The following is a 57,161-nucleotide window of genomic DNA, read 5'->3' on the forward strand; positions in this document are numbered from 1 at the left end:
ACCCGCGAGGACGAAGAAGCGCCGCCGAGCAGCCAGCCCGGCGGCGCTACACCCTGCCCACTTGACAGAAACCCCTACATATCAGTCCAGGAAGAAGGATGCTGCGGCCCGGGCCTGGTACGCCACGTCATCGAGTTCATCGCCCACGACGTTGACGTGCCCGACCTTGCGGCCGGGGCGCGGTGCCTTGCCGTAGGTGTGGACCTTCGCCTGGGGGTGCTCGTCCATCGCCGCGGCGAACCGCGCGTCGAGGGACTCCTCGACCGGACCACCGAGGATGTTGACCATCACGGCCCATCCCGCGACCGGATCGGTGTCGCCGAGCGGCAGGTCGAGGACGGCGCGGAGGTGCTGCTCGAACTGGCTCGTCACGGCGCCGTCCTGGCTCCAGTGGCCGCTGTTGTGCGGGCGCATCGCCAGCTCGTTGACGAGGAGCCGCTCGTCGGTGGTCTCGAAGAGCTCCACCGCCAGCATCCCGGTCACGCCCAGGCCCTCGGCGATCGAGACGCCGATGCCTGCGGCCACCTGCTGCAGGCGGTCGCTGGAGTGCGGGGCCGGTGCGATCACCTCGGCGCAGACGCCGTCGCGCTGCACGGTCTCGACGACAGGGTAGGCGCGGACCGCGCCTGAGGGCCGGCGTGCGACCTGCTGCGCGAGTTCGCGCGTGAAGTCGACGAGTTCCTCGACGAGGAGGGCACCGCCGTGCGCGTCTTCGGCGAGAGTGGCGAACCAGTCGTCGGCCTCGGTGCCTGCCGACACCACCCGCACGCCCTTGCCGTCGTAGCCGCCGCGGGGCGTCTTCACGACGGCGCGGCCGCCGTGATCGTCGATGAAGGCCTGCAGTTCGTCGGCGTTCGTGACGGCCGCCCAGTCGGGCTGCGGCATCCCGAGCTCCTGCAGGCGTGCGCGCATGACGAGCTTGTCCTGCGCGAACTTCAGCGCGTCGGGGCCGGGGTGCACGGAGATGCCCTCGCCGACGAGGGTCGCCAGCACGTCCTGCGGCACGTGCTCGTGGTCGAAGGTGACGACGTCGACGTCGCGCGCGAAGGCGAGCACGGTGGCGGCATCGCGGTAGTCGCCGACGGCGGTCGCGGCGAGCGACGCCGACATCCCCTCGTCCTCGGCGAGCACCCGGATCTCGACTCCGAGCTCGACCGCCGGTGCGATCATCATGCGGGCCAGCTGCCCACCCCCGACGACTCCGACTCTGAGCGCCATGCAATCCCCTCTCGTAAGCCTCCCTCCATCATCCCGCACCCGCGGGACGAGGAACGCGCCGAGGTCAGACCTGCGGCAGCGGAGGCCTCGGGGGAACGGCGGGCTGCGGCCCGGGGGGAAGAGGCTGGGCGTCGCGGTGCGCGAGGATCTGGTTCACCTCGACCTGGTCGACGAGCGCCTCGTGCACGAGCTCGGCGCTCGGGATGTTCGCGAGCCGCAAGGGCTCGTCGACACCGTTGGTCAGCGTGATCGTTCCTGCGCCCCACATGCGCTGCAGCAGGCCGCGGTGCACCTTGAGGGTGTAACCGCGCACGTGCGCCAGTTCACGGCGCTTGACCGAGAAGACCCCGCGGCGCTCCATCACGCGCCGCGTCGTGATCGTGTACACGTGTCCCGCCCAGGTGAGATACGGCAGCACGACGAGCAGCAGCACGACGAGCGCGGCGCCGGCCAGCAGCATCCAGTTCTCGAAAGGCGCCGGCAGATTCCCATAGAAGTAGCCGACGGCGCCGGCGACGACGATCAGCACCAGCGCCGACCAGGCGAGCCGCCGGGCGTGCGCACGGAAGCGCGCGACGAGCAGCTCCGGTGTGGGCGCACCGGGGGCGGGCGTCAGCGGCCTGCCGCCGTAGCTCGTCGGCTGCGTCATGTCCCCATTGTGCGGTGCGGGGCTGACAGTCCGGTGCGCACCCGCCGTTTTGCGTCATGCCGGCTCAGGGTTATGCGAGGCGGCTCCGCACGTGCACGACGTCGCCGGCGGAGACGATGCTCTCGAACTCGGCATCCTGCACCACCACCAGGCGCCCGTCGGGATCGATCCGCTGCGCACGGCCCCACAGCGTCTCGCCGTCGGGCAGCGACACCGCGACATCGCTTCCGAGCGTGCTGCAGAGCGACTCGACCTCCCCCCGCACGCCCGATGCGGCGGCGTCTCCACCCGCCGCGCCGAGCGCCTTCAGCTGCTCGTCGAGAGCGCCGAGGTAATCGGCGAGGAGGCGATCGTCGTCGCACTCGAGTCCTGCGGCGGCGAACGAGGTCGCCGTCGCGACGGGGAGGTCGACCGCAGCCATGCGCGTGTTGACGCCGGAGCCGATCACGACGACATCGGGATGCCCCGGCACCACCTCCGCGAGGATGCCGCAGATCTTCGACCCGTCGAGGAGGACATCGTTCGGCCACTTGAGCGTGGCGCTGTGCACCGTGCCGACCAGCTGCGCGGCGATCGCGCGGGTCATCGCCGCGCCCGCGATGAGCGGGATCCACCCACGGGCCGCGACCGGAAGCGCCGAGGCGTCGACGGCCACCGACACCGCCAGCGCCGATCCGGGCGGCGTGACCCACGTGCGGTCGAGGCGCCCGCGACCGGCGCGCTGATCGTTCGTGAGCAGCAGCGACAGGTGGGGCCATTCATGCGGCGCGTCGATGACGTGCCGGGTGACGTCGGCATTGGTCGAGTCCGTGGTCTCGACGACCTGGACGCGCGGACTCACGGCGGCGGTGAGCGGGAACCCCTCGGACGAGAACGTCATGCCGCTCACGCTACGCCCCTCGCCGCGCTCGCGCCCGCGAGTTCCTTCCGGGGACGAACAGCGGATGCCACTCCCCCTTGTGCGAACCCTCCAACAGATCGACGGGGCCCGCCGATAGGGTGGAATCCGTGACTCAAGCGCCAGAGCAGCCCGACCTGTCGACGACCGCCGGCAAGATCGCCGACCTCCGCGCACGCTTCCAGGAGGCCGTCCTCGATCCCGAGGAGGTCGCGAAGGAGAAGCAGCACGCGAAGGGCAAGGGCACCGCGCGCGAGCGCATCGAGATGCTGCTGGACACCGGCAGCTTCGTCGAGCTCGACGAGTACGTGCGCCACCGCACCACCGCCTTCGGCATGGACCGCTCGCGCCCCTACGGCGACTCGGTCGTCACCGGCGTCGGCACGATCCACGGCCGCACCGTCGCGGTGTACTCGCAGGACTTCTCGACCTTCGGCGGATCGCTGGGCGAGGTCGCCGGCGAGAAGATCATCAAGGTCATGGAGTTCGCCCTCCGCAGCGGCATCCCCATCGTGGGCATCCTCGACTCCGGCGGCGCGCGCATCCAGGAGGGCGTCGTCGCCCTCGGCAAGTACGGCGAGATCTTCCGCCTCAACACCCGCGCATCCGGCGTCATCCCGCAGATCTCGATCATCATGGGCCCGGCTGCGGGCGGCGCGGTCTACTCCCCCGCCCTCACCGACTTCGTCGTGATGGTCGACAAGACCAGCCAGATGTTCGTCACCGGCCCCGACGTCATCAAGACCGTGACCGGCGAGGACGTCGGCATGGAGGAGCTCGGCGGCGCACACACGCACAACACCCGCTCGGGTGTCGCGCACTACCTCGCCGAAGACGAGGACGACGCGATCGACTACGTGCGGTCGATGCTCGGATTCCTCCCCGACAACAACATGGCGGAGCTGCCGGTCTACGAGACGGGCTTCGAATTCGAGACGACGGATGCCGACCGCGCACTGAACGCCGTCATCCCCGACTCGCCGAACCAGCCGTACGACATCCACCAGGTGATCCGCGGCATCGTCGACGCCGAGGACTTCCTCGAGGTGCAGCCCCTGTTCGCGCCGAACATCGTCATCGGCTTCGGTCGCGTCGAGGGCCGCTCGGTCGGCATCATCGCCAACCAGCCCTCGCAGATGGCCGGCACCCTCAACATCGAGGCGGGCGAGAAGGCGAGCCGCTTCGTGCGCTTCTGCGACGCCTTCTCGATCCCGATCGTGACCCTCGTCGACGTGCCGGGCTATCTGCCCGGCACCGACCAGGAGTGGACGGGCGTCATCCGCCGCGGCGCCAAGCTCCTCTACGCCTATGCCGAGGCGACCGTGCCGCTGGTCACCGTGATCCTCCGCAAGGCCTACGGCGGTGCCTACATCGTGATGGGCTCGAAGCAGCTCGGCGCCGACGTGAATCTCGCGTGGCCGACGGCCGAGATCGCCGTCATGGGCGGCCAGGGTGCCGTCAACATCCTGTACCGCGGCGAGATCAAGAAGGCGGAGGAGAACGGCGAAGACGTCGCCGCCGTCCGCACGCGCCTCGCGAACGAGTACACCTACAACGTGGCCTCGCCGTTCCTCGCCGCCGAGCGCGGCGAGCTCGACGGCATCATCGAGCCGGCCGCGACCCGCGTCTCGATCGCCAAGGCCCTCCGCGCCCTCCGCGGCAAGCGCGCGAGCCTGCCGCCCAAGAAGCACGGGAACATCCCGCTGTGAGCCCCGCAGACGAGGGCATGGAGGCGGATGCTGCGCCCCAGGGCCCGACCATCGAGGTCCTCCGTGGCGCGCCCACCGAGGTGGAACTCGCTGCGCTCATCGCCGTCGTGAGCGAGGCGTACACCGGTGAAGCCGCCGAGGCCGTCGCCGACGACCGCCAGCGCCGCACCGGCTGGCAGCTCTCGCAGCGCACGCTGCGGCAGCCGCTTGATCGCGACCTCGGCTGGGGCCGATTCGGGAGCGCCTGACCGTGGACGCCGTCCGCGAAGGGTTTATGGACCCGGTCCACGGCGCGACGGCTTTGTCCCCCGAAATACCTACAGACACACCACTTGCAACCCCGAGATACTTGTCTCGCTGGAACGCTTCTGCGTTCGGTCGATCCGGCACCGCTTAGCGGATGCCCCGGATCCGGCCATGCGGATGGTTTTCGGGTAACCTTCCGCGCAGGCGAGGGGCGGGCGGCTTCGCCGCCCCTCGCCTCCTTCATTTCCCGCTCTCCGCCAGGAATCCCCTCCCCCTTTCCGGCGGGGAGCGAGTCTGCCTCCGGAAGGGGCGCCGTTCAGGGCGTCCGCGGGCACGCTGGGCCCCACGCGGCCGGATGCTCCGCCTGGGGTGTCGGCGCCGCGCGAAGGGCCGTGGGGACCCTGTGTCGAGAAGTGAGGGTCAGGCCCTGCCCGGGTGCGGGATCTCGCGCCACAGGTCGACGGAGTCCTCGTCGCTGGGCCCACCCATCGAGGGCGAGCGGCCGACGACCGTGACCGCGACGCGCTCGTCGGGCGACGTGCGGATGTAGAGGCGGTCCGAGCTCGCCGAGCGCAGGGCCTCGGCCAGCTGCGCGCGGATGATGCCGAGGGTCTCATCGTCGACGTCGTCGAGTCCACCCTCGTCGAGCACGGTGACGTTGGCGCCGCGCCGGCGTGCCCTCTCGAGCTCCGCGCGCACCTCGTCGTCGAGCAGGCGCGGTCCGCGCATCTCGTCGCGCAGCCGGCCCTCGGCGATGCGCGCCTCGAGCCGGTCGGCCTCGCTGAGCACGCCCGCATGGGCGACCGTGCGCGTGAGCACGGGGCCGGCGACCGCGAGCGCCCGCTGCACCTGCACGCGCCGCTCGCGCTGGCGGACCACTTGCGACGTCTGCCATCCCGTCGCGGCGCGCTGCAGCCGTGTGAGCCGCGAGGTGTCGCGCGCGGCGCGGTCCATCGAGAACACCAGCAGCTGTGCGCACGTCACCCAGACGATCGAGCCGACGAGCCCGAGCGCGAGCGCGTTGAGCGGGCCCATCCAGAGGAACGACGCGATCGTGAGGAGGACGATGCCCGCCCACGCCGTCCAGGGACGACGGCGCACCATGACGATCGTCATGAGAGCGCCGATGCCTCCGAGGTACCACGTCGCGAAGGAGACGGTGCGAGCCGTCTCGCCGACCGCGATCGGGATGGCGTTCGGCACGATCACCGCGCAGGCGAGCGCGAGGACCTGGGCTGTCACCGGCAACGGCAGCGGGCCGCGGATGCCTTCGCCTGCGGGGTGCGGCGCTGCCTGCGCCTCAAGACTCTCGAGCGACTCGTCGTCGGTCGAGCCGTCCGCGCGAGGGGCCGGACTCGAGCGCCGCGATGACGGCTGCCAGAAGATGCAGAGCCAGGTCACCGCGAGGTAGATCCCGACGGAGATCACGATGATGAGCGGCTGCGGGATCGGCCGCCCGGTCCACAGCAGCCCGCGCGCGGCGAAGTAGGCGGTGAAGGCCACGCCGAGCACGGTGAGGACGTTCTTGACGCTGATCATGCCGACGGCTCCCGCCAGATGAGCCGCACGACGGTGCCGTGGGGTCCTGACTCCAGTTCGGCGCGCCCGCCCACCGCGGCTACCCGCGCGATGATCGACGCGCGGATGCCCAGGCGGTCATCGGGGACGGCGTCCAGGTCGAATCCCTCGCCCGCATCGTGGACCTCGACGCGCACCGTTCCATACGCCGCATGCAGCACGACGCCCAGCCCGGCGCCGCCGGCGTGCTGGACCGCGTTGGCGATCGCCTGCGTCGCGGCGAGCGCGATCGCGCGGGCGACGCGTCCGGGGATGGACGGGGCGTCCGGGTCGATCTCCCGCTGCACATCGACGCTGACGCCCAGCTCGTCGGCGGCCTGGGCGATCTCCTCGGACAGCACGGCCGGCGCCCACGGCTCGTCGGGCCCTTCGTGCTCGTCCTGTTCGGTGTTGGCCAGCCGGGTGAGGGCCTCTCGCGCCATGGTCGCCGCCAGCGTGCGCTCCCGGGGCGTCGTCGCCCGCTCCGCGGCGATCAGAGCAGCCAGCACGCTGTCATGCATGAGCGCCGCCACCGCGACGCGTTCCTGCTCGGCGGCGTCGGCGGCGGCCGCCTTCGCGTACGACGAGACGGCCTGCGCCCGGGTCTTGTCGACGTTCACGGCCACCGATCGGAACAGCCACCCCAGCGTCAGGATGATGCCGCCGAGGATGAGCGCGAAGCTCACGTCGAGGATCACGACGGGCCAGTACAGCGGCTCGAGGCCGACCTGGATCATCCGGACGACACCGAACAGCAGGGGCAGGGCGATCGTGAACGCGATCTGCAGCGGGAAGGGGAAGGCGAGCACGGCCGCCAGCGTCGCGAGGTTGAGCAGGTACCAGATCCACGGCTCGTCGGTGGTCGGAGCTTCGACGCCGGCCGTGGCGATCGGCCACGCGAGGAGGACGAGGACGTAGACGATCGCGAAGACGCCCGCGGCCGGACGCACACCGCGGCCCACCACGCACGCGAGCACCATCACGCCGAGCGCGCCGAACACGACGACCATGAGCGGCACGTGCCACCCCGGGCGTTCCGGGGCGGGCCCCAGGGCGCTCAGGAACGACTGGAGTCCGAGGATCAGCGAGCCGAACCCGCCGGCGACGAGCGAGATGATGCGCTCGACGCGGGACCGTGTGAACGACCCGATCCCTGCCGTCGTCTGCGGCGAGTGCGGGATCTGCCCCCACGCGGTGTCGAGCACGCCGGTCTGCGCGTCAACGGCCACGCGTGGCGTCTCCCGGGTCCGCCGAGGGCTCGACGAGGATCCCGTCCTCGACGGCGCGGTGCAGCAGATCGATCTTCGTGGGCGCGGGCCTGCCGACCTCGACGTACTTGACGCGGATGCGTGTGATGTTCTCCTTCGCCGTCGAGTACGCGACCCCGAGGCGATCGGCCACGACCTTGAGCGGCAGTCCGGCGGCGTAGAGACGCAGCACGTCGCGCTCGCGCGCCGACAGCTGCGCGTCGGCGAAGGCGCGGTCGCCCTCGACGGCGCTGGCCCACTCGACGTTGTTGAGCGGCTCGCCGCGTGCGACCGTGCGGACCGCCGCGATGACGTCGCCGATCGGCGAGGACTTGCTGACGACGCCGGCGGCACCGGCCGAGAGCGCCTCCCGAACGGCCGCCGGCCGGTCGGCGACGCTGTGGATGATGACGCTCGAACCGTCGAGCACGAGGCGGCGCACGTTCTCGGTCACCGTGGTGCCGTCGCCGAGCGTCAGGTCGAGCACGACGACGTCGGCGGGGGCCTGACGCTCGTACGCACGCCAGTCGACGTACTCCGTGACGGTGCTGCCCGAGAAGGCGACGCTCATCATCTCGGCGCGCGCGCATGCAGCCTCGAGGCCGAGCCGGACCGACTCGTGATCATCGATGAAGGCCACCCGCGTCATTCCGCCAGCCTAGCGACGAGTGTCACCCGCGCGTGAGAACCGCCACGGCTTCGACGTGATGCGAATTCGGAAAAAGGTCCAGGCCATCGACACTTGCGACCTCGTATCCGCCGGCACGGAACGTCGCGATGTCGCGTGCGAGGGCGACCGGGTCGCACGCGACGTAGACGACGGTCGAGGGGGCGAGGGACGTGAGATGGTCGACGACCTCCCGGCCCGCTCCCGAGCGAGGCGGGTCGAGCAGGACCACCCCGCGCGACAGCCGCTCGCGTTCGGGGACGGATGCCTCGGCCGCGAGCCGCGCGAGCCACCGGTCGACGCGCCCGGTCTCGGCGCGGGCCCCGACCCACTCGGCGAGGTTCTCCCCCGCGTGCTCGGTCGCGCGCGCGTCGGACTCGACGCTCGTCACGCGGGTCGAGGATCCGCCCAGGTCGCCGAGCGTCGCGGCGAAGAGGCCGACGCCGCCGTAGAGGTCCAGGTGCCAGGCGTCGGGGTCGACGGCGACGGCATCGCCGGGGAGCGCGCCGAGCGCCGCGGCGACGGTGGTGGTGAGGGTGTGCGCCGCCAGACGGTGGACCTGCCAGAAGCCGCCGGCATCGACGCGGAAATCGCGGCCGCCGACGCTCTCGAGGACGATCTCGGGAGCGGGCGCCTTGCGGTGCCTGGTCGCCGCGCGAGCGCCGCGTCCGCGCCGACCCGCAGCATCCGGCTTCTTCTCCGGCCGCGGGAGTACACGGACACGACCGTCCGCGGGCTGGACGAGGTCGATGCGCCCGGGCTCGCTGCCGGCGAGGGCGAGCGCGGCGCGCTCGACGGCAGGCGTGGCGAGGGGCAGGTCCTCGAGTGGGACCACCCGGTGGCTGCGCGCGGCGTACTGGCCGACGTTGCCGTCCGCGTCGACGTGCAGGCTCACCCGGGTGCGCCACCCGGTGCCGTCGACGGACTCGCCGTCGGCCTCGGCGCCATCCGGGGCGGGCACAGCCGCGACACCGCTCATCGTGGCGACCGGGTCGTCGATGCCGCCGAACCGCTGCAGCGCGTCGCGCAGCACCTCGAGCTTGAGCGCGCGCTGGTGCTCGAGCGCGATGTGGCCGAAGTCGGCGCCGCCGGGCCGCTGCTCCGGCGGGATGTCGACATCGGCCTGCCGCCACACGTGCAGCTGCCGGTGCGGCGACGCGTCGAGCACCTCGAGCGTCTCGCCGCGCCAGAACGACTTCTTGCCGGTGTCGGTGAGGCGCACGCGCACGCGCTCCCCCGGGATCGTGTCGGGCACGAATACGACGCGGCCTTCGTGCCGGGCGACGAAGACGCCGCCGTGGGCGACGCCCGTGATGTCGAGATCGAGGAGGTCGCCGGTTTCACTCACCCGACGAGCCTACGTCCCCGCCCCGTACTGTGAGGGGATGCGCGTCTGCCTCGCCTCGACCTCGCCCGCCCGGCTCATGCTGCTCGGGCAGTTCGGCATCCGTCCGCTCACCGTCGCCCCCGACGTGGACGAAGAGGCGGTCATCGCGGCGGTCGAGGCGGCCGAGGCCCGCACGCTCGCGCCCGACGAGCACGTCCTGCTGCTCGCGCGGCGCAAGGCGGCGGACGTCGCGGCGCGGCTGCGCGACGACATCCCCGACTTCGACGGCATCGTGATCGGCGGCGACTCGATGTTCGAGCTCGACGGCGAGGTGCTCGGCAAGCCGTACACGCCCGAGAACGCGGCCGCCCGCTGGCGCACGATGCGCGGGCGCACCGGAGTGCTGCATTCGGGCCAGGCCGTGGTGCGCATCGAACCGGGCGAACCCCCGCGCGAGGTGCACGCGACGGCCGCAGCATCCGTCTCCTTCGTGGCGGACGTGACGGATGCCGAGATCGACGCGTACGTCGCCACCGGCGAGCCCCTGCACGTGGCGGGCGCGTTCACGGTCGACAGCCTCGGCGGCGCGTTCATCGAGCGCGTCGAGGGCGATCCGTCCACGGTCGTCGGCATGTCGGTGTCGACGTTGCGGCAGCTCGTCCGCGAGGTGGGGGTGGAGTGGACCTCGCTGTGGAACAGCTCGGATCCGTCGCTCGAACGGTCCGAGATCGGTGAGAAGTCGTTCATGGAAGACGGGGCGCAGTGAGGGCGTTCGCTTTGTAGTAGGAACCCCACGTTTCTCATCGGTTCTTGTACGAACCGCTCAAAAGCCCTCGGGATGCCGTCGGTAGGCTGGCACTCATGCCTCAGATCGCCAAGGTTCTCGTTGCCAACCGCGGCGAGATCGCCGTCCGCGTCATCCGCGCCGCCCGCGACGCCGGGAAGGCGTCGGTCGCCGTCTACGCCGATCAGGACCGCGACGCCATGCACGCGCGCCTCGCGGACGAGGCTTACGCGCTCGAGGGGGCGACCAGCGCCGAGACGTACCTGTCGATCGAGAAGATCCTCTCCGTCGCGCGGCGCTCCGGCGCCGACGCGGTGCACCCCGGCTACGGCTTCCTGGCCGAGAACGCCGACTTCGCCCGCGCCGTCATCGCGGCGGGCCTCGTCTGGATCGGCCCGTCGCCCGAGGCGATCGAGGCCCTCGGCGACAAAGTGACCGCCCGCGCGGTCGCCGAGAAGGTCGGCGCGCCGCTCGCCCCCGGCACCCCCGGCCCCGTGGCCGGCGCCGACGAGGTCGTCGCGTTCGCCGAGGAGGTGGGCCTGCCCATCGCGATCAAGGCCGCGTACGGCGGCGGCGGACGCGGCCTGAAGGTCGCCCGCACGATCGATGAGGTGCCCGAGCTGTTCGAGTCGGCGACCCGCGAGGCGATCACCGCCTTCGGTCGCGGCGAATGCTTCGTCGAGAAGTACCTCGACAAGCCGCGTCACGTCGAGACGCAGTGCCTCGCGGATGCCGCCGGCAACGTCGTCGTCATCTCGACGCGCGACTGCTCGCTGCAGCGCCGGCACCAGAAGCTCGTCGAGGAGGCCCCCGCGCCGTTCCTCAGCGACGAGCAGAACAAGACCCTGTACGAGGCGTCGAAGGCCATCCTCAAGGAGGTCGGCTACGTCGGCGCGGGCACCTGCGAGTTCCTGATCGGCGCCGACGGCACGATCTCGTTCCTCGAGGTCAACACGCGTCTGCAGGTCGAGCACCCGGTCTCGGAAGAGGTCACCGGCATCGATCTCGTGCGCGAGCAGTTCCGCCTCGCCGAGGGCGAGGAGCTCGGGTACGACGACCCCAAGCCCGAGGGCCACTCGATCGAGTTCCGCATCAACGGCGAGGACCCCGGCCGCGGCTTCCTCCCCCAGCCCGGGCCGATCCACGTGTTCAAGACGTTCGGCGGCCCCGGAATCCGTCTCGACTCCGGCGTCACCGCCGGCGACAGCGTGTCAGGTGCGTTCGACTCGCTGCTCGCGAAGATCATCGTCACCGGCCGCGACCGCGCCGAGGCGCTCGAGCGCTCGCGCCGCGCGCTCGACGAGTTCGAGGTCTCGGGCCTGCCGACCGTCCTGCCCTTCCACCGCGCCGTCGTGCGGGATCCCGCGTTCACCGCGGAGGACGGCCGCTTCGGCGTCTTCACCCGGTGGATCGAGACCGAGTTCGTCAACGACATCGCTCCGTGGGACGGCGAGCTCAGCGAGCCCACTCCCGCCGAGGCGCGGCACACGGTCGTCGTCGAGGTCGCCGGCCGGCGTCTCGAGGTGAGCCTGCCCGACCGCGTCGTCGCGCCCGTCGGCGTCGCCGGACGCCCCGCGGCTGTGCCGCCGTCGCGTCGCTCGCACGCCCCCTCGGTCGTCGCGGGCGCCTCGGGCGACGCGGTGAAGTCGCCGATGCAGGCCACGGTCGTGAAGGTCGCCGTCGAGGAGGGGCAGCAGGTCGTCAAGGGCGACCTCGTCATCGTCCTCGAGGCGATGAAGATGGAGCAGCCCATCCAGGCTCACAAGGACGGCGTCATCGGCGCCATCAACGCCGACCCCGGCACGACCGTGTCGGCGGGCCACCAGCTCCTCACCATCTCCTGACGCGTCCTCGACGCGGAGCCGCACGCGCGGCAGGATAGCCGGATGGATGCCTCGGGCCGAGGCATCCGTCTTCTCACGAGCACCATGACCCAGGTGTCACGACGCGCGGGGTGCCTTCCGCGATCCCGCGTGTCGCGCCACCCGATGTTAGGGGCAGGCCGGACCTCGAGGGCTTCGGGTGTCACGACGCGCGGGGTGCCTTCCGCGATCCCGCGTGTTGCGCCACCGGAGTGGGGTGCCGAACTCCGCGGGACCAGGGCAGGATGAACGGGTGGACGCTTCAACCGGCGATGCGCCCGAGGTGTCGGCGCTCGCGATCAACGTCGTGATCCCGCCCGAGCTGCGCTGGACGGACGTGCGCCGCGACGAGGAGTTCGAGCTGCAGTCGCTCACGGTGCGCCTGCTCCCCGATCACTCCGTGGCGGTGAAGGCCTACGGCCGCCCGGTCGCCGGCGGGCGCGGGGCCTACGTCTCGTTCGCGATGCCCGATCGTCCGGAGCTGCGCGCCCTGGTCGACGCCGCCGCGAACCGCGCCGCCGACCTCTGGCGCGGCAACACCGGTCTCGGCTGACGCCGGACTCTCCCGGCGGGCGGCGGGCGCAGCATCCGTCATCCCTCGCCCTTGTTCGACAGGTCAACCGGGCTTCCACATGAGCCGACCAGCATCCGCGATCCTGTGGAACCGTGGTTGACCTGTCGGAGCAGGGAGGGATGGATGCTGCGACCTCAGCGAGACCTCCGCGGCCGGCGCGCTGCGCGCACCATGCCGGCGGCGCGGCGAAAGACCTGGGGAGTGTGGGGGTCAGCCCCCGTAGACGTTGTGGTCGACGACGTGCATCGCGCGCGAGGCATCCGTGATGCTGCCCGACAGCGACGGGTAGACCGCGAAGACGCGGGAGACCTGGTCGACCGTCAGGCGGCGCTCGACGGCGATCGCGATCGGGTAGATGAGCTCGGAGGCGCGGGGGCCGACGATGACGCCGCCGATGACGGTGCCGCTGCCCTCGCGGGCGATGATCTTGACGAAGCCGTCCTTGATGCCCATCATCTTGGCGCGCGGGTTGGCCGCCAGGGGCAGCTTGTGGACGACGCCGTTGATGTGGCCGTCCTCGATGTCGTTCTCCTGCCAGCCGACGGTGGCGATCTCGGGCGCGGTGAAGATGTTCGAGGTGATGCGGCGTCGCTCGAGCGGGATCACGACGTCGCCGAGCGCGTGGAAGACGGCGGTGCGGCCCTGCATCGAGGCGACGGAGGCGAGCGGCACGAACGTGGTGCAGTCGCCGGCGGCGTAGATGTTCGGCACCGAGGTGCGCGCGACGCGGTTGACCTGGATGTGGCCGGACTCGGTCATCTGGACGCCGGCCTCTTCGAGGCCGATGCCCTTCGTGTTCGGGATCGAGCCGACCGCCATGAGGCAGTGGCTGCCTTCGACGGTACGGCCGTCGGACAGGGTCACGACGACGCCGTCGCCGGTGTTCTCGACCTTGTCGGCCCGCGACTTCGACAGCAGCTTCATGCCGCCGCGCTTGAAGACGCGTTCGAGCACGGCAGCCGCGTCCTTGTCCTCGCCGGGGAGCACCTGGTCGCGGCTCGACACCAGGGTCACCTTCGCGCCGAGGTTCATGTACGCGCCCGCGAACTCGGCGCCCGTGACGCCGGAGCCGACCACGATGAGGTGCTCGGGGAGCGCGGTCATGTTGTAGAGCTGCGTCCACGTGAGGATGCGCTCACCGTCGGGCTTCGCGCTCGCGAGCTCCCGGGGTGACGCGCCCACCGAGACGACGAGGGTGTCGGCCTCGATGCGGTCGAAGTCGGTGCCGCCGGGGCCGGTCGAGACCACGACGGCGTTGTCGCCCTCGAGGCGGCCGTGGCCGGAGATGATGCGGACGCCCGCCTCGGCGAGCGACGCGCGCATGTCGTCGGACTGCTGGCGGGCGAGCGTCAGGAGGCGCTTGTTGACGGCCGTGAGGTTGATGGCGATCTCGGGCTTGAGCGGCTTGCCGTCCTTGCCCTTGGCGAACAGCTGCACGCCGAGGTCGCCCGCGCCCGCGATCGCGACGGCCGCGTCGGCGGTCGCGATGAGCGACTTCGACGGGACGACGTCGGTGATGACCGCCGAGCCGCCGATGCCGGCGCGCTCGACCACCGTCACCTCGGCTCCGAGCTGGGCGGCGGCCAGCGCCGCTTCGTAGCCTCCGGGTCCGCCGCCGAGGATGGCGACGGTCTGGGTGGTCTCGAAGCTGATCGACATGAATTCCATTCTCCCCTGCCGAGCGCCTCGCACACGACACCGCGACACTCCCGGGTGAGCCCCGGATGCGGCTTCGCTGGCCCTCGTCGCCGTCCGTTCCTAAAGTGGTCCCATGTCAGACACCACCGGCAATCCTCTCGACGACCCCACGGCCGACCCGTTCGCGGTGGCCGCCGCCGCCGCGGAGGACATCGCCCGCATCACCGGCGTCGAGCGTCACGACATCGCGCTCACGCTCGGCAGCGGCTGGGGAAAGGCCGCGGAGCTCCTCGGTGAGACCACCTCGACCTTCCCCGCCACTCAGGTGACCGGCTTCAGCGCCCCGGCTCTCACGGGCCACGTCGGGACCCTCCGCAGCGTCGTCACGCCGAAGGGCCGCCGCGTGCTCGTGATCGGCGCCCGCACCCACTACTACGAGGGGTACGGCGTCCGTCGCGTGGTGCACAGTGTGCGCACCGCCGCCGCGGCCGGCGTGCAGACGATGGTGCTCACGAACGGCGCGGGCGGCATCAAGCACACCTGGCACCCGGGGCGCCCCGTGCTGATCAGCGACCACATCAACCTGACCGGCGACACCCCGCTCGAGGGCGCGACCTTCATCGATCTCACCGACCTGTACTCGCTGCGACTGCGCGACCTCGCCCGCTCGATCGACGCGAGCCTCGACGAGGGCGTCTACACGCAGTTCCGCGGACCCCAGTACGAGACGCCGGCCGAAGTGCAGATGGTCAAGTCGTTCGGCGGGCACATCGTAGGGATGTCGACCGCGCTCGAGGCGATCGCCGCGCGCCAGGCGGGCATGGAGATCCTCGGCTTCTCGCTCATCACGAACATGGCCGCGGGCATCCAGAAGCACCCGCTCAGCCACGACGAGGTGCTCGAGGCCGGCCGCAACGCCGAGCCCGTCATCTCTTCGCTGCTGGCGCGCGTGATCGGGGCACTGTGAACGGCGGGGTGCAGGAGCCGGTTCCCGACGAGGTGCCGACGCAGACGGATGCTGCCACCGACGTCCTCGCGCGGGCACACGCGTGGGTTGCACAGGACCCTGACGGCGAGACCCGCGCCGAGCTGCGCGCGCTGATCGAGGCCGCAGAGTCGGGCAACCCGGCCGCGATCGAGGATCTCGAGGACCGCTTCTCGGCGCGCCTCGCCTTCGGGACCGCCGGGCTGCGCGGCGCCCTCGGCGCCGGGAGCAACCGCATGAACCGCGTTCTCGTCGCGCAGGCCGCCGCAGGGCTCGCGGCGTACGTGCGCGAGCAGGCCGGGCTCCCGCCGGTCGGCGTCGACGCCGGCTCGCACGAGAGCGACGCGGATGGCGCAGCCGCGGCCCACGACAGCACGGCGGACGACGGGATCGCGGTCGCACCGGCGCAGCCCGATGACGAGCCCGCCCCCGAGGAAGACGCACCTGAGGCGGGAGCCGACGACGCTGAGGCGTCCGCGGACACCGGCAGCGCCGACGCGGACGCCGACGCCACGGATCGCGGCGACGTCGAGTCCCCCGACGCGGGCGACGGGAGCGCCGATGTCACGGACCACGGCGGTGCCGAGGCATCCGCTCCGGAGGAACTCGCGGAGCCGTCCGCGCCCCAGCTCACCGAGACCCCCTCGGCCGACGCGCTCGAGGCGGAAGGGCCCGAGGTGCCGGGAATCCTCGACGACGCCCCGATCGTCGTCATCGGCTACGACGGCCGCCGCAACTCCGATGTGTTCGCCCGCGACTCTGCCGAGATCTTCGCCGGAGCGGGGCTCCGCGCGATCCTCATGCCGCGGCTGCTGCCGACGCCGGTGCTCGCGTTTGCCGTGCGCCACTTCGGTGCGGCGGCCGGCGTCATGGTCACGGCGAGCCACAACCCGCCCGACGACAACGGCTACAAGGTGTACCTGGGCGGTGACGACGACGGCTCGCAGATCGTGTCGCCCGCCGACGCCGATATCGCCGCGCACATCGCGCGCGTGGCGGAGGCCGGCGACATCAGTACGGTCCCGCGGTCGCTCGGTTTCGAGCTGGCCACCGAGATCGTCGTCGACGAGTACGTCGCCGCGACGGCCGCGGTCGCACCCGCCCCCGCGGGGGCCGAAGGCCTCACATGGGTGTACACGGCGATGCACGGGGTCGGCTGGGAGACGCTGTCGCGCATCCTCGAGACCGCGGGCTACCCTGCCCCGGTGCCGGTCTCGGCCCAGCTCGAGCCCGACGGCGCCTTCCCGACCGTCGCGTTCCCGAATCCCGAGGAGCCCGGCGCGATGGACCTCGCGTTCGAGGCCGCGCGCGAGGCGGGCGCCGAACTCGTCATCGCGAACGACCCCGACGCCGACCGCCTGGCCGTCGCCCTGCCTGACGAGTCCGCCGAGGGCGGCTGGCGCCGCCTCACGGGCAACGAGATCGGCCTCTTGCTCGGCTGGCGCGCCGGCCGGCTCGCGACTGCCGACGGAGCCGCCGAGGGCGCCTCGCTCGCATGCTCGCTGGTGTCGTCCCCCGGCCTGGAGGCGGTCGCCCAGCATTACGGGCTCGACTTCCACGCGACGCTCACCGGCTTCAAATGGATCTCGCGCGCGCCCGGCATCGTCTTCGGCTTCGAGGAGGCGCTCGGCTACCTCGTGAACCCCGGGACCGTCCGCGACAAGGACGGCATCTCGGCCGCCGTCGCGATGCTGGGCATGGTGTCGGAGGCCCGCGGACGCGGCGCGACGCTGGCGGATCTGCTGACCGAGTTCGACGAGCAGTTCGGGGCGTTCGCGAGCGACCAGGTCTCGATCCGCGTCGAGGACGTGTCGCAGATCGCCCGGATCATGGCGGCGCTGCGGGAGCGGCACCCGTCATCCGTCGGCGACGTCGCGGTCGACCGCATCGACGACCTGCTCGACGGCGTCGACGACCTGCCCCCGGGCGACGTGCTGCGTCTGTGGCTCGCCGACGGCTCGCGCGTCATCGTGCGCCCGAGCGGCACCGAGCCCAAGCTCAAGCTGTACCTCGACGTGCGCGGCGAGTCCCGCGAGGACGCCGCAGCGCGCATCGCAGCCCTCGCCGACGGCGCCCGCGCTCTGCTCGCCGAGTACGGCGGCTGACGCGACGGTGAAGGGGACGGATGCCGCGGGCTCGCAGCATCCGTCCCCTTCGTCGTTCAGCGGAGCACGAAGTGGCCGGGCGTCACCTCGGCCAGTGCGGTGCCGTCGGGCTCGAGGCCGACCGGCTCGGGGCGCGTGGAGATGCGCTCGAGGCGGCGGCGCGCCTGCGCGGGGTCGGTCGACAGCGCCGCGTCGAGCAGGTGCCGCGTGTACGGGTGCTGCGGTGACGCGAAGACCTCGGCGGTGGGGCCGAGTTCGACGATGCGCCCACGGTTCATGACGGCGGTGCGCGTGGCGATCTCCCGCACGACCGACAGGTCGTGCGAGATGAACAGGTAGGTGAGCGCCAGCTCGCGCTGCAGCCGCAGCAGGAGGTCGGTCACCTGCGCCTGGATCGACATGTCGAGCGCCGACAGCGGCTCGTCGCAGACCACGAAGCCGGGCCGCACGGCGATCGCGCGGGCGATCACGATGCGCTGGCGCTGACCGCCCGAGAACGCGCGCGGGCGACGGTTCACGGCATCCCCGTCGATCCCCACGGCGGCGAGGGCCTCGATGGCGCGCGAGCGCGGATCGGAGTCGGGGGCGAGCACCGTCAGCGGCTCCATCACGTTCTGGAGTGCCGTCCGGTGCGGGTTGAGCGACGAGAACGGGTCCTGGAAGATCACCTGCATCGAGCGGTGGTACGGCGCGCGCTTCGCGCGGGGAAGCCCCGTGAGGTCGACGCCCTCGTATGTGACCGTGCCGCTCGTGGGCTCGTCCATCTGCAGGATGCAGCGCCCGAGCGTGGACTTGCCGCTGCCGGACTCCCCCACGAGCGCCAGCGTCTCACCGCGGCGGATGGTCAGGTCGATCCCGTCGACGGCGCGCGTCGTGCCGACGGTGCGTCCCCAGGCGTTGCGCTGCGGGAACGTCTTGACCAGTCCCTGCACCTCGACGAGGTCCGCGGTGCGGGTCGGGGTTTCAGCGCTCACGCGTCGCCTCCTTGGTCGGCATGCGCCCCGAGTTCTGCGGGGGCGTCGGGCGCAGCATCCAACAGCTCCTTCGTGTACGGATGCTGCGGCTCGCGGAAGACGCGATCCACGCTGCCCGATTCGACGATGCGGCCGTCCTTCATCACGAGCACGTCGTCGCAGACGGCGGCGACTACGCCCAGGTCGTGCGTGACGATGAGCACGGTGAGCGAGCGCTCGGCCTGGAGGGTGCGCAGGAGGGCCAGGATCTGGGCCTGGATCGTGGCGTCGAGCGCCGTCGTCGGCTCGTCGGCGAGGAGCAGCTCGGGCTGCGCGAGCAGCGCCATCGCGATCATCGCACGCTGGCGCATGCCGCCCGAGAGCTCGTGCGGGTACCGCGACAGCACGCGATCGGGCTCGGGGATGCGCACGGCGGCGAGCGCTTCGCGCGCGAGCGCGGTCGCCTGGCGCCTGCCCACCTTCTGGAACCGCTGCGCCACCTCGGTGAGGTGCGCGCCGATCCGCACGAGCGGGTTGAACGAGGTCATCGGATCCTGGAAGACCATGGCCGCGGGCAGCCGCCGGCGCGAGGACGTGACGTCCTCCCCGTCGAGGAGCACGCGGCGCCACTCGCGGTTCGCACCGTCGGGGAGGATCCCCATGAGTGCCCGCAGCAGCATCGTCTTGCCCGAGCCCGACTCGCCGACGATGCCCACCACGCGCCCGCGCGGGACATCGAACGACACGTCGTCGAGCACGGTCACATGACCGCCGGTGCGTCCGGGCAGGTCGACGTCGAGCCCGTCGACGCTGAGCAGCACATCGCTCGTCGACGTCATGACGATCCTCCTTCGCTGACCGACTGACGCAGCGCGTCGCCCAGCACGTTGAACGACAGCACGGTGAGCAGGATCAGCACACCGGGGATGAGCGCGAGGTACGGCGCGGTCTGGAGGCTCCCCTGTGCGCTCTCGAGCAGACTCCCCCATGACGCCATCGGCGGCTGGATCCCGAGCCCGAGGAAGCTGAGCGCCGACTCGGTGAGGATCGCGGTGGAGATGCTCGCCGTCGCGGCGACGATGATCGTCGGCGCCGCGTCGGGCACGACGTGTCGCCACATCACGAGCTCGCGCCGCACGCCGATGTACCGCGCGTAGCGGACGAACGCCCGCTCACGCAGCGTGAGCGTCTCGGCGCGCACGAGGCGGGCGGTCGCCATCCACGAGAACACGCCGATCACGAAGATGATCGTCCAGAGGCCCGGCTTCAGGAAGACGCTCGCGACGATCACGAGCACCATCCACGGGATGGACGAGAGGAAGTCGACGAACCGCATGAGCGCGTCGTCGACGCGTCCGCCGGCATACCCGGCGATGAGCCCGACCATGACGCCGATGGCGGTCGCGGCGGCCATCGCGAGGATGCCCACGGTCAGCGAGATGCGGGCGCCGTAGACGACCCGCGAGAAGTAGTCGCGGCCGAGCTCGTCGGTGCCGAACCAGTGCGCAGCGCTCGGCGGCTGCCAGCGGATAGCGAGGTCGGTGGTGGACGGGTCGAGGGGCAGCAGCGGTGCGAGGAGCGCGACCAGCCCCACGACGACCAGGAACGCGATCGCGAGCAGGGCCGAGACCGAGCGGAACGAGCGCGTGCGGTGCACGAGCGTTGTCGCGTCGACGACCGCCGCGACGTTCGGAGTGGTGGTGGTCGTGGTCATGAGCCCGCTCCGATCCGGATGCGCGGGTCGACGACGACGTACAGTACGTCGGCGATGAGGTTGCCGACGATCACGAGCACCGCCGACAGCAGCAGCACCGCGAGCACGACCGGGTAGTCGAGACTGCGGGTCGCCGTGAGGAAGTACGGGCCGATCCCGGGCCAGCCGAAGATCGACTCGGTCACGATGGCACCGGTGACGAGGATCGGCAGGGCGAGACCGAGCTGCGTGATGATCGGGAGCATCACGTTGCGGCCGACGTGGCGCGTGAGCACCTGACGCCGGGAGGCGCCGAACCCGCGCTGCACGAGCACGTAGTCCTGCGAGAACTGGCTGATCGTCGCCGACCGCACGTACCGCGCGAGTTCGGGGAAGAACGCGACCACGAGCACCACGAACGGCATGACGAAGTGCATCAGGAAGTCGACGGGGTCGCCCTGTTTGCCGACGGAGTGCATTCCGATGATCGGGAACCAGCGCAGCTGGTACCCGAAGACGTAGATCACGAGCAGCGCGAACCAGAACGAGGGCGTCGCGATGCCGATGCCCGCGAGGCCGTCGATGGCCTTGTCGACGACGGTGCCGCGGCGCGAGCCCGCGATGAGGCCGAGCACCACCGCGAGCAGCAGCGCCGCGAGGTACGCGGGAGCCACGAGCATGATCGTGTTGGGGATGCGCGCGGCCAGCTCCTCGGCGATCGAGTGGCGGCTCGCGAGCGAGTAGCCGAAGTCGCCCTGCAGGACGTTGGCGAGCCACAGGCCGTACTGCACCACGATGGGCTGGTCGAGGCCGTACCGCTCGCGCATGGCGGCCTTGGTCTCTTCCGACATCTGCGGTGTCGTGATGGTGTCGACGACGTCGTACGGCGCCGCGTGCAGCAGCGCGAAGACGACGAACGTCACGAGCAGCAGCATCGGCACGACCTGCAGCAGGCGGCGGAGGATGTAGACCGCCATCGTTCTCCTTTCACGGGCGGTGTCCGGGATGCTGCGGCGCAGCGTCCCGGACACAGGACGACGTCACGGGCCCCGGTGCCTGGACCCGTGACGTCGGTGACTCACTGCTCGGTGAGGAGCCCGAAGTTCTCGAACGTGTAGATCGGGACCAGCTTGGCGTCCTCGACGCCGCCGATCCGCGGGTTCACGGCGAGGATCTTGAGGTTGTCGGCGAGCGGGAAGACCACCGCGTCCTCGGCGATCTGCGCCTGCAGGTCGGCGTAGATCGCCGTGCGGGCCTCGGGGTCGAGCTCGACGGCGCCCTGGTCGAACAGCGCGTCCGTGGCGGGGTTCGAGTACGAGAAGTAGTTCGCCGAGGCGCCCGTGCGGTACAGCAGGCTGTACGCGTCCGGGTCCTGGCCCATGATGTAGCCGCCGAGGAACGCGTCGTACTGCGAGTCGGCGCCCTTCTGGATCTCCTCGAAGACCGCGGCGGGCTCGATGCCGGCGAGCTCCACCGTGATGCCGGCGTCCTTCAGCTGCTGCTGGATGAGGGTCGCTTCGGTCTTCTGCGCGGGGTCGGCCCCGGCGTACGCGAGCGTGAACGAGAGGTCGGAGACGCCGGCCTCCTCGAGGAGGGCTGCCGAGGCATCCGCGTCCTGTTCGTACTTCTCGACGTCCTCGGTGGCGAACGCGTTGCTCGGCGGAAGGATCGTGTAGGCGTTCTCGTAGTAGTCGTCGCTGAGGAACGCGGCCGTGTTGATGTCGTCGCGGCTCAGGGCGAAGAAGATCGCCTGGCGGACCTTCTGGTCGGTGAGCTTGGCGGCGTTGAGGCCCAGGTAGGCCACGCGGCCCTCGGCGTACGGGTAGACGTTGAGTCCCGCGCCCTCGAGCTCGGCGATCGCGTCGGGCGTGGCGAACGACGCGTCGACCTCACCGGTCTGCAGCGCCGTCTTGGTCGTGTTCGGGTCCGACACGATGCGCAGCGTCAGCTCGGGGATCTTCGGCGCCTCGCCGTAGTAGTTCTCGTTCGCCTCGAACGTGAGGTACTGGCCGCGCTCGTACTCGGTGAGCGTGTAGGGGCCGGAACCGACCGCGAGCGGGTCGAGCTCGGTCACCGAGAAGTCGGTGACGTCGCCGTACACGTGCTCGGGGATGATGTACGTCTCGGTCGCGATGTTGCTGAGGGCCGCGGCGCTGACGCTCGGCAGGTGGAAGACCACGGTGCGCTCGTCGGTCGCCTCGGCGGTGATGGGCTGGTCGCCCACGTACAGCAGGTCGGCGTTGCCGTTCTCGCGGACGGCCTTGTTCGTGTACGTGAAGACGACGTCATCGGCCGTGAGGGGCTCGCCGTCGGACCACTTCAGGCCGTCCTTCAACGTGACGGTGACCGAGAGGCCGTCGTCGGCGGGCTCGATGGACTCGGCCAGCTCGTTGACGACGGTGCCGTCGCCCTCGACCCGCGCGAGCGGCGAGTAGACGATGTTCGTGACGGTCAGACCCCAGCGGTCGCTGACGTTGATCGGGTTGAGCGACGACGGGTCGCTCGCGATCGCGTAGGTGAGCTGGCCGGTGGCCTCGGCACCGGACGTCTCGGGTGCGGCATCGCCCTGCGCGCAGGCGGCCAGACCGATGGTCGCCGCCAGTGCCAGTGCGATGGGGGCGATCACTCGCCTCTTCGTCTTCATCTGTTTCGAGTCCTCTTCGCTGTGCATGCGCCGGAATGGACGCACCGTTCGAGCCTAGGCGGGGCTCCGGAGGCGAGGGCCGGGCGGGGCGAACAATTGCGAAGTATGACGACGCGCGGGCGCGCATGTGGACGTCAACGCGATGGGGATGCTTCGCACGATGCCCATCCGGCATGGTTCCGCGCACCCGCGGCCTACGCTCGGAACATGCTCCTCACCTCGCCGGTCACCCTCGAGAACGCGCATGTGCGACTGGAACCCCTCTCCCCCGAGCACGAGGCCGACCTCGCAGCCGCAGCCGTGGGGCTGGAGCACACCTGGTACACCTCGGTGCCGCGGCCGGAGGGCATCGCGGCCGACATCGCGCAGCGGCTGGCGTGGCGCGACGAGGGTCACATGAACCCGTGGGCGGTGCGTCGGCTCGATACCGGGCGAGTGATCGGCACGACCACGTTCTGCAACATCGACCAGGCCAACCGGCACGTCGAGATCGGGCACACGTGGATCGGACTCGAGGCCCAGCGCACGGCCGTGAACACCGCCTCGAAGCTGCTGCTGCTCGCCCACGCGTTCGATCGGTGCGACGCCATCGCGGTGGAGTTCCGCACGCACTGGCACAACCGCCAGTCCCGCGCCGCGATCGCGCGCCTCGGCGCCAAACAGGACGGCGTGCTCCGCAACCACCGCCTCGGCCCCGACGGCACCCTACGCGACACCGTGGTCTTCTCGATCCTCCCGACCGAGTGGCCCGCCGTCCGCCTCGACCTCACCGAGCGCCTCGCCCGCGGCTGACGCTGCGGGCGCAGCATCCGTTCCCGAAGACGGGTGCGGCAGGCTCAGGCTTCGACGGGCTCAGCCGTCGATGACGGCGACGAGCTCGTCGAGGAAGGCGTTGAAGTCGGTGCCCCGGCGGACGAGGCGCTGCACGCTGTCGCGCTCACTGAACACCTCGACGAACTGCTCGAACACGGTCTGGAAGGCCTCGCGGTCGGTCTCGGAGAACGCCACCAGCGCCACGACCTGCACGCGCCCGTCGCCCCACGGGATCGACGGGTCGGCGATGCCGATGGCGATGGCGGTGCGGGATGCCGTCATCTCGAGCGCGTGCGGCACCGCCAGGGCGTCGGTGAACGCGGTCGATGACAGGCGCTCGCGCTCGATCGTGCGCTCGACGTACTCGGCGTCGATCACCCCGCGGACCTGGAGCAGGGCGCCCAGCCCTCGGATCACGCCCTCCTCGCCGGCAGCCTCGTCGAGGCCGCGGAGGAACGCGGACGGCTCGAAGTAGCGCTCCAGCTCGGCGCGCAGCCGCGCGAGGCGGCGCGAGCGCCGGATCCTCCCCGCCGCGGCCTGCACGCGTTCGACGTCGGCGTCGGTGAGGAACGGCTGGATGCGCACGATCCGGTCGTTCGTCGTCGGCGGGTCGATCGTCGTCAGGACGAGGTCGGTGTCGATCGAGGCCCAGTCGGGATCGACGCGGGTCTCGACGCCGACGACCTCGATCGCCTGCCCGAGCGAGCGGTCGACGCTGGAGCGCAGCAGCTCGTGCAGGTCGTAGTAGCCGGGGCACACGATCGTCGCGGTGAGGAGCTGGTCCGCGCGACGGCTGCGTTCGAGCCGGCCCCCGACATGCATCGCGATGTAGGCGATCTCGTCGTCGGGCAGCGGGATGCCGAGCCGCTGCTGCAGCCTGCTCGCGATGAACACCGCGACCTCGAAGATCATGGGGTACGTCGACTTGAGCGACCGCGTCAGAGGGTTGCGCGACCAAGCCTGCTCGCGGGCGCGGTGCAGCAGGTTCTGCACGTGCAGCGCGAGCCGCGCCACGAAGTCGTCGTGCGCGATGTCGACGAGGAACTCGTCGGCGGCCGCCGTCACGACCTCGCGGACCACGGCCTCGACCTCGGGATCGAGTGACGACGGAGCGGTCCCGGATGCGGCGTCCTCATGCCCGTCGGGCGCGACGACACGCGTCAGCACCAGCGTCGCGAGGTGCTGCAGATCGGCACTGCCGAGCCGCACGCCGAGGTGCCGCTCGGACAGCTCCGCGATGATCTCGGCGACCTGGCTCTGAGTCGGCCGCTCCGCCGCGCTGCCGCCGGCCGCATCGAGCGGGCGGTCGCGCGACGTGCGGTCTGCGGCGATCGCGATGTGCATGACGACGTCGGCGATGCCGAACTCGTTGACGAACCAGCCCAGTTCGCCGAGGCGCGCGACGAGCTCGGTCTTGAACGGGCCGAACGCCTGGGCGCCGACCGATCCCTCGCCGAGCGTGCGGCGGAGGGCGGCGAGGTCGAAGGATCCGGCATCCATCTCGTCGTGGGCGAGCCTGCTCAGCAGGCGTCGCTGCGCGCCCTCGGTGCCGCGCAGCCGGGCGCGGGACGCGGAGCGCTCGAGGGTGAGCTCGGTTCCGCCGAGGAGTCCGCGGACGCGGGCAAGGTCGGCGTCGAGGGTGGCCGGCGAGACATGGAGCGCGTCGGCGGTCTCGAACACGTCGATGCCCTCCGGGGCGTCGAGCAGTGCACGCACCAACGTGTGCAGCCGATCGCGCGGTGTGCCCGTGTCGCCGCCCGCCCGGAGTGCCGCCGCGGCGTCGGATCCGGCGCGGTAGCCCTGCGGCCCGGACTCGACCGCGACGCCCGGCGCCACCCGCGCGTTCGCGGCAGTGACGTAGGAGCGGATGCTGCGCGGCGTCACGCCCAGCGCATCGGCGAGAGCGGATGCGGTGACCCAGTCGCCGTCGCGCAGGAGCAGTCCGAGCACACGATCTTGCCGGGCTCGGGTCACAGGCCCAGTCAACCACGCGCACCGGCGCCCGAGGCCGTCGGCCGCTTCCGCGTTTCCGCCCCCGCGGAAGAAGGAGTGGTTGTGCCGCTCCCAGCGTTCTCACAAGAATGGCCAGAAGAGGAGGCGGATCGATGAGGATCCTGGTGGTCTGCGGAGCGGGTGCCTCGAGCACCTTCGTCGCTCAGCGTGTGCGTCACGCGGCTCACGCAGAGGGACTCGACTATTCCGCCTTCGCCGGCACCGAGCAGTCGCTTCCGATCGATCTCGATGCCGCCGACGTCGTCCTCGTCGGTCCGCACCTGGTCCATGCGCTCGAGCGCATAGAACGGGATGCCGCCGCGAGAGGCACGACGGTGGTGCTGCTGCCGCCCGACATCTTCGGAGACCGGGACGGCACGCGGACACTCGCGCTGGTCCGCGCCGCGATCGGGAGCCCCGGGGGGCCGCTCCCGGCCGCGGATGCGGTGCCGCCACCCCAGGACTGAACTTCACCCCGCGACGAACCAGGAACAGACAGAGAGGTCACGACATGCCACCCATCTCCCGCACCGTCCGGATCGGATCGGCGCACGGTCTGCACGCGCGTCCGGCGAAGCTGTTCGCGCAGGCGGCGAAGGATGCCGGCATCCCGATCACCATCGCCAAGGACGCGGGAAGCCCCGTCAACGCGGCGAGCATCCTCGGCGTGATCGCCCTCGGCATCGAGCAGGGCGACTACGTGACCCTCACGGCAGACGGCGACGGGGCGGAGTCGACGCTCGACACGCTCGCGGAACTGCTCACCACCGACCACGACGCGGAGGCCTGAACCATGACCGAACTCCGGGGTGTGGGAATCGGACTGGGCGTCGCCCAGGGACCCGTCGCGCGAATGGCGGAGCCCGCGCCGGCTCCGTCGGACGCGCCGAGCACGATCAGTGCCGACGAGGAGAAGGCGCGCGTGACGGATGCCGTCGCCGCTGTCGCGCGCGAGCTCGAGGCCCGCGGGGCGCAGGCGGGCGGCGCCGCGCAGGAGGTGCTCGAGGCGCAGGCCATGATGGCCGAGGACCCGACCCTCGCCGACGAGATCGGCGCGCGGCTCGCGCAGGGCAAGACCGGTGAGTTCGCGGTGTACGACGCGTTCGCGTCGTTCCGCGATCAGCTCACGGCGATGGGCGGCTACCTCGGCGAGCGCGCCGCCGACCTCGACGACGTCGCGCAGCGCGTGATCGCCCGGCTGCGCGGGGTGCCGGCCCCCGGCGTGCCGGATCCCGGGCATCCGTTCGTGCTCGTCGCCAAGGACCTCGCACCGGCCGACACCGCGCTCCTCGACCTCACCAAGGTGCTGGCCCTCGTGACCACCGAGGGCGGCCCGACCTCTCACACCGCGATCCTCGCGCGCGAGAAGTCGATCGTCGCGATCGTGGGCGCAACCTCGGCGACGGGACTGCGCGACGGCGAGACGGTGATCGTGGATGCCGCCGCCGGCGTCGTGACGACCGACCCGACCGCCGACGAGCTCGAGCGGGCGCAGAACCGCGCGGACGCACGTGCGTCCGCAGCATCCGCTCCCATCACCGACGGCGCCCTCGCGGACGGCACCGCGATCCCGCTGCTGGCGAACCTCGGCAACCCGGAGGGCGCCGCCGACGCGGTCGCGCTGGGCGCCGAGGGCGTGGGACTGTTCCGCACCGAGTTCCTGTTCCTGAGCTCCAACCAGGCACCCACCGTCGAGCAGCAGCGCGAGTCGTACACCAAGCTCCTCTCCGCGTTCCCGGGCAAGAAGGTCGTCGTGCGCGTGCTCGACGCCGGCGCCGACAAGCCGCTCGCGTTCCTGAACGACGCGCACGAGGAGAACCCCGCGCTCGGGCTCCGAGGCATCCGTGCCCTCCGCGCCAGCGAGGACATCCTGCGCGAACAACTCACGGCCCTCGCCGAAGCGGATGCCGCCACCGACGCCGACCTGTGGGTCATGGCGCCGATGATCGCCACCGTCGAGGAGACGGAGTACTTCACCGCCCTCGCCCGCGACTACGGCATCAAGACCGCCGGCGTCATGGTCGAGGTGCCCTCGTCCGCGCTTCTCGCCGACCGCATCCTGGTGGACGCGGACTTCGCCTCCATCGGCACCAACGACCTCACGCAGTACACGCTCGCCGCAGACCGGCTCCTCGGATCGGTCGCGTCGTTCCAGGATCCGTGGCACCCGGCGGTGCTGCGCCTGATCCGCGAGGTCGGCGACGCCGGCCGCGCGAACGGCAAGCCGGTCGGCATCTGCGGTGAGGCGGCGGCAGATCCCCTGCTCGCCGTCGTGCTCGTCGGCCTGGGCGCCACGAGCCTGTCCATGGCACCCACGGCCCTCGCCGACGTGCGCGCCACCCTTCTCCAGCACACCATCGCCCAGGCGCGCGACATCGCCACGGCCGCACTCGCCGCCAATGACGCGGCAGCCGCCCGGTCCGCAGCCCAGCAGGCGGCCACCCGATAGGTCGCCCCGGCGACCCGGACACCCACACACAAGGGAGACAGCAAAATGACAACGGCGTCAGTGCCCGCCTCGGGCACCAGCAAGGCGCGGGTCGGAGTCCAGCGCTTCGGCACGTTCCTGTCCGGCATGATCATGCCGAACATCCCCGCGCTCATCGCGTGGGGCATCTTCACCGCGTTCTTCATCGCGGTCGGCTGGACCCCGGTCCCGGCGCTCGCGACGCTGGTGGGGCCCTTCATCCACTACCTCCTGCCGATCCTCATCGCCTACACGGGCGGCAACATCATCTACGGCGTGCGCGGCGGCGTGGTGGCCTCGATCGGCACGTTCGGCGCGATCGCGGGGTCGGACTATCTGATCGCGCAGATCAACGCCGATCTGCCGGCCGACAACCAGCTCGGCCAGGTGCACATGTTCATCGGAGCGATGATCATGGCCCCGATCTGCGCCTATTCCATGAGGTGGCTCGACAGCCTCTGGGAGGGCAAGATCAAGGCCGGCTTCGAGATGCTCGTGAACATGTTCTCGGCGGGCATCTGGGGCTTCGTACTCGCGATCATCGGTTTCTACCCGATCGCGTGGGTCGTCAACGGCATCATGCAGGTGCTCAGCAACGCGGTCGACTGGCTCGTCTCGATGAACCTGCTGCCGCTGACGAGCATCATCATCGAGCCGGCGAAGGTGTTCTTCCTGAACAACGCCATCAACCACGGCGTGCTGACGCCGCTGGGCATCCAGGAGTCCGCCGACACCGGTTCGTCGATCCTGTTCCTCCTCGAGGCCAACCCCGGCCCCGGTGTGGGTCTGCTCCTCGCGTTCACGTTCTTCGGCATCGGCGCCGCGCGCGCCTCGGCCCCGGGCGCCGCGGTGATCCAGTTCTTCGGCGGCATCCACGAGGTGTACTTCCCGTACGCGCTCATGAAGCCGATGCTGATCCTCGCACTGATCGCGGGCGGCATGACCGGCGTCACGACGAACATGCTCCTCGGCGGTGCGCTGAGAGCGCCTGCGGCACCAGGCAGCATCTTCGCGGTCATCGCCCAAGTCGCGAACAACTCCTACGTCGCGGTGCTCCTGTCGGTGGTCCTCGCCGCCACGGTGACGTTCCTCATCTCGTGGGTCATCCTGCGGGCGTCGCGCAAGCGCGACCTCGAGGCGATGGCGGCGACCGATGACGCGTTCGGCGCGGCGATCACGCAGACCGCGGCCGCCAAGGGCAAGACGTCGGCGGCGCTCGACGGCCTGCGCAGCGGCGCTGCCACGAGCGCGGACGGCGGCATCGAGCCCGCCACCATGACCGAGCGCGAGATCAGGAACATCGTGTTCGCGTGCGACGCGGGCATGGGTTCGTCGGCCATGGGCGCGAGCGTGCTGCGCAACAAGATCAAGAAGGCGGGCATCGACGACGTCACGGTCACCAACAAGGCGATCGCGGCCCTGGACGCGTCGGCGGATCTCGTGATCACGCAGAACCAGCTCACCGATCGGGCGCGGCAGAAGACGCCGGGTTCGGTCCACGTGTCGGTCGACAACTTCATGAACTCGCCGCGCTACGACGAGGTCGTGGACCTTGTCCGCGCCCAGCACGAGGATGGGACTGCGTAGCTGAGACCGCGGTGGGGCCGGGCGGGCGAGAAGCCCCCGGCCCCATCGCCCTCGGCACGGCCGCGCCCCGCTGCTCGGTACGGGCGGCGGGTCGCGGCATCCGTATCTCCTCCGACGACACCAGAGACGAACGACGAGAAAGGCGAGAACATGGCACGCGAGGTTCTGAGCATCGGGCAGGTGCGCATCCACTCCGGGAGCGCGACACGCGACGAGGCGATGCGGGAGGCGGCCGACATCCTCCAGTCGGCGGGCGCGGTCACCGGCGCCTACTACGACGCGATGCTCCAGCGCGAGCAGACCGTGTCGACGTACATGGGCAACGAGCTCGCGATCCCCCACGGCACCAACGAGACCAAGGGTGAGATCCTCGAGTCGGCGCTGTCGGTCGTGCGCTACGACGGCGGCGTGGATTGGGACGGCAACCCCGTGACCTTCGTGGTCGGCATCGCTGGCAAGGGCGACGAGCACCTCGAGATCCTGTCGCAGATCGCGATCCTCTTCTCGGACGAGGACGAGGTCGAACGCCTCAAGACCGCGCAGACGCCGGAGGAGCTGTTCGGCCTGGTGTCGGCGGCGGGCGTGTGATGAAGGCCGTCCACTTCGGGGCCGGCAACATCGGGCGAGGGTTCGTCGGGCTGCTCCTGCACGAGGGCGGGTATCAGCTCGTCTTCTCGGACGTCGCCGCCCCGCTCGTCGACGCGATCAACCACGTGTCCCGCTACACGGTGCACGAGGTGGGCGAGGGCGGTCGCGACACGGTGGTGACGGGTTTCACAGCCATCAACAGCGCGGAGCACCCCGACAAGGTCATCGACGAGATCGCCGGAGCCAACGTCGTCACGACGGCGGTCGGACCCACGATCCTGAAGTTCGTCGCGCCGCACATCGTCGCAGGGCTGGCGCTGCGCGACCCGTCGAGCCCGCCGCTGCAGATCATGGCGTGCGAGAACGCGATCAACGCCACCGACCTGCTGCGCGACGAGATCAAGGCCCTCGCCGGCGACGCATGGGATGCCCTCGCAGCCCGCGCCGTCTTCGCCAATACGGCGGTCGACCGCATCGTGCCGGCCCAGCCGGAGGGCGCCGGCGTCGACGTCACGGTCGAGCCGTTCTTCGAATGGGCGATCGAGCGGCCGCCGTTCGGCGACGACCCGCCCCACATCCCGGGGGCGCACTTCGTCGACGACCTCGCGCCCTACATCGAGCGGAAGCTCTTCACAGTCAACACCGGGCACGCGGCCACGGCCTACTTCGGGGCGCAGGCCGGGGTCGAGGGGATCGCCGGGGCACTGGCCGACCCGGCGATCGCGTCGCGGGTCGAGGCGGCGCTCGAAGAGACGTCGGCGCTGCTGGAAGCGAAGCACGGGCTCGACGCGGCCTCGCTGGCGGACTACCGCGCGACGATCCTCGGCCGGTTCCGCAACAAGGCGCTCCCCGACACCGTGTGGCGCGTCGGCCGGCAGCCGCTGCGCAAGCTCTCGCGGCACGAGCGATTCGTCGGTCCGGCGGCCGAGGCCGCAGAACGCGGGCTCGGGGTCGACGCCCTGGTCGCGGCGATGGGTGCGGCGCTCGCGTTCGACGACACCGAGGACGCCCAGTCGGTGGACCTGCAGCGGATGCTACGGGAACAGGATGCCGCCTCCTTCACCGAGTCGGTCACGGGCCTCGAGCCGCAGCATCCACTCTTCCCGAAGGTCGAGGCGATCGTGGCGGCCCGGCAGGCGGAGCTCGGAAGCGCGAAAGGGTAGATTCCCGCCGGGCTACGCTCGTGAGGTGAACGCACGCGACGCCGACCCCGCACCCGACGCCGACCCCGCGACGGGCGCCCCGTCCGCACGGGCGACAAAGCCCCGCCGACGTGGGCTGCGGGTCCTGTGGTGGATCCTCGGCTCGATCGGGGCGCTCATCGTGCTCGCGGTCGTCGGCATCCTCATCTGGAGCCAGGTGGGCGTCATGGGCGCCGAGGCGGATCCGCTCGCGGAGGTGAAAGCCAACCCCGGCATCGAGATCACCGACACCGACGCGGGCATCGTGCTCTCCCCCGCCGGCGAGTCCGCCGACGTGGGACTGGTGTACATCCCGGGGGCCAAGGTCGACCCGTGGGCGTACGCGTACAAGGTCTCGGGCCTCGTCGCCGAGGACGGCGTCACCGTCGTCATCACCAAGCCGTGGCTCAACCTCGCGTTCTTCGATGTCCGGCCGCTGTCGACATTCACCGGCCTCGCGCCCGACGTCGACACGTGGCTGGTGGGCGGGCACTCGCTCGGAGGCGTCCGGGCGTGCCAGCTCGCGTCGGATGCCGACGGCCTGGCGCTGTTCGGCTCCTACTGCTCGAACGACCTGTCGGAGTCGGGTCTGCCGGTGATCAGCGTCTCCGGCAGCGAGGACGGCCTCTCGACGCCCGAGAAGATCGCGGACGCCCGTCACCTGCTGCCCGAGGACGCCGAGATGCACGAGATCGAGGGTGCGAGCCACTCCTCGTTCGGCGACTACGGCCTGCAGGCCGGCGACAACACCCCGACGATCTCCGACGAGGACATGCGCGACCAGCTCACCGAGCTCGTCGGAGCCTTCGCGCTCGCGCGGGGCTGAGCCGTGGCGCTCACGCTGGTCCTCGCGGCGATCGCAGCCTTCGTCGCGGCCGTGATCCAGCGCATCACCGGGCTCGGCTTCGTGCTTGTGCTCGTCGGGCCGATCGTCTTGCTCTACGGACCGGTCGAGGGGGTCACGATCGCGGTGCTGCTCGCCCTCGTGGCTGCGTGCACAGCGGTTCCGTTCGTCTGGAAGCACGTCGAGTGGCGGCGCACGTGGTGGCTCATCTGGCCGGGCCTCATTGCCTCGCCGTTCGGCGTGCTGCTGGTGCACCTGCTGCCCGAGGCCGCCCTGCTGCTGCTGATCGCCGCGATGGCGTACTTCGCGCTCGTGGCGAGTCATATTCCCGCGCTCTCGGCATCGCTGTCCGGCCGTACTGGCGCGATCGTCGCCGGATCGGCCGCCGGCTTCATGAACGCCGCGAGCGGTCTGTCCGGCCCCGCACTGGCCGCGTACGCGGTCGGCGACAAGTGGCCGCAGCGCCGCTTCGCGGCCAGCGTGCAGGTCATCTTCCTGGCATTCGGCGTCGCGTCCGTGGCGCTGCGAGGGTTGCCCGTCTCCCCCATCGAGGACGTGAGCACTCTCGTGGTCGCCACGATCGCGGGCATCGCGATCGGCACGATCCTGTCGCGCAACGTGTCGCCGCGGATCGCCCGGGTGGCGATGCTCGCCATCGCGTGGGCCGGCGCGACAGTGGTGCTGGTGCGGGGCATCCTGGCAGTCTTCGTGTGAGGCGACGCGGGATTTCGGTTAATTCCGACTAACGCTTAGGGTTGCTCTCGAAACTGGGGTCGGCACCGTCGCGCCGACGACACGACGACGTGTGGAGACGGAATGAAGGACGCATGAGCGCGCACCGCTATGCCATCATCGGCGCCGGGCCTTCGGGCCTCTCCGCCGCTCGGGCGCTGCAGAGGGCCGGGATCGAGTTCGACGGCTTCGAGGCGTCGCGCGGCGTCGGCGGCCTCTGGGACATCGAGAACCCCCGCTCCACGATGTACGAGTCGGCACACCTCATCTCGTCGCGCACCACGACCGAGTTCGCCGAGTTCCCGATGCGCACGAAGGCCGACTACCCGAGCCACCGCGAGCTCATCACGTACTTCCGCGACTTCGCCGATCACTTCGGGCTGACCGCCCGATTCCGCTTCGACATGAAGGTCACCTCGCTCGAGCCCACGGACGACGGCGGCTGGATGCTGCGCGCCGAGGGTCTTTCGACAGACGAAGGTGTCGCACCGGTCGAGCAGCGCTACGACGGGGTGATCCTCGCGAACGGCACGCTCGCCGAGCCGAACGTCCCCGCGTTCCGTGGCGAGTTCACGGGTGAGCTCCTCCACACCAGCGCCTACAAGTCCGCGACCCAGCTCACCGGCAAGCGGGTGCTCATCATCGGCGCGGGCAACTCCGGCTGCGACATCGCGGTCGACGCCGTGCACCACGCGACATCCGTCGACATGAGCGTGCGCCGCGGCTACTACTTCGTGCCGCGCTACCTGTTCGGCAAGCCCTCCGACACCCTCAACCAGGGCAAGCCGCTCCCGGCGCGCATCAAGCAGTTCGTGGACACGCGCGTGCTGCGCGCCTTCACCGGCGACCCCGTGCGGTTCGGGTTCCCCAAGCCCGACTACAAGATCTACGAGTCGCACCCGATCGTCAACACGCTCATCCTCAACCACCTGGGCCAGGGCGACCTGCGGATCGTGCCCGACATCGACCGTTTCGACGGACGCACCGTGCACTTCCGCGACGGATCGTCGGCCGAGTACGACACGGTGATGCTCGCCACCGGCTACAAGCTCGACTATCCGTTCGTCGACCGCGCCGCGCTGGATTGGTCGGGCATGGCGCCGCGCCTCTTCCTCAACACCTTCACCCCGTCCTTCAACGGGCTGTACGTGATGGGCATGATCGAGGCATCCGGAATCGGCTGGCAGGGTCGGTACGAACAGGCCGAGCTCATCGCCGCGTACCTGGCGGCACTCCAACGCCACCCCGACCGCGCGGCAGCCTTCCGGGCGCGCGTGACGGGCGAACCGTGGCCCGACCTCACCGGGGGCTACAACTACCTCGGCCTCGAGCGCATGTCGTACTACGTCAACAAGGACGCCTACCGCGGCGCCGTCCGCACCGCCACCCAGGCGCTGAAGACGGATGCCGCATCCCGCGGCCCGCGACGGGCGCGCGGTGCCGCCCGCCGGGAGGTGACGGCGTGAACCCCGACGACGTCGTGCTCAACTTCAACCCGGGCACGCTCGTGATCCTCAACGTCGTGCTTGGGCTGATCATGTTCGGCATCGCGCTGGACACGACGCTGGATGACTTCAAGGTCGTCGCGCGCAAGCCGAAGCCCTTCGTCATCGCGATCCTCGCGCAGCTCATCGTGCTGCCCGCCGTGACGTTCGGGCTGACCCTGATCCTGCCGGTGACGCCGTCCATGGCGCTCGGCATGATCCTCGTCGCCTGCTGCCCGCCGGGGAACATCTCGCAGGTGCTGACGCATCGCTCCGGCGGCAATGTCGCGCTCTCGGTGTCGATGACCGCGGTCTCGAACATCATCTACATCCTCGTGCTGCCGCTGTCGATCGCGTTCTGGGGTTCGCTGCACCCGACGGCGCGCACGCTGCTCGAGGCGGTGTCGCTCGACGCGTGGGCGATGCTCGGCGACATCCTGCTCATCATCGGTCTGCCGTTCGCGCTGGGCCTGTTCATCCGGCACCGCTTCCCCACCTTCGCGAAGCGCGTGCAGCCGTTCGTGAAGTGGTTCTCGCTGCTCGCGCTCGTCGGCTTCATCGTCGCCGCACTCGTCGGCAACTGGGCCTACTTCGTCGCCTTCCTCGGCGTCATCATCCTCGTCGTGACGATCCACGACGCTGTCGCACTGGCGATCGGCTACAGCACCGCGGTCGTCGGCGGCCTCGGCACCCGCGAGCGCAAGGCGATGACGTTCGAGGTCGGCATCCGCAACGCGGGCCTGGGCCTCGGACTCGTCTTCGCGTTCTTCGGCGGCCTCGGCGGCATGGCGATCGTCGCCGGCTGGTGGGGCATCTGGGACATCATCGCGGGGCTCATCGTCGCGGCCCTCTGGGCGCGGCACACCAAGAAGCGCACGGGGTCGACCAAGGGCGACGCGTCCCGTCACGCGCTGCGCTCGTCGGCGGAGGGCGCGACGGGGTCCGTCGATCCCGCGGAGCCCGTCGCATGAGCCGCCGCGTCCTCGTCACCGGCGGCGCCGGCTTCCTCGGCTCGCACGTCGCCGCTGCGCTCGTTTCCCGCCCGGATGTCGAGCTGGTCGTGGCCGGCGACCTGCGGCGGCCGCAGCATCCCGTCGACGGCGTCGTGTACGACGAGTGCGACGTCACCCGTCCCGACGGCCTCGTACCGCTGCTGCGTCGCCACCGCATCGACGTCGTCGTGCACCTCGCCGCGATCGTCAACCCTGGCCGCGACCACGGTCTCGAGTACCGGGTGGATGTGGACGGCTCGCGGCACGTGCTCGAGGCGTGCGTGGAGGCCGGTGTGAAGCGGATCGTGGTGTCGTCGTCGGGCGCCGCCTACGGCTATCACGGCGACAACCCCGAGTGGCTGCGCGAGAGCGACCCCGTGCGGGGCAACGACGAGTTCCCGTATTCGAAGCACAAGCGCCTCGTCGAGCAGCTGCTCGCCGGATACCGCGACGCCCACCCCGAGCTCGAGCAGGTCGTGTTCCGCATCGGCACGATCCTGGGCCCGACGGTGCAGAACCAGATCACGGCGCTCTGGGACGGGCCCGCCCTCCTCAAGGTGCGCGGCTCGGAGTCGCCCTTCGTCTTCGTGTGGGTCGACGACGTCGCCGCCGCGATGGCGCGCGCCGCCACCGACGGCCCCCCCGGCATCTACAACGTCGCGGGCGACGGCCGCGTGACCGTGCCCGAGATCGCCCGGCGCCTGGGCAAGCCCGTCGTGACCGTGCCGGCCGGGCTGCTGGGCTTCGGCCTGCGGATGGGACGGATGCTACGCCTCACGGTCCACGGCCCGGAACAGGTGCGCTTCCTCCGCTACCGCCCCGTGCTCGCGAACGCGAAGCTGAAGGACGAGTTCGGGTTCACCCCCTCGAAGACCTCGTCCGAGGCCTTCGAGGCGTACCTGGCGTCACACCCCGACGTAGCCCGCCGCTGATCGGCCGCCGCGCCCCGGGCAACGGCATCCATCAGCAGCAACTCCTCAAACTTCTGGCGCCTGCCGCCGCCACACGTGCCCGGCCGCCCGGGACGGGCGCGATCTGAGGAGTTGTCGCCCACGCCCCGGGGGACTCGATCGATGACCGGGTGAACCTGGGATGTCGGGCGTCGCCGCCGGCAGGCGTTGCCGGGTGACGCCAACTCCTCAGATTCGTCGAGCCTCGGCGGTCGGCGTCTCGGGGGCGCTCCGAGATCGCTCCGAGTTGATGAGTTGCGGCTCCTCCCCAGGCAGGTGTCCGCGCCGCCTGTCCACCGAGCGACCCGGGGGTCGAACTGTCGGTGCCGGTCAGCAGGCACGCTGGCACGCATGCTCACCGCAGTCGATCGCACGCCCGCACCGCTGATGTGCGCCACGTTCCTCAGCCGCCACGAGCTCGCCCGTCGCGGCATCACCCGCGGTCACCTCTCTCGCGCTCTGCGCGACAAGCGGATCATCCGGGTACGCAGAGGGCGGTATGTCCACAGCGAGCTGCATCCCGACGTGATCGCCGTCGCGAGGATGGGTGGCCGGCTCGACTGCGTCTCGCTCATGCGCCACCTCGGAGTGTTCGTCCTCAGCCCGTCTCCCCTGCACTTTCAGGTGGATGTCGGGGCCAGCAGACTGCCCCCTCGCCTGGCCGGAGCGGTCTGCCACTGGCGGAGCTCGCAGTCTCCGGCCGCCGCGTTGACGGCGGATCTGGCGGAGGCATTGGCCCAGGCCGTGCGATGCCAGGGGCCGCGTGAGGCCGTCGCGACGCTCGACAGTGCCCTGCACGCGGGACTGATCGACGAGGACGCACTGGACAGCGTCTTCTCTCGACTGCCGAAGCGATTCCAGGCGCTGCGGCGTTTGATCGACGCGCGCAGCGAGTCGGGCTCCGAAACCCTGATGCGCCTCATCCTTCGCACACTCGATTGCCACGTGCAGCTTCAGGTCACGATCCGAGGCGTCGGGCGCGTCGACTTCGTCGTCGACGGCTGGCTCATTATCGAATGCGACAGCGAGGAGCATCACTCCGGGTGGGCGGCGCAGAAGCGCGACCGGCGGCGGGATCTTGCTGCAGCCCGGGTGGGTTACTCCACCGTGCGCGTGATCGCGGAGGACGTCTTCCACCACCGTGACGAGGTCCGCGAAGCGCTGGCTGAGGTGCTCGGACACGGGCCGCGCCGACGAGCACGGGGCTCCAACTCCTCAGTTTCCGCAACCCGGCGCTGAATGTGCCCGCGACATCGGCGCAGAACCCAGGAAACTGAGGAGTTATGACGCGACCACGCGGCCGCAGACTTGGAGAACGGATGCCGCGGGCCGCAGCATCCGCTCTCCAGAGCCGGTCAGGGGCTAGGCGTCGAAGCCGTCGGCGATGAGGTCGATGAGCTCCTCGCGCTCCTCCACCGGGAGGAAGGCGCCGGCGGCGGCGTTGAGCTGGAAGGCCTCGAGGTCGTCGAGGCCGTACTCGAAAGTCTCGGCGAGCAGCGCGAGCTCGCGCGTGAGCGATGTGCGGCTCATCGTGCGGTTGTCGACGTTCACGGTGACCGCGAAGCCCAGCTGGTAGAGCAGATCGAAGGGGTGGTCCTCCATCGTCGTGCCCCAGCGCTCGATGGCACCGGTCTGCAGGTTCGACGACGGCGAGAGCTCGAGCGGAATCTCGCGGTCGCGCACCCAGCGCGCCAGATCGCCGAACTGGACGAGCACCTCCTCGCCGGCGCGCGAGACGACCTCGAGGTCTTCGGCGAGGCGCACGCCGTGGCCGAGGCGCAGCGCGCGGCCGTCGATCAGCGCCGAGCGGATCGAGTCCAGGCCGGCGGCCTCGCCCGCGTGCACGGTGGCGGGGAAGAACTCCGACGCCAGGTAGTCGAACGCGTCGCGCAGGCGCGACGGCGGGAATCCGTCCTCGGGACCCGCGATGTCGAACCCGACCGCGCCCCGGTTGCGCCAGTCCACGGCCAGCCGTGCGATCTCGAGCGAGCGGTCGCTGTGGCGCATGGCGGAGATCAGCTGGCCGACACGGATGTCGTGGCCGCGGCTCTCGGCCGCGTCCTCGCCCTCCTCGATGCCCTCCTGCACCGCCGCGACGACCTCGTCGAGCGACAGCCCGCGGCCGAGGTGCTGCTCGGGAGCCCACCGCACCTCACCGTAGATGACGCCGTCGGCGGCGAGGTCCTCGACGAACTCGCGGGCGACCCGCGTGAGGCCCTCGCGCGTCTGCATGACGCCGATGGTCAGATCGAAGGTCTTGAGGTACTCGACGAGCGAGCCCGAGTCGCTCTTGTCGGCGAACCAGTCCGCGAGGTCGTCCGAGTCGGACTCGGGGACCTCGAACCCGATCGCGTCGGCCAGTTCGATGATCGTCGCGGGGCGCACGCCGCCGTCGAGGTGATCGTGCAGCGAGACCTTGGGCAGGCTGCGGAGCGACACTCCATCGAGGATGGCGTCGCCGTGCTGGTCGATGGGCATTTGGGATTCTCCTCGGTTGCGATCGCGAGTCAGTGATGTGCGGACGGATGCTGCGGCCCGGGCGCCGCATCGGGCCCGGCGCGGGACTGACTCAGCCTAGGCGGTGATGCGTTCCAGGACGAGAGGACTGCGCTCGGGTGCGTCGGGGCCGATCTCCCACGCCCCGTCGAGGGCTTCGAGGGCGCGGTCGAACCGGGAGGCATCCTCGCCGAGAAGGGTGAACAGCGGCTGGCCGGCCGTCACCTGATCGCCGGGCTTCACGTGAAGATCGATGCCCGCCGCGTGCAGCACCGGGTCCTGCGCGCGTGCGCGTCCGGCTCCCAGGCGCCACGCGGCGATGCCGAACGGGAGCGCCTCCATGCCGGTGACGTAGCCGCCCTCGGTGGCGGTGACCGTGTGCGTCTCGTTCGGGGTGGGGAGCGCAGCATCCGGATCGCCGTCCTGCGCGATGATCATCGCGCGCCAGGCGTCCATCGCACGGCCGTCCTGCAGCGCCGCCTCGACGTCGGCGTCCGGCTGGCCGGCGAGCGCGAGCATCTCGCGGGCGAGCGCCACCGTCAGCTCGACGACGTCGGCGGGGCCGCCGCCGGCGAGCACCTCGACCGACTCGCGCACCTCGTTGGCGTTGCCGATGGCGAGGCCGAGCGGCGTGTTCATGTCGGTGAGGAGGGCGGTCGTGGAGACGCCCGAGTCGGTGCCGAGCGCGACCATCGTGCGGGCGAGCTCGCGCGCCCGGTCGACGTCGCGCATGAAGGCGCCGGAGCCGAACTTCACGTCGAGCACGAGCGCGTCGGTGCCCTCGGCGATCTTCTTCGACATGATGCTCGACGCGATCAGCGGGATCGCCTCGACGGTGCCGGTGACGTCACGCAGCGCATAGAGCTTCTTGTCGGCCGGGGCGAGACCCGAGCCCGCGGCGCAGATCACAGCGCCGACATCGCGGAGTTGCGCGAACATCTCGTCGTTCGAGAGTGCCGCGCGCCAGCCCGGGATCGACTCGAGCTTGTCGAGCGTGCCGCCGGTGTGGCCGAGCCCGCGGCCCGACAGCTGCGGCACCGCGACGCCGAAGCTCGCGACGAGCGGAGCCAGCGGCAGCGTGATCTTGTCGCCGACGCCGCCGGTCGAGTGCTTGTCGACCGTCGGCTTGCCGAGCCCCGAGAAGCTCATCCGCTCCCCCGAGGCGATCATCGCGTCGGTCATGACGCGGATCTCGTCGCGCGACATGCCGTTGAGGAGGACGGCCATCGCGAACGAGGCCATCTGCGAGTCGGCGACGTAACCGCGCGTGTAGGCGTCGACCATCCAGCGCAGCGCCTGCTCCGGCACCGCACCGCCGTCGCGCTTGGTGCGGATCACGTCGACCGCGTCGAACGGCTCGACGCCCGTCGCATCGCTCATCGGGTCGCCTCCTCGAGGTCGCGGGGTCCGAACGCGTCGGGCAGCACCTCGTCGATGGTGCGGATGCCCGACACCGTCTCGAGCAGCATGCCGGGGATCGCGAATTCGAACAGCAGCTGCCGGCAGCGACCGCACGGCATGATCGTGTCGCCATGGCCGTTGACGCAGACGAATGCGACGAGGCTCCCGCCGCCCGAGTTCGCCAGCTCGCTGACGAGACCGCACTCGGCGCAGAGGGTGACGCCGTACGACGCGTTCTCGACGTTGCAGCCGGTGACGATGCGCCCGTCGGTCACGAGGGCGGCGGCGCCGACCTTGTAGCGCGAGTAGGGGGCGTAGGCCCGCTGCATCGCGTCGGTCGCCGCGGCGCGCAGCTCATCCCAGTCGATATCGGTCATGAGCGCGCTCCGTTCGCGTCGGGTCGGGTATCAGGAGGGTCGACGGATGCCGCGGCCCGGCATCCGTCGCCCTTCACACGCACGGCAGGCACCGCGTCATCCCTTGATGTATGGTTTGCCGGCAGCGGCGGGGCCGCGGATCTGACCCGCGAAGCCGGCGACGGCGATGATCGTCACGACGTACGGCAGCATCAGCATGAACTCGCTGGGGATCGGCGTCCGCAGTACGGTCAGGAGGTTCTGCAGGTTGGTCGCGAACCCGAACAGCAGCGCTGCGAGGGTCGCCCGGATCGGGTCCCAGCGGCCGAAGATGACCGCGGCGAGGGCGATGAAGCCGAGGCCGGCCGTCATCTCCTTGGTGAACTGGCCCACCGAGACGAGCGTGAAGTACGCGCCGCCGATGCCGGCGATCGCCCCCGCGAGAGAGACGTTCCAGAACCGGCTGGTGTTCACCTTGATGCCCACCGTGTCGGCCGCCTGCGGGTGCTCGCCGACGGCGCGGAGCCGCAGGCCCCAGCGGGTGCGGTAGAGGCCCCAGGCGACGAGCGCGACCGTGATGTACATGAGGTAGACGATGAACGTCTGGTTGAACAGCACGGGTCCGATGATCGGGATGTCGCTGAGCAGTGGGATCTCCCACCGCGTGAAGCGCACCGGGCGGTTGAGGTCGGCCTCGTTCGGCACGAGCAGCGCACCGTAGAGGAAGCCGGTCAGGCCGGTCACGAGGACGTTGAGCACGACGCCGACGATCACCTGGTCGACGAGGTACTTGATCGAGAACGCCGCCAGCACGAACGCCACGAGCACGCCGCCCACCATCGCGCCGACGAGACCGACGAACGGGTTGTGGGTGATGCTCGCAAGCAGCGCCGCGCTGAACGCGCCGAACAGGAACTGACCCTCGATCGCGACATTGACGACGCCGACCCGCTCGCCGATGACGCCCCCGAGGGCACCGAAGATCAGCGGGACCGACAGCGACAGTGCGCCGAAAAGAAGGCCGGTGACGGGCACGAGCCCGCCCGCGGCGGCCCACACGAGGAACGCGAAAACGGCGAGGAGGCTGAACACGATCGGCAGCCAGAGGCCGGTGCGGCGGTAGTTCGCCGAGTCCCAGAACGCCCAGAGCGTCAGGAGCACGAGGAAGCCGATCAGGACCCAGCAGGTCACGGCGGTCGGGAAGCTGACGTTCGGCAGGCCGATCGACGAGCTCGGGTCGCTCAGCCGGAAGGTGCTGATGCCGTTGCGCGGGACGAACAGGAAGAGGAGCGCCAGCAGGGCCGTCGCGATGGCGAGGGTCACCGCCAGCTTCAGGTGGCGCACCTTCACGGTGGTCAGCTGGATCGTCCCGTCGGGAGCAGGAGCGAGCGCGGTCATGCGGACACCGCCTTCTTCGCGGCCTTGGCTCTCGCCTTGGCGGCCTTCTCGGCATCGGTCTTCGGCAGGAAGAAGATCGTGCGGATGAGCGGCGGCGCCGCGATGAACAGGACGATGAGCGACTGCACGACGAGCACGATGTCGACGGGGATGCCCTGCGAGGCCTGCATCGTGAACGAACCGGCCTTCAGCGCGCCGAACAGGATGCCGGCGGCGAATACGCCCCAGGCCCGGCTGCGGCCGAGGAGGGCGACGGTGATGGCGTCGAAGCCGATGCCCGCGTCGATGTACCCGTCGAAGCCGGTGGTGACCGAGCCCTGGATCTGGTTCATGCCGGCGAGGCCCGCGAGGCCACCGGCGAAGAGCATCGCGTAGATGTACATCCGCTGCACGGAGATGCCGGACGCCCGAGCGGCGTGCGGGTTCTCACCCACGGCGCGGAGCCGGAAGCCGAGGCTGGAACGCTCGACCAGCCACCACACGAACACGGTGGCCGCGATGACGATCACGAAGCCCCAGTCGAGCAGGGGGAACCGGGGCCCGAGCAGGTCGGGGAACTGCGCGTTCGCCGGCGTCGCCGACGAGATCGGCTGGTCGCCCGCCGGGCGCTGCAGGATGCCGGGGGTGCGCACCATCCACGTCACGAGGTAGAACGCGACGTAATTGAGCATGATGGTGAGGATCACCTCGTGGGCACCGGTGCGCGCCTTCAGCACACCGACGATGCCACCCCAGATCGCACCGCCGGCGATACCCGCCGCGAGCGTGAGGGGCAGCTGGAGGAACATCGGCAGGTTCAGGTTGAAGGTGAACAGCGCCGCCGTCGCACACGCGATGAGGATCTGGCCGCGGCCACCGATGTTGAACAGGCCCACGCGGAACGCCAGCGCCACGCCGAGGCCTGCGGCGATCAGCGGGGCGGCGAAGCCGAGCGTGTTGGTGAGCGGCCGGATCTGCGTCGCGAAGTCGTTCGCCCGGGGGTTGTAGATCGCGCCGCGGAAGAGGGCCTCGTAGCCGCCGTACACCGCGTTCCAGACGGCGCCGAGGGTGTCGCCGGGTCGCGCGAAGAAGTAGCGGGACGCCGCCTGGACGTCCTCGTTCGTGATCGCCATCAGGATGCCGCCCACGACCATCGCCACGACGATCGCGAGCACCGTGGTCACCCAGTTGCTGCGCAGCAGCTCCTTGATGAAGACGTTCTGCCGCGGCGGCGGGGGCACCTCGCCGTCGACGGCACCGGGCGCGTCGGGCGTGGGGGCGGGGAGATCCGGCGAACCCGTGAGAGGGCCCGACACGGACGGGAGCTGATCTGCCGGCAGCCCCTTGAGCGGGTCGCCGCTCGCAGCGGGGTTCTGGTCGTTCACGCGACGGCCTCCTCGGGCTTCTCGCCGGCCATCATGAGGCCGAGAACGTCTCGGGGGGTGTCGCCGGGCACGATGCCGACGATCGCTCCGCGGTACATCACCGCGATGCGGTCGGCGAGGGCCGCGACCTCGTCGAGCTCGGTGGAGACGACGACGACCGGGATGCCGGCATCCCGCGTCTCGACGATGCGTTTGTGGATGAACTCGATCGAGCCGACGTCGACGCCGCGCGTGGGCTGCGCCGCGACGAGCAGCTTCAGCTCGCGGCTCATCTCGCGGGCGATCACGACCTTCTGCTGGTTTCCGCCCGAGAGCGTCCCGGCGGGGACGTCGGGGCCCTGGGTGCGGATGTCGTACTCGGTGATGCGGGCCTTGGCGAAGTCGTCGAGCACGCCGCGGCGGATCGTGCCGCCCGACACGAAGGCCTTGTCGCCGGATCGGTCGAGGATGAGGTTCTCGGCCACCGTGAAGGTGCCCACGAGTCCGTCCTCGGTGCGGTCCTCGGGCACGAACCCGACACCCTCGTCGAGGATGCCGCGCACGCTCTTGCCGACGAGCTCGACGCCACCGAGCTCGATCGAGCCGCTCACGCGCTCCCCGAGGCCCACCATGGCCTCGATGAGCTCGGTCTGGCCGTTGCCCTGGACGCCCGCGACCGCGAGGATCTCGCCCGGCCGGACGTCGAAGCTCACGTCGTCCACGACGACGGTGCCGTTCGCGGTGACGACGCGGAGGTCGCGCACCTCGAGTCCGCCCTCTCCGCGCTGGGGCGGGTTCTTGTGGACGGTGAGCTCGACCGCGCGGCCGACCATCAGGGAGGCGAGCTCCGCGTTGGACGCGGTGGGCGAGGCCTCACCCACGACCTTGCCGAGCCGGATGACGGTGATGCGATCGGCGACGGCGCGCACCTCGCGCAGCTTGTGGGTGATGAAGACGATCGAGGTGCCCTCATCACGCAGCTGCTTCATGATCGTCATGAGCTCGTCGGTCTCCTGCGGCGTCAGCACGGCGGTCGGCTCGTCGAACACGAGCACCTTCGCGTCGCGCGACAGGGCCTTGATGATCTCGACCCGCTGTTGCACGCCAACGGGGAGATCGCCGACGATGGCGTCGGGATCGACCTCGAACCCGAAGCGGTCGGCGACGGAGCGCACGTGCTGGCGCGCCTTGGCGAGGTCGAGGGCGCCCAGCGCCTTCGTGTTCTCGTGACCGAGCATCACGTTCTCGGCGACGGTGAAGACCGGGATGAGCATGAAGTGCTGGTGCACCATGCCGATGCCCGAATTCATCGCGTCGCCGGGGCCTCGGAAGTGCTGGACGACGTCGTCCAGCAGGATCTCGCCCTCATCGGCCTGGTACAGGCCGTAGAGCACGTTCATGAGTGTGGATTTGCCGGCGCCGTTCTCGCCGAGAAGGGCATGGATCTCACCCGGCTGGACCACGAGATCGATGTGGTCGTTCGCGACGAGGGACCCGAAACGCTTCGTGATCCCACGGAGCTCGAGCTTCATATGTGCACCCTATATATGCTGTCGGCCGCGGCGCCATCCATCTGATGGCGGCGGGGAAGAACGCGGCCGGGTGGAGTCGTCCACCCGGCCGCGTTCCGCTGTTCCTGCTGCCTTACGGCGAGCTGGGCGAGGTCACCTCGAGGTCGCCCGAGATGATCTGCTCCTGGAGGGCGGCGAGCTCATCGAGCAGGCCCTCCGGCAGCTGCGACTCGAACGAGCCGAAGCCCGACAGGCCCACGCCCTCGTTCTCGAGCGTGCCGATGTAGGTGGCCGGGTCGAAGTCGCCCGACGACGCCTCCATGGTCGCCTGGTAGACGGCCTCGTCGATGCGCTTCATGATCGAGACCAGCACCATGTCGGCGACCGAGGGGTCGGCCTTGGCCAGGTCGGAGTCGACACCCAGCATGACCGTGCCGCTGCCGGCGTCGGTGATGGCGTCGCGCGCGCTCTGGTAGATCGGGCCGCCGACCGGGAGGATCACGTCGACGCCCTGGTCGAGGATGCCCTGCGCGGTCTGCTTGGCGGTGTCGTTGGCGGCGAAGCCACCGGTCATCGAGCCCTCCTGGGCGTCGACGTCCCAGCCGAAGGTCTCGACCGCGGCGCCCTTGTCTTCGTTGTACTTCTCGACACCGTCGATGAAGCCGTCCATGAAGATGGTGACGGGCGGGATCGGGATGCCGCCGAAGGTGCCGACCTTGTTGACGCCGGCCTGCGCCGACCACGCGGCCGCGGCGTAGCCGCCGAGGTACGCGGCCTGCACCGTGTCGAACAGGAGCGGCTTGATGTTCGGCGCGTCGGTCTTGCCGTCGCCGGTCTCCTTGCCGTCGTCACCGGTCTTGCCGCTGTTGTCGGCGCGGTCGTCGATGATGGCGTAGTTCACGTCGGGGTTCGCGAGCGCGGAGGCGACCGTGTCGGCCGACAGCTTGAAGCCGACCGAGATGATGAACGTGCAGCCCTCGGCGATGAGGTTCTCGAGGTTCGGGGCGTAGTCGTTCGCCGAGCTGGACTCGACCTCGATGGGCTTGACGCCGAGCTCTTCGGCGGCGCGGTCCATGCCTTCCTTGGCGGACTGGTTGAACGACTTGTCGTTGAAGCCGCCGTCGTCCGACACGAGGCAGGGGGTGAAGCCCTCTACGACGTTTCCGGCGTCTCCCGTGGATTCCGTCTCCTCAGGGGCGGAGCCGCAGCCGGCGAGGGCGATCAGCATGCCCGCGGCGACGGTGACGCCGACGAGCTTCTTGGTGCGTGAGATGGTCAACTCAGCCTCCACTACGTTCCCCCGCGTCCTTCACGGGGACTGCACAAAGTTACCCACTGTGACGGCGCGGTTGCATGCATCGTGAGGCGTCGTTCGCGAAAGGTTACAAAGACGCAATATCCCGCTCAGATGAGCAGACGATCAGGGAAAACGGTCCCCACGCCCACTCCACGCATCGCTGGCGCGATCCGCGGAGCCTCGGGGCGCGTGGGCCCAGCCGCGGGCCGCAGCATCCGTTTTCACAGAACTTCGCCGCGTCCGCTGAGCTTGAGCGCGTCGACGACGCCCTTCACGCGCTGCGCGTGCTCGCTCGTGGTGACCAGCAGGGCGTCCTCGGTGTCGACCACGACGATGTCGCGGACGCCGATGAGACTGATGACCCGGCGGGTCTGGCTCACGACGATGCCGCTGGCGGCATCGGAGAGGATGCGGGCGTTCTCGCCGAGGATCGCGAGGTCGTTCTTGCGGCCGTGGGAGTTGAGCTTGGCGAGGCTTGCGAAGTCGCCCACGTCGTCCCAGTCGAAGTGCCCGGGGATGACGGCGAGGCGCCCCTTCGCGGCCGCGGGCTCGGCGACGGTGTAGTCGATCGCGATCTTCTTGAGCGTCGGCCAGACCCGGTCGACCACCGGTCCGCGCTCGTCGCGGTCGTCCCAAGCTTCGGCGAGGTCCATGAGGCCCGCGTAGAGGTGAGGCTCGTTCTCGGCGATCTCGCCGAGCAGCACGTCCGCTCGCGAGATGAACATGCCGGCGTTCCACAGATAGTTGCGGTCGGCGAAGTACTCCTTGGCCGTCTCGAGGTCGGGCTTCTCGACGAAGCTCTCGACCAGCGCGGCCTCGGGTGCCCCGTCGACCTTCAGCGCGTCGCTCTTCTTGATGTAGCCGAACCCGACGGACGGCTCGGACGGCTGGATGCCGATCGTGCAGATGTACCCCTCGCGCGCGGTGGACACCGCCTGATTCACCGCCCACTCGAACAGCTGCGGCACGCGGATGACGTGGTCGGCGGCGAATGAGCCGATGATCACGTCGGGCTCGCGACGGGAGAGGATCGCGGCGGCCAAGCCGATCGCGGCCGTCGAGTCGCGGGGTTCCGACTCCAGGAAGACGTTCTTGTCGGGGATGCCGGGCAGCTCCTTCTCCACCGCCGCACGATGCGCGCGCCCGGTCACGACGGCGATGCGGTCGGGTCCGGCGAGAGGCTCCAGCCGGTTCCACGTGTCGCCCAGCAGCGTGTGGCCCGAGCCGGTGAGGTCGTGGAGGAACTTCGGCGCGTCGGCGCGCGACAGCGGCCACAGCCGGCTGCCGATGCCACCGGCGGGGATCACGGCGTAGAAGTCGTCGATGGGTCCGGACATGGCACCCAGGCTAGCCGGATCGGCGAAACAACCGGGGTTCTTTCCAGCGGTGAAGATCCCTCCGGATGGAGGGGTCGTAAGGGTCGCCTTCGTCGCCCGTCCGCGAAATGCGGGAATAGGATGGACGCAGCGCCCGCGTGACGCCGACGGCCCGAAGCCCACGGTTCCGGGCCCTCTTCGGGGGCCGTCCTCGCAGTCCGAGGCCAGCCCCATCGTGTTTCGATCCAAGGAGGACGGACGTGTCTGCACCAGCACGCGTCACACCGTCGGTATCCGAGACCACCTCCCGAGTTCCTCGCGGCACCCTGTACCGCGGGAACGAAGGCATGTGGTCGTGGGTGCTGCACCGCATCACCGGCGTCGCCATCTTCTTCTTCCTGCTCGTCCACATCCTCGACACGGCGCTCATCCGGGTGTCGCCCGAGGCGTACGACGCGGTGATCGGCACGTACAAGAACCCGGTGATGGCCCTGGGCGAGGTCGCCCTGGTCGGCGCCATCGCGTACCACGCGTACAACGGCCTGCGCATCATCCTGGTCGACATGTGGTCGTGGGCCACCCGCCACCAGCGCCAGCTGTGGTGGGGCGTGCTGGGCCTGTGGGTCGTGACGATGCTGGGCTTCGTCCCGCGTCACCTCATGCTCGCCTTCGCTCCGGGAGGGGGCCACTGATGACCGCCATCGCCGATCCGCGCGCTCCGCGCGCCGCCGTCCGCCGCCGGGGCGCCAACCTCGAGAAGTGGGGCTGGGTCTACATGCGCGCCTCGGGCGTGCTGCTCGTGGTCCTCATCTTCGGCCACCTCTTCGTGAACCTGATGGTCGGCGAGGGTATCCACGGCATCGACTTCGCGTTCGTCGCCGGCAAGTACGCCACGCCGTTCTGGCAGTGGTGGGACGTCCTCATGCTGTGGCTCGCGCTGATCCACGGCGCGAACGGCATGCGCACGATCGTCAACGACTACGTGACCCACGCCGGCACCCGCCGCGTGCTGGTCTGGGCACTCGGCCTCGCTGCCGCGTTCCTCATCGTGCTCGGCACGCTCGTCGTCTTCACGTTCGACCCGTGCATCGGCTTCGACCCCGACACCGCGTCCGACGTCATCATCGGAATCTGCGCCTAAGCGTTCGGGCGACCCCCGAGCATCGACCATCGAAAGCACCCAGCGTGAGCACTGAGACCACCGACAGCTACGTCAAGGACGGCGTCCACTACCACCAGTTCGACATCGTCATCGTGGGCGCCGGCGGCGCCGGCATGCGCGCCGCCATCGAGGCGGGCCCCGGGGCGAAGACGGCCGTCATCTCGAAGCTGTACCCCACCCGCTCGCACACCGGCGCGGCGCAGGGCGGCATGGCGGCGGCCCTGGCCAACGTCGAAGAGGACTCGTGGGAGTGGCACACCTTCGACACCGTCAAGGGCGGCGACTACCTCGTCGACCAGGACGCGGCCGAGATCCTCGCGAAGGAGGCCATCGACGCGGTCATCGACCTCGAGAACATGGGCCTCCCGTTCAACCGCACGCCCGAGGGCAAGATCGACCAGCGCCGCTTCGGCGGTCACACGGCCGACCACGGCAAGACCCCGGTGCGCCGCGCGTGCTACGCAGCCGACCGGACCGGCCACATGATCCTGCAGACGCTGTTCCAGAACTGCGTCAAGCTCGGCATCAACTTCTTCAACGAGTTCTACGTTCTCGACCTCATCACGGTCGGCGAGGGCACGGACAAGCAGATCGCGGGCGTCGTCGCCTACGAGCTCGCCACGGGCGACCTGCACGTCTTCCAGTCGAAGGCCGTCATCTTCGCGACGGGCGGCTTCGGCAAGATCTTCAAGACGACGTCGAACGCGCATACCCTCACCGGTGACGGCGTCGGCATCATCTGGCGCAAGGGCCTGCCGCTGGAGGACATGGAGTTCTTCCAGTTCCACCCGACCGGTCTCGCCGGGCTTGGCATCCTCCTCACGGAGGGTGCCCGCGGTGAAGGCGCGATCCTGCGCAACGTGAGCGGCGAGCGCTTCATGGAGCGCTACGCCCCCACCATCAAGGACCTCGCGCCGCGTGACATCGTCAGCCGCTGCATGGTGCAGGAGGTCGCGGAGGGCCGCGGCGCCGGACCCCACCGCGACTACGTGCTGCTGGACTGCACGCACCTCGGCGCAGAAGTCCTCGAGACGAAGCTCCCCGACATCACCGAGTTCGCGCGCACTTATCTGGGCGTCGACCCGGTCGTCGAGCCGGTGCCCGTCATGCCTACCGCGCACTACGCGATGGGCGGCATCCCCACGAACAACGACGCGCAGGTGCTGAGCGACAACACGACGGTCGTCCCGGGCCTGTACGCCGCCGGCGAGTGCGCGTGCGTCTCGGTGCACGGGTCGAACCGCCTCGGCACCAACTCGCTGCTCGACATCAACGTCTTCGGCAAGCGCGCCGGCCGCAACGCGGTCGAGTACGTGCAGACCGCCGACTTCGTGCCGCTCCCCGAGGACCCCGCCGCCGAGGTGCGCAACCTCATCGAGGGTCTCCGCAACAACCCGGGCACCGAGCGCATCGCCGTCCTCCGCAAGACGCTGCAGGACGAGATGGACCGCAAGGCCCAGGTGTTCCGCACCGACGAGTCGCTCGGCGAGGTGCTCCTCACGATCGAGGAGCTGCGCGAGCGCTACAAGAACGTCCACGTCGACGACAAGGGCAAGCGGTTCAACACCGACCTGCTCGAGGCCGTCGAGCTCGGCTTCCTCCTCGACATCGCCGAGGTCGTCGTCGTCACCGCGAAGAACCGCCAGGAGAGCCGCGGCGGCCACATGCGCGACGACTTCCCGAAGCGCGACGACGAGAACTACATGCAGCACACCATGGCGTACCTGTCGGGCGACCCGCACTCGTCGAACGCCGAGGACCACATCCGCCTCGGCTGGAAGCCCGTCGTCTTCACGAAGAACGAAAAGGGCGAGTTGAACTACCCGCCGATGGAGAGGAAGTACTGATGGCGACCTCGGTCACCGACGTCATCGAGCGCACCGACGCCGACGCGCCCGTCCGCGCAGAGGAGTCCGCGAACGACACCGGCATCCAGTCGTTCCTCGTCACCTTCATCATCCGGCGCTTCGACCCCGAGGTCGATGAGGAGCCGCGCTGGGTCGACTATGACGTCGAGCTGTACTCGACCGACCGCGTGCTGGACGCCCTGCACAAGATCAAGTGGGAGGTCGACGGCTCGCTGACGTTCCGCCGCTCGTGCGCCCACGGCATCTGCGGGTCCGACGCGATGCGCATCAACGGCCGCAACCGGCTCGCGTGCAAGACGCTCATCAAGGACCTCGACATCTCGCAGCCGATCTACGTCGAGGCCATCAAGGGCCTGCCGCTCGAGAAGGACCTCGTCGTCGACATGGAGCCCTTCTTCGCGTCGTACCGCGAGGTTCAGCCGTTCCTCATCGCGAACTCGACGCCCGAGAAGGGCAAGGAGCGCATCCAGTCGATTGTCGACCGCGAGGTCTTCGACGACACCACGAAGTGCATCCTCTGCGCGGCGTGCACGTCGTCGTGCCCCGTCTTCTGGACCGACGGCCAGTACTTCGGCCCGGCGGCCATCGTCAACGCGCACCGCTTCATCTTCGACTCGCGCGACGACGCGGGCGACGTGCGCCTCGACATCCTCAACGACAAGGAAGGCGTGTGGCGTTGCCGCACGACCTTCAACTGCACCGAGGCGTGCCCGCGCGGCATCGAGGTCACCAAGGCGATCGCCGAGGTCAAGCAGGCGGTCCTCCGCGGGCGGGTGTGACCCCGGTTCTCTTTCCGGACAGACGGATGCCGCATCGCTGAGCGATGCGGCATCCGTCTGTCGCTAATCTGAACACCGTGACGCACACTCCCCCGCCCGACGCCCGTGCGGCGGCGGACGCCGCGCAGCGCGAAGAGGAGTCGCTCCGGGAGCGCTGGGAGGCGACCGAGCACAGCCTCCGGCAGCGCTTCGACGCCCCGATCAGCCGCGCGACGCGACTCACGCAGGCGACGATGGCGTGGTTCCCGGTGCGGGTGTGGCGGCATTTCCTCATCGAGAACGGGTTCCTGCTCGCGGCGGGCGTCAGCTACGTCGCACTGTTCGCGTGCTTCGCCGCCATCTACGTCGTGTTCGCGATCGTGGGGATCTGGCTGGGCGGGAGCCCGGACGCCGTCAATGCCCTCATCGAATTGATCAACAGCTACATCCCCGGGCTGATCTCCGATTCAGGTGGCCTCGCCACCCCCGAGGCGGTACAGGAGATCGCGTCTTCGAACTCGGGCGTCCTCGGGTGGACAGGCATCATCGCACTCGGCACCCTCATCTGGACCGCGATCGACTGGGTCACCTATTCCCGTCGCGCAGTGCGCGAGCTCTTCGCGATCCCGCCGGATCGTCGCAGCTACTTCCTCCTCAAGGCCCGCGATTTCCTCGCTGCCCTCATCTTCGGCGCGGCGCTCATCCTCGGCTTCGCCCTCAGCACCGTGGGCACTCTGGCGGTGGAGTGGGTCCTCTCGCTGATCGGATTCAAGAGCACGAGTGCGCTCACCGACATCACGGTGAGCATCGGGTCGCTGCTGATCGGCTTCGTGGTGACGTCATCGGCCCTCGCAGGGCTCTTCCGCTTCCTCACCGGGACGAAGCTCCCGTGGCGGCGAATCTGGCCCGGCGCCATGCTCGGCGGTCTCGGCATCTCGGTACTCCAGCTCGGTGCCGGTCTCCTGCTGAGCTACACCCCGTCGAATCCGCTGCTGGCGACGTTCGCGATCTTCATCGGGATGCTGCTGTGGTTCCGGCTGCTGGGCATCGTCATGCTCGTCGCGGCCGCGTGGATCGCCGTCGCCGCGAAGGACCGCGATGTCGTGATGCTGCCGCAGACCGATGCCGAGCGCGTCGCCGCTGAGCACGCGGCGCTGCTCGTCGCCGCACGCGTGCGGCTGCGCACCGCGCAGGACGCGCGCGACCAGGCGCCCTGGTACCGCATGTGGGTCGCCGACCGCGCCGTGCGCGAGGCCGAGGACGAACTGCGCCAGGTCGAAGCGGCGACGCCGTCGGTGCCGGGGCGCAACGGGGCCGCGCCGGGGCGGGCGTCGGCCCCCGCTCCGTCGGCCCCCGCGACACCGAGCAAGCCCGCCAAGCGCGGCCGGCCGCCGCGCGTCCAGAACAACGGCTGACGTGTCCTCCGGTGTCGGTGGCCCCGGATAGTCTTGCCGTCGTGTCTCGCCGTGTTCGCATCGCCTCTGTCAACGTCAACGGAATCCGCGCGGCGACGCGCAAGGGCATGCATGAGTGGCTCGACGCCGCCGACATCGACGTGATGGCCCTCCAGGAGGTCCGCGCCACCGAGGACGAGCTGCGCGCCGCGCTCCCTGGCTGGGAGATCGTCAACGACGAAGCGCTCGCGAAGGGCCGCGCCGGCGTGGCCGTCGCCAGCCGCATCCCCTCGGTGGAGGTGCGTCGCGTGCTCGGCCCCGCCGCCGAGGACGCGGCCGAGGTGCTCGACAGCGCCGGCCGCTGGATCGAGGCAGACTTCGACATCGACGGCGAGCGCCTGATCGTCGTGAGCGCCTACGTGCACACCGGCGAGGCCGACACCCCCAAGCAGGACGCGAAGTGGGCCTTCCTCGACGCGATGGAGACACGGATGCCGCAGCTCGAGGCCGCGTCCCCGCTCGCGCTCGTCATGGGCGATCTGAACGTCGGCCACCGCGAGTTCGACATCCGCAACTGGAAGGGCAACGTCAAGAAGGCCGGGTTCCTCCCCCGCGAGCGCGCGTACTTCGACCGGTTCTTCGGCGAGGAAGGCGCGGAGGTCACCGGCGCGGACGGCTCGACCGGGCCGGGCCTCGGCTGGGTCGACATCGGCCGCCGCTTCCACGGCGACGTCGACGGCCCCTACACGTGGTGGTCGATGCGCGGACGCGCGTTCGACAACGACACCGGGTGGCGCATCGACTACCACCTCGCGACGCCCGAGCTCGGCGCCCGGGTCGCCGACTACCGCGTGGTGCGCGCGCCGTCGTGGGACACGCGCTGGAGCGACCACTCCCCCGTCGTCGCCGACTACACGATCGGGCGCTGAGGCGCAGCATCCGCTCTATAGACTTTTCGGATGAGTAGATCGCGCCTGTACTCCGGCATGCAGCCCTCCGCCGACTCCCTTCAGATCGGCAACTACATCGGGGCTCTCATGCAGTGGCGCGACCTGCAGGAGTCGTACGACGCGTTCTTCTCGGTGGTCGACCTGCACGCGATCACCGTCGCGCAGGACCCCGAGCACCTGCGCGAGAAGACGCGCCGCACCGCCGCCCAGTACATCGCCGCCGGCATCGAGCCCTCGAAGTCGACGCTGTACGTGCAGTCGCACGTGCCTGCGCACGCCGAGCTGGCGTGGATCCTGTCGACGATCACGGGCTTCGGCGAGGCCGGGCGCATGACGCAGTTCAAGGACAAGTCCTCGCGCTACGGCTCGGACGCGACCTCGGTCGGGCTCTTCACCTACCCGGTGCTGATGGCCGCCGACATCCTGCTGTACCAGACCGACATCGTGCCCGTCGGCGACGACCAGAAGCAGCACGTCGAGCTCACCCGCGACCTGGCCGAGCGCTTCAACAGCCGCTTCGGCGAGACGTTCAAGGTGCCGATGCCGGTCATCCAGCAGGAGACGGCCCGCATCTACGACCTGCAGAACCCCACTGCGAAGATGTCGAAGTCGGCGGAGTCCGATGCCGGCGTGCTGTGGCTGCTCGACGACCCGGCGGTCTCGGCCAAGAAGATCATGCGCGCCGTCACCGACTCCGAGGGCTCGGTGCGCTACGACCGCGAGGCCAAGCCCGGTGTCTCGAACCTGCTCGTGATCTACGCCGCCCTCACCGGCCGCCAGATCCCGTCCATCGAGGACGAGTACGCGGGCCGCGGCTACGGCGACTTCAAGAAGGGCCTCGCCGAGGTCGTCGTCAACGAGTTCGGCCCGGTGCGCGAGCGCGCACTGCAGATGCTCGACGATCCCTCCGAGCTCGACCGCGTCCTCGCGGTCAACGCCGGCAAGGCCGAAGAGGTCGCGAACCGCACGCTCGGCGATGTCTACGACAAGGTCGGCCTCCTCCGCCGCTCCCGCTGACCCATGGAGCCCGTGACCCTGCGCACCGCGCGCCTGGAGCTGTCCGTGCCGCGCGCGGAGGACGTCGACGCCGTGTACGCGGCGTGCCAGGATCCCGACATCCAGCGGTACACGCGGGTGCCCTCGCCGTACGCGCGCGAGGACGCCGAGAAGTTCATCGACGCGGTCGCCGAGCAGTGGGCGGGCGAGCTGCACCGCACGTGGGTCATCCGCGACGGCGCGACCCTCGTGGGCACCATCGGGTTCTACCGCCTCGACGGGCAGGGCAACGGCGAGATCGGGTACTGGATCGCCCCGGACCAGCGCGGCGGCGGACGCCTCCGCGAGGCCGCGAACGCGGTGATCGACTGGGCCTTCTCGCCTGACGGGTCCGGCCTCACGCGCATCGAATGGCGCGCTGTCGTCGGCAACGAGCCGTCGGCGCGCGTCGCCCGCGCGCTGGGCTTCCGCTTCGAGGGCACCCTGCGCCAGGCGCTCGTGAGCGCGCGGCACCGCGACGACGGCTGGATCGCGGCTCTCCTGACGACGGACGAGCGGACGCCTCAGCCCTGGCCGGTGCTCGAGGACTGACGACCGGCCCGCGTGTCGCCATGGCATGGCAGGATGAGCGCATGCCCGAGATGCCCGAGGTGCAGGGACTCGTCGACTTCCTCCGCGAGCGGCTCACCGGCGTGCAGATCACGCGGGCGACCGTCGCGAACATCGCGGCGCTGAAGACGTACGACCCGCCGATCGATGCGCTGCATGGGCAGGAGATCACGGGAGCCTCGCGCCACGGCAAGTTCATCGACCTCGCCACGACCGGCCCGCACCTCGTGTTCCACCTCGCCAAGGCCGGGTGGCTGCGCTGGTACGACGAGCTGCCGAAGACGATCATCCGCCCGGGCAAGACCCCGATCGCGCTGCGCGTCGCGCTCTCGGACGGCGCCGGGTTCGATCTCACCGAGGCGGGCACGAAGAAGTCCCTCGCGGTGTATGTCGTGCGCGACCCTTCGGATGTCCCCGGCGTCGCACGGCTCGGCCCCGACCCTCTGGACGCCTCGTTCACCCGCGACACCTTCGCCGAGCTCCTCGCCGGCCGTCGCACCCAGATCAAGGGGGTGCTGCGCGACCAGATGATCATCGCGGGCGTGGGCAACGCCTACTCCGACGAGATCCTGCACGCGGCGAAGATGTCGCCGTACGCGCTGGCCTCCTCACTGGCCGACGACGACATCACGCGCCTGTTCGACGCGATGACCGAGACGCTGACGGATGCTGTCGCCGAGGCATCCGGAAAGCCACCGGCCGAGCTGAAGGACGCGAAACGCCGGGGCATGCAGGTCCACGGGCGTCGCGGCGAGAAGTGCCCGGTCTGCGGCGACGAGGTGCGGAGCGTCTTCTTCGCGGACAACTCGCTCGAGTACTGTCCCACTTGCCAGACCGGCGGGAAGATCCTCGCCGACCGCCGCCTCTCGCGCCTCCTGAAGTAGCTCTCAGTCGCCGGTCGTGCCCATGAGCACGCGGGCGTCGTCGTCGACCCAGTCGAGCGACTTCGACACGGCCTTGCGCCACTGGCGGTAGCGGCGTTCGCGCTCGTCCTCGGGCATCTGCGGCTCGAAGCGGACGTCCTCGCGCCAGTGCGATCGGAGCTCGTCGAGGTCGCTCCAGACGCCGGTCGCGAGACCTGCGGCGTACGCGGCGCCGAGCGCGGTCGTCTCGACGACCTTCGGCCGCACCACCGGGATGCCGAGGATGTCGGCCTGGAACTGCATGAGGAGGTCGTCGCGCGTCATGCCACCGTCGACGCGCAGCTCGTCGAGCGTGCGGCCGGTATCGGCGACCACGGCGTCGATCACGTCCCGCGTCTGGAACGCCGTCGACTCGAGCGCCGCGCGTGCGATGTGCGCCTTGTTGACGTAGCGCGTGAGTCCGACGAGCGCGCCACGCGCGTCGGGGCGCCAATACGGCGCGAAGAGCCCGGAGAACGCCGGCACGAAGTAGGCGCCGCCGTTGTCGTCGACGCTCGCGGCGAGGGTCTCGACGTCCTCGGAGTGCTGGATGATGCCCAGGTTGTCGCGCAGCCACTGCACGAGGGAGCCGGTCACGGCGATGGACCCCTCGAGCGCGTAGCGGGCGGGCTCGTCGCCGATGCGGTAGCCGACCGTGGTGATGAGGCCGCTTCCGGATCGCACGATCTCGGTGCCGGTGTTCACGAGCAGGAAGTTGCCCGTGCCGTAGGTGTTCTTCGACTCCCCCGCGTCGAACGCGGCCTGCCCGAAGGTCGCCGCCTGCTGGTCGCCGAGGATCCCGGCGATCGGCACCCCGTCGAGCACAGAGGGCAGCGAGGAGTGACCGACCACCTCGGATGAGGAGCGGATCTCGGGCATCATCGCGCGCGGGATGCCCCACACCGCGAGCAGGTCGTCCGACCAGTCGAGCGTGCGCAGGTCCATGAGCAGCGTGCGCGACGCGTTGGTGACGTCGGTGACGTGGATGCCGCCGCGGGCGCCGCCCGTGAGGTTCCAC

The 57,161-nt window shown here is 70.3% G+C and carries 52 protein-coding genes (1 of these 52 running past the window's edge); 29 read left to right on the forward strand and 23 right to left on the reverse strand.

The features are described from left to right. Positions 1-81 precede the first annotated feature (81 nt). The 3 genes from ACFVSU_RS21270 to ACFVSU_RS21280 form a co-directional block, all read right to left on the reverse strand. Entirely contained in the window at positions 82-1,218 is a 1,137-nt protein-coding gene (locus tag ACFVSU_RS21270; RefSeq protein ID WP_310289311.1) for a 5-(carboxyamino)imidazole ribonucleotide synthase, read from the reverse strand. 64 nt (positions 1,219-1,282) lie between these two features. Then, on the reverse strand, positions 1,283-1,867 hold the full coding sequence (locus ACFVSU_RS21275) for a PH domain-containing protein (protein ID WP_387147828.1): 585 nt from the start codon (positions 1,865-1,867) through the stop codon (positions 1,283-1,285). Positions 1,868-1,937: 70 nt separating this feature from the next. After that, the gene (locus ACFVSU_RS21280) at positions 1,938-2,747 is read right to left on the reverse strand and encodes a biotin--[acetyl-CoA-carboxylase] ligase (RefSeq protein WP_387147831.1); all 810 of its coding nucleotides are present in this window, start codon (positions 2,745-2,747) and stop codon (positions 1,938-1,940) included. 119 nt (positions 2,748-2,866) lie between these two features. Between ACFVSU_RS21280 and ACFVSU_RS21285 the strand changes: the two genes are divergently transcribed. Together ACFVSU_RS21285 and ACFVSU_RS21290 are read left to right on the forward strand one after the other, a co-directional pair. After that, positions 2,867-4,474 (forward strand): acyl-CoA carboxylase subunit beta, encoded by a 1,608-nt coding sequence (locus tag ACFVSU_RS21285; RefSeq protein ID WP_310289305.1) that lies wholly within the window; start codon positions 2,867-2,869, stop codon positions 4,472-4,474. Next, the gene (locus tag ACFVSU_RS21290) at positions 4,471-4,722 is read left to right on the forward strand and encodes an acyl-CoA carboxylase subunit epsilon (RefSeq protein ID WP_387147834.1); all 252 of its coding nucleotides are present in this window, start codon (positions 4,471-4,473) and stop codon (positions 4,720-4,722) included. The genes ACFVSU_RS21285 and ACFVSU_RS21290 overlap by 4 nt, the downstream gene beginning before the upstream one ends. A 418-nt stretch (positions 4,723-5,140) precedes the next feature. On the opposite strand, the gene ACFVSU_RS21295 is transcribed toward ACFVSU_RS21290, so the two are convergent. The 4 genes from ACFVSU_RS21295 to ACFVSU_RS21310 are packed head-to-tail and all read right to left on the reverse strand — an operon-like array spanning position 5,141 to position 9,539. After that, positions 5,141-6,259, reverse strand: coding sequence for a hypothetical protein (locus ACFVSU_RS21295; RefSeq protein ID WP_387147837.1), 1,119 nt, complete (start codon positions 6,257-6,259; stop codon positions 5,141-5,143). Beyond that, positions 6,256-7,506, reverse strand: coding sequence for an ATP-binding protein (locus tag ACFVSU_RS21300; protein WP_310289300.1), 1,251 nt, complete (start codon positions 7,504-7,506; stop codon positions 6,256-6,258). The genes ACFVSU_RS21295 and ACFVSU_RS21300 overlap by 4 nt, the downstream gene beginning before the upstream one ends. Further along, positions 7,496-8,173: a response regulator transcription factor gene (locus ACFVSU_RS21305; protein WP_310289299.1), complete on the reverse strand. Its 678-nt coding sequence runs from the start codon at positions 8,171-8,173 to the stop codon at positions 7,496-7,498. Before ACFVSU_RS21305 ends, ACFVSU_RS21300 begins: the two co-directional genes overlap by 11 nt. Before the next feature lie 22 nt (positions 8,174-8,195). After that, complete coding sequence (locus tag ACFVSU_RS21310; RefSeq protein ID WP_387147840.1) at positions 8,196-9,539, reverse strand: class I SAM-dependent RNA methyltransferase; 1,344 nt, start codon at positions 9,537-9,539, stop codon at positions 8,196-8,198. Between the two features lie 37 nt (positions 9,540-9,576). On the opposite strand from ACFVSU_RS21310, the gene ACFVSU_RS21315 reads away from it, so the two are divergent. The 3 genes from ACFVSU_RS21315 to ACFVSU_RS21325 all read left to right on the forward strand — a co-directional run bounded on the left by ACFVSU_RS21315 (position 9,577) and on the right by ACFVSU_RS21325 (position 12,717). Further along, positions 9,577-10,284, forward strand: coding sequence for a Maf family protein (locus ACFVSU_RS21315; RefSeq protein WP_387147843.1), 708 nt, complete (start codon positions 9,577-9,579; stop codon positions 10,282-10,284). A 95-nt stretch (positions 10,285-10,379) separates the two neighbouring features. Next, positions 10,380-12,146 (forward strand): acetyl/propionyl/methylcrotonyl-CoA carboxylase subunit alpha, encoded by a 1,767-nt coding sequence (locus tag ACFVSU_RS21320; RefSeq protein WP_387147846.1) that lies wholly within the window; start codon positions 10,380-10,382, stop codon positions 12,144-12,146. A 271-nt stretch (positions 12,147-12,417) separates the two neighbouring features. Further along, on the forward strand, positions 12,418-12,717 hold the full coding sequence (locus tag ACFVSU_RS21325) for a hypothetical protein (RefSeq protein WP_387147849.1): 300 nt from the start codon (positions 12,418-12,420) through the stop codon (positions 12,715-12,717). A 231-nt stretch (positions 12,718-12,948) separates the two neighbouring features. On the opposite strand, the gene ACFVSU_RS21330 is transcribed toward ACFVSU_RS21325, so the two are convergent. Further along, complete coding sequence (locus tag ACFVSU_RS21330; RefSeq protein WP_375871316.1) at positions 12,949-14,406, reverse strand: NAD(P)H-quinone dehydrogenase; 1,458 nt, start codon at positions 14,404-14,406, stop codon at positions 12,949-12,951. Between the two features lie 103 nt (positions 14,407-14,509). Here ACFVSU_RS21330 and ACFVSU_RS21335 point away from each other — a divergent pair, with 103 nt between their 5' ends. Further along, positions 14,510-15,343, forward strand: coding sequence for a purine-nucleoside phosphorylase (locus ACFVSU_RS21335; protein WP_387147852.1), 834 nt, complete (start codon positions 14,510-14,512; stop codon positions 15,341-15,343). After that, positions 15,340-17,466: a phospho-sugar mutase gene (locus ACFVSU_RS21340; protein WP_387147855.1), complete on the forward strand. Its 2,127-nt coding sequence runs from the start codon at positions 15,340-15,342 to the stop codon at positions 17,464-17,466. The genes ACFVSU_RS21335 and ACFVSU_RS21340 overlap by 4 nt, the downstream gene beginning before the upstream one ends. Positions 17,467-17,522: 56 nt before the next feature. Here the strand turns inward: ACFVSU_RS21340 and ACFVSU_RS21345 are convergent, their stop codons facing one another. The 5 genes from ACFVSU_RS21345 to ACFVSU_RS21365 all read right to left on the reverse strand — a co-directional run bounded on the left by ACFVSU_RS21345 (position 17,523) and on the right by ACFVSU_RS21365 (position 22,738). Then, entirely contained in the window at positions 17,523-18,440 is a 918-nt protein-coding gene (locus ACFVSU_RS21345) for an ATP-binding cassette domain-containing protein (RefSeq protein WP_387147858.1), read from the reverse strand. Beyond that, positions 18,437-19,258, reverse strand: a complete 822-nt coding sequence (locus ACFVSU_RS21350; RefSeq protein WP_387147862.1) for an ABC transporter ATP-binding protein — start codon at positions 19,256-19,258, stop codon at positions 18,437-18,439. The genes ACFVSU_RS21345 and ACFVSU_RS21350 overlap by 4 nt, the downstream gene beginning before the upstream one ends. Then, positions 19,255-20,133 (reverse strand): ABC transporter permease, encoded by an 879-nt coding sequence (locus ACFVSU_RS21355; RefSeq protein ID WP_387147866.1) that lies wholly within the window; start codon positions 20,131-20,133, stop codon positions 19,255-19,257. The genes ACFVSU_RS21350 and ACFVSU_RS21355 overlap by 4 nt, the downstream gene beginning before the upstream one ends. Continuing rightward, the gene (locus ACFVSU_RS21360) at positions 20,130-21,089 is read right to left on the reverse strand and encodes an ABC transporter permease (RefSeq protein WP_387147869.1); all 960 of its coding nucleotides are present in this window, start codon (positions 21,087-21,089) and stop codon (positions 20,130-20,132) included. The genes ACFVSU_RS21355 and ACFVSU_RS21360 overlap by 4 nt, the downstream gene beginning before the upstream one ends. Positions 21,090-21,190: 101 nt before the next feature. After that, complete coding sequence (locus ACFVSU_RS21365; RefSeq protein ID WP_387147872.1) at positions 21,191-22,738, reverse strand: ABC transporter substrate-binding protein; 1,548 nt, start codon at positions 22,736-22,738, stop codon at positions 21,191-21,193. A gap of 225 nt (positions 22,739-22,963) precedes the next feature. Between ACFVSU_RS21365 and ACFVSU_RS21370 the strand changes: the two genes are divergently transcribed. Next, positions 22,964-23,548 (forward strand): GNAT family N-acetyltransferase, encoded by a 585-nt coding sequence (locus ACFVSU_RS21370; protein ID WP_387147875.1) that lies wholly within the window; start codon positions 22,964-22,966, stop codon positions 23,546-23,548. 60 nt (positions 23,549-23,608) lie between these two features. Here ACFVSU_RS21370 and ACFVSU_RS21375 read toward each other — a convergent pair whose 3' ends face one another. Next, positions 23,609-25,543, reverse strand: coding sequence for a BglG family transcription antiterminator (locus tag ACFVSU_RS21375; RefSeq protein ID WP_387147878.1), 1,935 nt, complete (start codon positions 25,541-25,543; stop codon positions 23,609-23,611). Positions 25,544-25,674: 131 nt separating this feature from the next. On the opposite strand from ACFVSU_RS21375, the gene ACFVSU_RS21380 reads away from it, so the two are divergent. The 12 genes from ACFVSU_RS21380 (at position 25,675) to ACFVSU_RS21435 (ending at position 37,625) form a co-directional block, all read left to right on the forward strand. Continuing rightward, positions 25,675-26,028, forward strand: a complete 354-nt coding sequence (locus ACFVSU_RS21380; protein ID WP_387147881.1) for a PTS sugar transporter subunit IIB — start codon at positions 25,675-25,677, stop codon at positions 26,026-26,028. 44 nt (positions 26,029-26,072) lie between these two features. Further along, entirely contained in the window at positions 26,073-26,351 is a 279-nt protein-coding gene (locus tag ACFVSU_RS21385; protein WP_045300983.1) for an HPr family phosphocarrier protein, read from the forward strand. Between the two features lie 3 nt (positions 26,352-26,354). Then, positions 26,355-28,010 carry a phosphoenolpyruvate--protein phosphotransferase gene (gene ptsP, locus ACFVSU_RS21390; RefSeq protein WP_387147884.1) on the forward strand — a complete coding sequence of 552 codons (1,656 nt, stop codon included), beginning with the start codon at positions 26,355-26,357 and terminating at the stop codon, positions 28,008-28,010. A 45-nt stretch (positions 28,011-28,055) separates the two neighbouring features. Further along, the gene (locus ACFVSU_RS21395; RefSeq protein WP_387147887.1) at positions 28,056-29,615 is read left to right on the forward strand and encodes a PTS mannitol transporter subunit IICB; all 1,560 of its coding nucleotides are present in this window, start codon (positions 28,056-28,058) and stop codon (positions 29,613-29,615) included. 150 nt (positions 29,616-29,765) lie between these two features. Beyond that, positions 29,766-30,203 carry a PTS sugar transporter subunit IIA gene (locus ACFVSU_RS21400; RefSeq protein WP_056370616.1) on the forward strand — a complete coding sequence of 146 codons (438 nt, stop codon included), beginning with the start codon at positions 29,766-29,768 and terminating at the stop codon, positions 30,201-30,203. After that, complete coding sequence (locus tag ACFVSU_RS21405; protein ID WP_387147891.1) at positions 30,203-31,366, forward strand: mannitol-1-phosphate 5-dehydrogenase; 1,164 nt, start codon at positions 30,203-30,205, stop codon at positions 31,364-31,366. Before ACFVSU_RS21400 ends, ACFVSU_RS21405 begins: the two co-directional genes overlap by 1 nt. 25 nt (positions 31,367-31,391) lie before the next feature. Further along, a complete protein-coding gene (locus ACFVSU_RS21410; RefSeq protein ID WP_387147894.1) occupies positions 31,392-32,210 on the forward strand; it encodes an alpha/beta hydrolase in 819 nt (272 codons plus the stop codon). Between the two features lie 3 nt (positions 32,211-32,213). Beyond that, on the forward strand, positions 32,214-32,942 hold the full coding sequence (locus ACFVSU_RS21415) for a TSUP family transporter (RefSeq protein ID WP_387147897.1): 729 nt from the start codon (positions 32,214-32,216) through the stop codon (positions 32,940-32,942). A 113-nt stretch (positions 32,943-33,055) separates the two neighbouring features. Further along, positions 33,056-34,426, forward strand: a complete 1,371-nt coding sequence (locus ACFVSU_RS21420; protein WP_387147900.1) for a flavin-containing monooxygenase — start codon at positions 33,056-33,058, stop codon at positions 34,424-34,426. Then, entirely contained in the window at positions 34,423-35,415 is a 993-nt protein-coding gene (locus ACFVSU_RS21425; RefSeq protein WP_387147903.1) for a bile acid:sodium symporter family protein, read from the forward strand. The genes ACFVSU_RS21420 and ACFVSU_RS21425 overlap by 4 nt, the downstream gene beginning before the upstream one ends. Continuing rightward, complete coding sequence (locus ACFVSU_RS21430) at positions 35,412-36,368, forward strand: SDR family oxidoreductase (protein ID WP_387147906.1); 957 nt, start codon at positions 35,412-35,414, stop codon at positions 36,366-36,368. Before ACFVSU_RS21425 ends, ACFVSU_RS21430 begins: the two co-directional genes overlap by 4 nt. A 369-nt stretch (positions 36,369-36,737) precedes the next feature. Then, complete coding sequence (locus ACFVSU_RS21435; protein WP_387147909.1) at positions 36,738-37,625, forward strand: DUF559 domain-containing protein; 888 nt, start codon at positions 36,738-36,740, stop codon at positions 37,623-37,625. A gap of 123 nt (positions 37,626-37,748) precedes the next feature. Here the strand turns inward: ACFVSU_RS21435 and ACFVSU_RS21440 are convergent, their stop codons facing one another. The 8 genes from ACFVSU_RS21440 to ACFVSU_RS21475 form a co-directional block, all read right to left on the reverse strand. Then, on the reverse strand, positions 37,749-38,864 hold the full coding sequence (locus ACFVSU_RS21440) for an adenosine deaminase (RefSeq protein WP_387147912.1): 1,116 nt from the start codon (positions 38,862-38,864) through the stop codon (positions 37,749-37,751). A 96-nt stretch (positions 38,865-38,960) separates the two neighbouring features. Next, positions 38,961-40,262 carry a thymidine phosphorylase gene (locus tag ACFVSU_RS21445; protein ID WP_387147915.1) on the reverse strand — a complete coding sequence of 434 codons (1,302 nt, stop codon included), beginning with the start codon at positions 40,260-40,262 and terminating at the stop codon, positions 38,961-38,963. After that, complete coding sequence (locus ACFVSU_RS21450) at positions 40,259-40,660, reverse strand: cytidine deaminase (protein WP_310289255.1); 402 nt, start codon at positions 40,658-40,660, stop codon at positions 40,259-40,261. The genes ACFVSU_RS21445 and ACFVSU_RS21450 overlap by 4 nt, the downstream gene beginning before the upstream one ends. Positions 40,661-40,756: 96 nt before the next feature. Further along, positions 40,757-42,037 (reverse strand): ABC transporter permease, encoded by a 1,281-nt coding sequence (locus ACFVSU_RS21455; RefSeq protein WP_387147919.1) that lies wholly within the window; start codon positions 42,035-42,037, stop codon positions 40,757-40,759. Continuing rightward, on the reverse strand, positions 42,034-43,401 hold the full coding sequence (locus ACFVSU_RS21460) for an ABC transporter permease (RefSeq protein ID WP_310289249.1): 1,368 nt from the start codon (positions 43,399-43,401) through the stop codon (positions 42,034-42,036). The genes ACFVSU_RS21455 and ACFVSU_RS21460 overlap by 4 nt, the downstream gene beginning before the upstream one ends. Continuing rightward, positions 43,398-44,912 (reverse strand): ABC transporter ATP-binding protein, encoded by a 1,515-nt coding sequence (locus ACFVSU_RS21465; protein ID WP_387147923.1) that lies wholly within the window; start codon positions 44,910-44,912, stop codon positions 43,398-43,400. The genes ACFVSU_RS21460 and ACFVSU_RS21465 overlap by 4 nt, the downstream gene beginning before the upstream one ends. A gap of 112 nt (positions 44,913-45,024) precedes the next feature. After that, positions 45,025-46,170 carry a BMP family ABC transporter substrate-binding protein gene (locus tag ACFVSU_RS21470; protein ID WP_310289245.1) on the reverse strand — a complete coding sequence of 382 codons (1,146 nt, stop codon included), beginning with the start codon at positions 46,168-46,170 and terminating at the stop codon, positions 45,025-45,027. Positions 46,171-46,409: 239 nt separating this feature from the next. Further along, positions 46,410-47,525: a mannose-1-phosphate guanylyltransferase gene (locus ACFVSU_RS21475; protein WP_387147927.1), complete on the reverse strand. Its 1,116-nt coding sequence runs from the start codon at positions 47,523-47,525 to the stop codon at positions 46,410-46,412. Between the two features lie 239 nt (positions 47,526-47,764). Between ACFVSU_RS21475 and sdhC the strand changes: the two genes are divergently transcribed. The 9 genes from sdhC (at position 47,765) to ACFVSU_RS21520 (ending at position 56,125) form a co-directional block, all read left to right on the forward strand. Next, positions 47,765-48,196 carry a succinate dehydrogenase, cytochrome b556 subunit gene (gene sdhC / locus ACFVSU_RS21480; protein ID WP_310289241.1) on the forward strand — a complete coding sequence of 144 codons (432 nt, stop codon included), beginning with the start codon at positions 47,765-47,767 and terminating at the stop codon, positions 48,194-48,196. Further along, positions 48,196-48,645 carry a succinate dehydrogenase hydrophobic membrane anchor subunit gene (locus ACFVSU_RS21485; RefSeq protein ID WP_387147930.1) on the forward strand — a complete coding sequence of 150 codons (450 nt, stop codon included), beginning with the start codon at positions 48,196-48,198 and terminating at the stop codon, positions 48,643-48,645. The genes sdhC and ACFVSU_RS21485 overlap by 1 nt, the downstream gene beginning before the upstream one ends. A gap of 44 nt (positions 48,646-48,689) precedes the next feature. Continuing rightward, a complete protein-coding gene (gene sdhA / locus ACFVSU_RS21490; RefSeq protein ID WP_045300950.1) occupies positions 48,690-50,513 on the forward strand; it encodes a succinate dehydrogenase flavoprotein subunit in 1,824 nt (607 codons plus the stop codon). After that, positions 50,513-51,313: a succinate dehydrogenase iron-sulfur subunit gene (locus ACFVSU_RS21495; RefSeq protein ID WP_387147933.1), complete on the forward strand. Its 801-nt coding sequence runs from the start codon at positions 50,513-50,515 to the stop codon at positions 51,311-51,313. The genes sdhA and ACFVSU_RS21495 overlap by 1 nt, the downstream gene beginning before the upstream one ends. Positions 51,314-51,390: 77 nt before the next feature. Then, entirely contained in the window at positions 51,391-52,707 is a 1,317-nt protein-coding gene (locus tag ACFVSU_RS21500; RefSeq protein ID WP_387147936.1) for a YihY/virulence factor BrkB family protein, read from the forward strand. Between the two features lie 41 nt (positions 52,708-52,748). After that, positions 52,749-53,615, forward strand: coding sequence for an exodeoxyribonuclease III (locus tag ACFVSU_RS21505; RefSeq protein ID WP_387147939.1), 867 nt, complete (start codon positions 52,749-52,751; stop codon positions 53,613-53,615). 30 nt (positions 53,616-53,645) lie between these two features. Continuing rightward, positions 53,646-54,653: a tryptophan--tRNA ligase gene (gene trpS, locus ACFVSU_RS21510; protein ID WP_387147942.1), complete on the forward strand. Its 1,008-nt coding sequence runs from the start codon at positions 53,646-53,648 to the stop codon at positions 54,651-54,653. 3 nt (positions 54,654-54,656) lie between these two features. Continuing rightward, positions 54,657-55,223, forward strand: coding sequence for a GNAT family N-acetyltransferase (locus tag ACFVSU_RS21515; protein ID WP_387147946.1), 567 nt, complete (start codon positions 54,657-54,659; stop codon positions 55,221-55,223). Between the two features lie 41 nt (positions 55,224-55,264). Continuing rightward, complete coding sequence (locus ACFVSU_RS21520) at positions 55,265-56,125, forward strand: Fpg/Nei family DNA glycosylase (protein WP_387147949.1); 861 nt, start codon at positions 55,265-55,267, stop codon at positions 56,123-56,125. Between the two features lie 3 nt (positions 56,126-56,128). Here ACFVSU_RS21520 and glpK read toward each other — a convergent pair whose 3' ends face one another. Beyond that, positions 56,129-57,161, reverse strand: partial view of a glycerol kinase GlpK gene (glpK, locus tag ACFVSU_RS21525; protein ID WP_387147952.1) — the 3' portion only. Its footprint extends 506 nt past the window's final position; 1,033 of the gene's 1,539 nt are visible here — the last part of the coding sequence; its start codon lies off the right edge, out of view — the gene reads right to left on this strand; it ends in the stop codon at positions 56,129-56,131.

The sequence above is a fragment of the Microbacterium sp. NPDC058062 genome (assembly GCF_042885375.1).
GTDB classification, from domain to species: Bacteria; Actinomycetota; Actinomycetes; order Actinomycetales; family Microbacteriaceae; genus Microbacterium; species Microbacterium trichothecenolyticum_C.

What these genes read in the sequence shown, in the direction of transcription:
- ACFVSU_RS21270 (WP_310289311.1), bottom strand. Translation starts at nt 1,218, where the DNA reads ATGGCGCTCAGAGTCGGAGTCGTCGGGGGTGGGCAGCTGGCCCGCATG.
- ACFVSU_RS21275 (WP_387147828.1), bottom strand. Translation starts at nt 1,867, where the DNA reads ATGACGCAGCCGACGAGCTACGGCGGCAGGCCGCTGACGCCCGCCCCC.
- ACFVSU_RS21280 (WP_387147831.1), bottom strand. Translation starts at nt 2,747, where the DNA reads ATGACGTTCTCGTCCGAGGGGTTCCCGCTCACCGCCGCCGTGAGTCCG.
- ACFVSU_RS21295 (WP_387147837.1), bottom strand. Translation starts at nt 6,259, where the DNA reads ATGATCAGCGTCAAGAACGTCCTCACCGTGCTCGGCGTGGCCTTCACC.
- ACFVSU_RS21305 (WP_310289299.1), bottom strand. Translation starts at nt 8,173, where the DNA reads ATGACGCGGGTGGCCTTCATCGATGATCACGAGTCGGTCCGGCTCGGC.
- ACFVSU_RS21315 (WP_387147843.1), top strand. Translation starts at nt 9,577, where the DNA reads ATGCGCGTCTGCCTCGCCTCGACCTCGCCCGCCCGGCTCATGCTGCTC.
- ACFVSU_RS21320 (WP_387147846.1), top strand. Translation starts at nt 10,380, where the DNA reads ATGCCTCAGATCGCCAAGGTTCTCGTTGCCAACCGCGGCGAGATCGCC.
- ACFVSU_RS21330 (WP_375871316.1), bottom strand. Translation starts at nt 14,406, where the DNA reads ATGGAATTCATGTCGATCAGCTTCGAGACCACCCAGACCGTCGCCATC.
- ACFVSU_RS21335 (WP_387147852.1), top strand. Translation starts at nt 14,510, where the DNA reads ATGTCAGACACCACCGGCAATCCTCTCGACGACCCCACGGCCGACCCG.
- ACFVSU_RS21350 (WP_387147862.1), bottom strand. Translation starts at nt 19,258, where the DNA reads ATGACGTCGACGAGCGATGTGCTGCTCAGCGTCGACGGGCTCGACGTC.
- ACFVSU_RS21355 (WP_387147866.1), bottom strand. Translation starts at nt 20,133, where the DNA reads ATGACCACGACCACCACCACTCCGAACGTCGCGGCGGTCGTCGACGCG.
- ACFVSU_RS21360 (WP_387147869.1), bottom strand. Translation starts at nt 21,089, where the DNA reads ATGGCGGTCTACATCCTCCGCCGCCTGCTGCAGGTCGTGCCGATGCTG.
- ACFVSU_RS21370 (WP_387147875.1), top strand. Translation starts at nt 22,964, where the DNA reads ATGCTCCTCACCTCGCCGGTCACCCTCGAGAACGCGCATGTGCGACTG.
- ACFVSU_RS21380 (WP_387147881.1), top strand. Translation starts at nt 25,675, where the DNA reads ATGAGGATCCTGGTGGTCTGCGGAGCGGGTGCCTCGAGCACCTTCGTC.
- ACFVSU_RS21385 (WP_045300983.1), top strand. Translation starts at nt 26,073, where the DNA reads ATGCCACCCATCTCCCGCACCGTCCGGATCGGATCGGCGCACGGTCTG.
- ptsP (WP_387147884.1), top strand. Translation starts at nt 26,355, where the DNA reads ATGACCGAACTCCGGGGTGTGGGAATCGGACTGGGCGTCGCCCAGGGA.
- ACFVSU_RS21395 (WP_387147887.1), top strand. Translation starts at nt 28,056, where the DNA reads ATGACAACGGCGTCAGTGCCCGCCTCGGGCACCAGCAAGGCGCGGGTC.
- ACFVSU_RS21400 (WP_056370616.1), top strand. Translation starts at nt 29,766, where the DNA reads ATGGCACGCGAGGTTCTGAGCATCGGGCAGGTGCGCATCCACTCCGGG.
- ACFVSU_RS21405 (WP_387147891.1), top strand. Translation starts at nt 30,203, where the DNA reads ATGAAGGCCGTCCACTTCGGGGCCGGCAACATCGGGCGAGGGTTCGTC.
- ACFVSU_RS21420 (WP_387147900.1), top strand. Translation starts at nt 33,056, where the DNA reads ATGAGCGCGCACCGCTATGCCATCATCGGCGCCGGGCCTTCGGGCCTC.
- ACFVSU_RS21430 (WP_387147906.1), top strand. Translation starts at nt 35,412, where the DNA reads ATGAGCCGCCGCGTCCTCGTCACCGGCGGCGCCGGCTTCCTCGGCTCG.
- ACFVSU_RS21435 (WP_387147909.1), top strand. Translation starts at nt 36,738, where the DNA reads ATGCTCACCGCAGTCGATCGCACGCCCGCACCGCTGATGTGCGCCACG.
- ACFVSU_RS21440 (WP_387147912.1), bottom strand. Translation starts at nt 38,864, where the DNA reads ATGCCCATCGACCAGCACGGCGACGCCATCCTCGATGGAGTGTCGCTC.
- ACFVSU_RS21445 (WP_387147915.1), bottom strand. Translation starts at nt 40,262, where the DNA reads ATGAGCGATGCGACGGGCGTCGAGCCGTTCGACGCGGTCGACGTGATC.
- ACFVSU_RS21450 (WP_310289255.1), bottom strand. Translation starts at nt 40,660, where the DNA reads ATGACCGATATCGACTGGGATGAGCTGCGCGCCGCGGCGACCGACGCG.
- ACFVSU_RS21455 (WP_387147919.1), bottom strand. Translation starts at nt 42,037, where the DNA reads ATGACCGCGCTCGCTCCTGCTCCCGACGGGACGATCCAGCTGACCACC.
- ACFVSU_RS21465 (WP_387147923.1), bottom strand. Translation starts at nt 44,912, where the DNA reads ATGAAGCTCGAGCTCCGTGGGATCACGAAGCGTTTCGGGTCCCTCGTC.
- ACFVSU_RS21475 (WP_387147927.1), bottom strand. Translation starts at nt 47,525, where the DNA reads ATGTCCGGACCCATCGACGACTTCTACGCCGTGATCCCCGCCGGTGGC.
- ACFVSU_RS21485 (WP_387147930.1), top strand. Translation starts at nt 48,196, where the DNA reads ATGACCGCCATCGCCGATCCGCGCGCTCCGCGCGCCGCCGTCCGCCGC.
- ACFVSU_RS21495 (WP_387147933.1), top strand. Translation starts at nt 50,513, where the DNA reads ATGGCGACCTCGGTCACCGACGTCATCGAGCGCACCGACGCCGACGCG.
- trpS (WP_387147942.1), top strand. Translation starts at nt 53,646, where the DNA reads ATGAGTAGATCGCGCCTGTACTCCGGCATGCAGCCCTCCGCCGACTCC.
- ACFVSU_RS21515 (WP_387147946.1), top strand. Translation starts at nt 54,657, where the DNA reads ATGGAGCCCGTGACCCTGCGCACCGCGCGCCTGGAGCTGTCCGTGCCG.
- ACFVSU_RS21520 (WP_387147949.1), top strand. Translation starts at nt 55,265, where the DNA reads ATGCCCGAGATGCCCGAGGTGCAGGGACTCGTCGACTTCCTCCGCGAG.